This window comes from Pyxidicoccus sp. M6 (assembly GCF_055568925.1).
Genome location: NZ_CM145714.1, coordinates 12,401,835 through 12,459,505 on the forward strand (window position 1 = coordinate 12,401,835; position 57,671 = coordinate 12,459,505).

Consider the following 57,671-nt stretch of genomic DNA (forward strand, 5'->3'; position numbering starts at 1 on the left):
GGGCGGACGCATCTACTCGTCGGTGTGGAGCGGGCCTGTCTTCCCGACCGCGCCGGAGGACCGGGTGCAACCGCTTCAGACACTGCTGGTCGTGGACGACGACCTGGACATTCGAGACGCACTCCAGGACGTCTTCGAGCTGGAGGGCTACGCCGTCCTGCTCGCGGCCGACGGCCTGGAGGCACTGGCCCAGCTCCGCCAGGTGGAGACGCCGCCGCGGCTCATCCTGTTGGACCTGATGATGCCGCGCATGGACGGCTTCGCCTTCCGCGAGGCGCTCCGCCACGACGCGGCCCTGTCGGACATCCCCGTGCTGGTGGCCAGCGCGGACCTGGACGTGAAGGGCGCGGCCGAGGGACTGGACGTGGCCGGCTGGCTGCGCAAGCCGATTGACCTGTCCGAGCTGTTGACCGCCGTGAAGCGCCTCAGCCAGGCGGCCTGAGCCCTGGCCGGCCTCGCCTGCCTGCCCCCCAATCGGGAGGCTTGGGCGCGGGGCCGAGCAGGTTGGCGCGGGCCACGAGCCTCCCCACCCTTGCTCCCAGAAGTCAGACAACTGACCGAAGGGAGAGGGAACCATGAAGAAGCTCGTCGCCACGCTGGCCCTGTGCATCGGGACCGCGGCGTTCGCTCAGCAGAAGCAGGAAGCGCCGTCCCAGCAGCAGATTCCCGCGCCCGACGCGGAGAAGAAGATGGACACCGGCGTGGACGCCACCGAGGTGGGCCCCGCCATCGGCAACACGGCGAAGAAGGCCGTCGGCGCCCAGACGGAGGACGAGGGCACCTTCAAGATGGACAAGGCCATGAGCCTGTCCGGCACCATGAAGGACGCCACCGCGGACGGCGTGAGCATCGCCCGCCAGGGCCTGCCCGACGCGGACCTGGACGTGCGTGACAAGACGGTGCTGATGCTGGACGGCAAGAAGGTGGAGAAGACCGACCAGATTCCCGAGGGTTCGCAGGTTCGCGCCAAGTTCCAGCTCGAGGGCCAGGAGGCCGTCGCCCTGGAGCTGCGCGCCACCAGCCCCAAGGGCACCAAGAAGGACGTGAAGAAGTCCGAGAAGAAGGAGCCCGGCACCGGCGGCTCCGGCTCGCAGGAAGTGAAGGAAGACGCCCAGAAGGCCGGGGACGAGGTCGAGTCCACGGGCAAGGAGATGAAGCAGGACGCCCAGGATGAGCTGAACAAGTAGCTTCTTCGCTCGAACAACAACGGCGTCCGACTCCGGGCCCGCTTCCCCCACGGGAGGCGGGCCCGGTCATTTCTCCTCCCGCGCCGTGCCCTCGCGCGCCTCACGGTGGGAAGAAGTTTCACCCCGGTGGGCGCTCCTCCCGGCCAGACAGGCGCGGCGGGCCCGGTACGCGGCTTGCTGTGCGGCGGTCCAGGGAGGAATCGGTGATTCGACGACTGCTGGGCGCGTGTATCGGGGTGGTGGTGGTGACGGCGTGGGCGTGCGGTGGCTCGGACAATCCGGACCCCGTGCCTTCGCGGGACGGGGACATCGACGAGCGTCCGACAGCAGACGCGGGCACGGATGCGGGCTCCGGGGAGGACGCGGGCACCGACGCCGGCATCGACGCGGGGACGGATGCGGGCACCGACGCGGGCACGGATGCCGGGACGGATGCGGGCACCGACGCGGGGACGGATGCGGGCACCGATGCTGGAACCGATGGCGGGACGGATGGTGGCACCGACGGCGGCACGGACGCGGGGACGGGCCCAGGCCCGTGGCCCACGGACACGGTGACGAACTACTCGGACAAGTACAGCATCCGCCGGGTGCAGTCGGTGGGCGTGGACGCCGCGCACAACATCTGGGTGCTGGACGGCGCGAGCATCGGCGTGCTGCGCGCGGACACGAAGCAGCTCGTGTGGACGAGCAAGCCCGTGGGCCAGGCCGCGTCGGGCTTCGGCCGGGACAAGCGGGCCACGAACTCCACCGTCATCTGCGGCGGCAAGGCCGGCGAGGCCTACGTGGGCTACGCGTCGTTCGACCTGGAGCTCGACCCCGAGTACCCCAAGCTCCACACCAACTACATCGTCAGCCCGGGTCAGTGCTACCAGCCCGACCCGAGCGACCCGACGTGCTACTCCTTCAGCCAGCGGCGGTTCGACTACTACTCGCAGGGCGACGTCGACGCGGTGAAGCTCAACGCGGCCGGCAACGACGTGGAATTGGGGGTGCACATCTACCAGTCCGCGGGCAGCAGCCGCATCACCGGCAATACACCGCTCGGCATCCAGAACACCAACGACTACCACTACGACGAGGACCGCACCGTCTTCTCGTGCGTCCGGGTGATGAAGGGCCCGTACGCGGGTGAAATCTACATCGGCACCAACCACGGCGTGACGCGCATCCGCGACTACACGTACAACAGCCACCGGCACCCGGCCTGGTGGAAGCTGACGTGGAGGGACCCCAACGACCACAGCAAGGGCTACAGCGAGTCGCAGCGCGCGGGCTACACCTACGGGCTGGGCATCGACCAGAGCGGAAACCTGCTCATCGGCAACGACTGGAAGGTTGGCATCATCCCGCCCAATGCCTCGCTGAAGTACTGGGACGCGGAGGGCCGCAAGAGCGACATGCCCGCCGACGTGGACCCGGCCATCTACGCCCTCAACATCTTCGTGGACCCGGTCAACCCTGGCGATGATGAGAAGCGCTGGGAGGATGCCCCCAAGAACCAGTGGCGCGGCTTCCAGCAGACGAAGGACGGCCTCTACTACCTGGGCAGCCTGATTGACGGCCTCTGGGAGATGAAGCCGAAGAAGGTGCAGGACAACCCGCTGAAGTACCGCGAAGAGTCGTACCGGGCCATCGAGGGGATGGGCACCAGGAGCATCCTCTCGCTGGCGGCCTCCGAGGACGGCTCGCTCTTCATCGGCACCAAGGACAAGGGGCTGTGGCGCCTGAAGCCGGACAAGACGCTGGAGAAGGTGCAGGGCGTGAGCGGCTCCGAAATCAGCCAGCTCGTGTATGACCCGACGGTGACGCCAGGGGCGCTCTACGTCCTCTCCGACGGCCGCCTGTTCGTGCTGCGCGGCTACTGAGGCAGCACATCGACGGGAATGAAGTTCTCGGGAGGGGCGTCCACTTCATGGGTGGCGCCCCTCTCGGGCATTCAGGAGTACGGCTACCGCGCGGCCCGCGCCTGCACCTGCGGCTGGGGCTCGGTGGGCAGCCGGAGGATGAAGGTGGAGCCCTGCCCCTGCGCGGAGCGCACGGTGATGCTGCCGCCCATGGCCTCCACGATTTGGCGGGTGATGTAGAGCCCCAGGCCCAGGCCGCCGTAGTGGCGCTCGGACACGGCGCGCTCGAACTTGCCGAAGAGGCGGGCCATGCCGTCCTCGGAGATGCCGATGCCGTGGTCCTTCACGGCCAGCACCGCCGTGTGGCCCTCGCCCACCAGCGACACCTCCACCGGGCGGCCCGCGCCGTACTTCACCGCGTTGGACAGCAGGTTCACCAGCACCTGCTCCACGCGCAGCGGGTCCCACGCGCCCGTGAGCGGCCCGTCCACGTGCAGCGTCAGCACGCTGCCCGCCTTCTTGAACTCCTCCGCGAAGGCATCCGCCATCTGCCGCACGAGCTGCGCCAGGTCCATCGCGCGCGGCTCCAGGCTCAGCTTGCCCGCGGCCAGTCGCGACACGTCCAGCAGCGTGTTGACCAGTCCGCCCAGCCGCGACAACTGCCGCTCCAGCACCTGCGTGCGCGGAGCCAATTCCTCCGACAGCGCGGGCTGCGAGGAGCTCAACTGGCGCTGCAGCAATTGAAGGTGCAGCCGCAGGCTGGTGAGCGGCGTGCGCAGCTCGTGCGCGGCCACGCTGAGGAACTCGTCGCGCGCTCGCACCGCCTCCTGTGTCTCGCGCAGCGCCTGCTCGCGCACGGCCCGCTCGCGCGCGGCGCCCGCGTCGCGCTGGGCCTCCACGCGGCGGCGCTCCGTCATGTCCTCCACGTAGATGCACGCGGCCACCACGGCGCCGTCGCGGCGCACCGGGTGATAGCTGGCGCGATACACGCGCACGCGCTCCGTGCCGCCGCCGTGCTCGCGGTGGATGATTTCCACGCCCTCCAGCGCCACGCCCGTCTCCAGCACGCGGCGCACGCGGCGGATGACGTCCGCTCCGGAAGGCGTACCCTTCAGCACCTCCGCCATGGGCCGGCCGAGGTGCGCCTCGCGCGGCACGCCGTTCATGGCGGCCATCGCCTCGCTCACCTCCATGAAGCGCAGCTCCAGGTCCACGAGCGCCATGCCCAACGGCACGGTGGACATGAGCTCCGCCAGGGCCACTGGCCGCGCGTCGTCGACGGGACGCGGGCGCCCCTCTCCTCCACCACCAGAAGGCGTTGTCACGTCCGGTCCCGTGTCCTGGGCCAACCCGAGCCGCGGGGTCATGGTGTACGCGTGTGTACCAACCCCGCCTGACGGCGTCACCGCGCGCCCTCCAACCGTGTGTCCAGTCTTGGAAGAATGCACGCGCCGCGCCCGGAATCTTCCTGAAATCACGGGCGTTTCCCCGTCGCTCCGGACGCCGGCCGCAGGGAGGGCAGGCGTGCGCGAAGCACCTGCTTCATCCCACCCCCACCGGCTCTCTAGAATGGAGCCGCTCGAGCATCCCCCGGCACGGAGGAACCGAACCGAATGCGCCTGAGACGCCTCGCCCGCCGCACCACGCTCCACGCTTCCTCGGCCGCTCCCGCGTACCGGGAGAACCGCCACGGTGGACGGAACGAGCTGGTGGCCCTCAGTGGAGCGGACCCCTTCCGCACGGAGCGCCGCCTGCGCTGGAGGGACCACTTCTCCCTCTCGGAGAACGTCCTCTTCCTTTCCCACATGCACGGCGAGCACGACGGGCTGCGCATCGCGCAGCTCTCCGACGTGCACGTGGGGCAGGCGACCTCGGCCGTGCGCATCCGCCGCGCGGTGGAGGCCGTCAACGAGGCGAAGCCGGACCTGGTCTTCCTCACCGGCGACTACGTGACGCACAGCCCCAAGCCGCTGCCGCGCGTGCGCGAGCTGCTCGCGGGCCTGCAGGGCCCCGTCTACGTGGTGCTGGGCAACCATGACCACTGGGTGAACGGGCCGTACCTGCGCGAGGGCTTCGAGCGGCTGGGCTACACGGTGCTGCAGAACGAGCACCGCGTGGTGCACGTGAAGGGCGCGCCGGTGACGGTGCTGGGCATCGACGACGGGCGCACGGGCCGCGACGACGTGGAGGCCACGTTCCGCGGCGCGCCGGAGAGCGGCACGCGGCTGGTCCTGACGCACGCGCCGCCGACGGTGGAGAAGCTGCCGGCGCACGCGGGGCTGGTGCAGTTCTCCGGGCACACGCACGGCGGCCAGTTCGTGGTGCGCGGCCTCACCGAGGCCATCTTCCGCCGCGCGGGCCAGCCGTACATCAGCGGCCACTACCGCGTGAATGGCAACCAGCTCTACGTGAATCGCGGGCTCGGCTTCGGCTTCGGCGGCCCGTACCTGCGCCGCGGCAGCGAGCCCGAGGTGGCGTTCTTCACGCTGCGCAGTGAGGCCGTCGCCATCGCGAGCTGAGCGGTACGCCGGACGAGGCTGCTTCTGGATTCCGGCGCCACTGTCGCTCAGGCCGCCGGGCCGCTCACTCCGGCCTTGGGGCGTCGTTGCCGCCGGGTTACCCCCGCGGGCACGGGCCGGACTGTCATTGTCGGCAATGTGACCCTCCTACGACAACGACGCGAAGATTCTGGCCTACCTGCGCTTCTACAACGTCTCGCCGCGCTCGGCGACCGTGCCCAAACACAGCCAGGCCCACGCGGCGCTCTACCATTTCGCGTACTTCGTCAGCGGGCAGACGCCCTATCCCAACGCCGCGCATCACCTCCTGCCCTGCGAGGTTTTCATCCCGAACGAGGTGTTCACGGAGGAGGAGCTCGAAATCCTCAAGCGCGTGCCCTACGACGTGAACAACGGCAAGAACATCATCTTCCTGCCGAAGGTGAAGAAGGACTGCGCGGACCTGAAGCAGCTCTTGCGCAGCCAGTTGGGGAAGGTGTGCGCGGACTGGAAGCCGCCCCGGTCCATCCCGGATGAGTTGTTCAGGCTGCAAGATGCGTATTGGGAATACGTCGTGACGTTCGGGGAGAGCCGCCCGCTGGGGATTGGCGCCAGCATCAATGCGCTCATCAAGATCAAACTTCCGAAGCGCCGGAGGCAGATTGGGGGAGCACGTGTCTGAGCCAATGAAGGCCCATTTCATGAGCTACTATCCCTGGGTGGAGGACGACGAGGACGACGCCTTCGCATGGATTACGAAGGACTCGGACTTCCTCATGCACTGCATGGACTCGTACCTCTTGCATGAGGGAGTGTCCGTGAAGTCGTGGTTCCCCACCGACAGCGTCTTCCAGCTCTCCGACGACTACGGCATCAAGCTGACCGACTCCATTCCCAACACGCTGCACCTGCTCATCGTCTCCGAGAAGCTCAAGGCCGTGCTGGAGGAGAAGTCCGGCGCGCAGCTTGAGTTCCTCCCGGTACACATCCGTAACCACAAGGGCCGCCTCATCTCGGAGCCCTACTTCATCGCCAACCCGCTGGGCGCCGTGGAGTGCATGGACGAAGCGCGGTCCAGGTTTCGCAGGTCCGCCATCCGGCCCGACTAGGTCTTCCACTTCTATCGGCTGGCCCTGGACCCCACGAAGATTCCGCCGGACGCGAAGCTCTTCCGCATCAAGGAAAAGACCAGCCTCATCGTCGTGCGAGAGGACCTCGCGGACGACGTCCTACGCGCCGGGTGTGACGGGATGATCTTCCAGGAGATGGACGACTTTGGCCGGCAGTGGGGCAAGCTCCGCGATTGAACATGCTTTGCAGCGTCCGCCACCGCCGGTGCCGCGCTTCTGGAGAGCGCACCGGAAACAAGCGGGCAGCCGGAGGAGCCATCTTCCAAAGCGCCCTGACCCGCTGAGCGGAAGGCCCGGCCCTCAGTGCCGCAGCGGCATGCCCAGCCGGCCACCGCCGAGCCCCGGCTCGGCCTTGCGGCTGCGCAGGCTGAAGGGCCCCGAGCCGAAATACACGATGAAGAGCGCGCCTCCCGCCATGGAGAGGTTCTTCATGAAGTGGATGAGCTGGTTCTGCGCCTGAACCGGGTCCGTGACGAGCCAGAACTTGTGGACCATGAAGGCCGCGGCCACGAGGAAGACGGCGATGGCCGCCGCTCCCAGGCGGGCGAACACGCCCAGCAACACCATCAGCCCCCCCAACACCAGCGCCACACCGGACGCCAGCACCGCCGTGCGCGGCTCCGGCACGCCCGAGGACTGCGCATAGGCCGTCAGCGCCTGGAGCTGGAAGAAGTGGTTCAACCCACTGGTGATGAAGATGGCCGAGAAGAGCAGCCGGCCCAGAGGCGCTAGCACGCCCATGACGTCCTCCCTGTTTCCCTCCTCCCACCCCCTCAACCCCGGCGAGCGGAAGTCATTCTCAAGGTGGCCATGGATTCCCGCGGGACAGCGGGCGCCCGGCTGCCCGTCTGCTCTCCGACGGTAGGACAGGCTCTCCGTCGGCTTGTCCCCGCTGCGACAACTCGCCGCACGCCCACCTGTCCCGGGGTACGTATGTTGCGCGGCGTCGTGAGACCCTCTCTCGCCGTCACCCTCGTCCTCGCCAGCGCCGTGCTGCTGGTCCCCGGAGCCCCCGCCTGGGCGTGCGCCACCTGCGCCTGCGGAGACCCCACGCTCACCTCCATGGGCACCGAGCAGCCGTTCTCCGGCCGCCTGCGCCTGTCCACCACGCTGCGCGCGTGGGGCCACACCGTGGGCGAGGACAACGTGAATGCCCAGCGCCTGCGCGAGGCCCGCATGGACGTGGCCGCCGCGTACGCGCCGCTGCCGTGGCTCTTCCTCGCGGCCACCCTCCCCCTCCAGGCCCGCGAGGTGCGCGACGTGAGCCTCGCCCGCGAGCGCGGCTGGGGCGTGGGGGATTTGGAGGTCAGCGCCAAGGCCTTCCTCTTCCAGGACAAGGAGTTCTCGGCGGACCACCTCTTCAGCGTGCTGGCCGGGGTGAAGCTGCCCACCTCGCCCATGCTGCACGCGGAGGATGGGACGGAGCTGGGCCTGGACACGCAGCTCGGCAGCGGCTCGGTGGACCCGCTGTTCGGCGTGGCGTACCAGCACTTCCGGGGCTCGTGGTCCTTCGTGGCCAGCGCCACGGGCTTCCTGCCCACGCGCGGCATCCAGGGCTTCCGCGCGGGCGCGTCCGTGCGCACCACGCTCGCCGCGCAGTACCAGCCGTCGACGCGCTGGGCGGTGCGGATGGGGCTGGACGGGCGCATCGAGAAGGCCGCGGACATCCACGGCGAGAAGGAGGAGGACGGCGGCGGGGTCATCGCCTACGCGTCGCCGGACGTCCTCTTCAGCCCGGCCACGGACGTCGTCCTCTCCGCGGGCGTGCGCGTGCCCTTCTTCAACCGGCTGAATGGCCGCGTGTCCCCTACTCCCATCGCGATGATGTCCGTCGCGTACGACCTGTGAGCGCATGAAGCCCTTCGTCCTTGGCGCTGCTGTCTTCTGTCTCTCCGCCTGTGGGGGTGACCGTGTGGAGGGAATGGAGCTGACCCTCGGCGTCACCACCGTGCGTACGCGGCCCACGGAGGAGGCCGAAGGGACGCGCACCTTCGTCAATGCGCAGGGCACTCGCGCGGCCTTCTCGCGGGCCCTCGTCACGCTGGGCAGCGTGGAGCTGATGCCGTGCGAGGAGGCCGGGTGGCTGCGCCTGCTGCGCGAGCTGTCACCGGTGAGCACCGCGTGGGCGCACTCGAGCTCCAGTCCCCGGCGGCTCGGCACGCCGCATGTCCTCGGACTGGACGGCGCGGATGGGGACGTCACGGAACTGGGCGTGCTGCGTCCGCCTCCGGGGCGCTACTGCCGCGCGCGGCTCACCTTCGAGCCGGCGGACGAGGATGCACAGGGACTGGACTCGGCGACGGCGGGCGCGGAGCCGGTGGAGATGGTGGGCCGCAGCCTGCACGTGCGCGGCACGGTGTCTCCGGCGGAGGGCGGCGAGGCACAGACGTTCGATGCCATCAGCACGGGGCACTCGTCCGTGGACGTGATGCTGGACTCGCTGACGCTGTCGGAGGAGCAGCCGCATGCGTCGATTGTCTTCACCCTGGCGTGGGACACGTGGCTGGACGGGGTGAACGCGCAGGAGCCCCCCTCACGTGTGGACCTGCTCGGCAACGTGGCCCGCTCCGCATCGGTCCAGGCAGCCGTGCCATGACGTGCGCCTGCCCGCCTGCTCCTGCGCGGGCCGGCATCGCGCACGCGCATGGACCTGTGTACCGTTCCACCCGGAGCCTCGCTCCTCCGAACCATGAAACCCGAGCCTGACGCCCCCGCGCTCACCGAGCCCTCCTCTCGGGCGCGCATCAACCTGGAGTGGCTGCTGCGCCTGCGATGGGGCCTGTTGCTCGGCCAGGCGGTGGTCATCTGCGTGGCGGCGTATGGGCTGGAGTTGGGGCTGCCCGTGCCGGTGCTCGCGGCGCTGCTGGGACTGGAGGCCGTCACCAACCTGTCCGTGCGCGCGTGGCTGCACCGTGCGCGGCGGGTGACGGAGGGCACCATCGGCAAGCTGATGCTGTGGGACACGCTGGTGCTCACCGGCCTGCTGGCCCTCAGCGGCGGCACGCACAATCCCTTCACCACGCTGTACCTGGTGAACGTGGCGCTGGGCACGGTGCTGCTCCCCGCGCGGTGGACGTGGGGCCTGCTGGGCTTCACGCTCATGGCGTTCGGCTCGCTCTTCGTGCTGCAGGACGTAGAGCTGCCGGCGGGGCTGTCCCGGCCCGACCATGCCGAGCTGATGCGGCTGCACATCAACGGCATGTGGGTCGCCTTCGCGGTGGCCGCGGGCTTCATCGTCTACTTCGTCCAGCGCGTCACGCGGGCCCTGGGTGCGCGCGAGCAGGAGCTTGCGCAAGCAAGGGCGCTGCACGCGCGGCGTGAGCAGGTGGCATCGCTGGCCACGCTGGCCGCTGGCGCGGCGCACGAATTGTCCACGCCGCTGTCCACCATCGCCGTGGTGGCGAAGGAGGTGGAGCGCGCGCTGTCCGCCTCCGGCACCTCCGAGTCCGTGCGCGAGGACCTGCGCCTCATCCGCCAGCAGGTGGACCGCTGCCGCGACGTGCTGGTGCAGATGTCCGCCGACGCGGGGCAGACCACCGGCGAGCCCTTCCATGCGATTGCGCTGGGAAGGCTGGTGGAGGACACGCTCGCGGAATTGCCCGGCGCCGCGAGGGTTCGCGTGGAGGTGCCGGCCGAGCTGAGCACGTGGGAGGTCCACGGCCCGCCGCGAGCACTGGCGCGGGTGCTGCGCGGACTGGTGAAGAACGCGCTCCAGGCCACGCCCGACTCGAAGCCCGTGGAGCTGCGCGTGCACGCGGAGCAGGCCAGCGCGAAGCTGGAGGTGCGCGACGGAGGGCCGGGCATGCCAGCCGAGGTGCTCGCACGAGCGGGGGAGCCGTTCTTCACGACGAAGGCTCCGGGTGAAGGCATGGGCCTGGGCCTGTTCCTCGCGCGCACGCTGGCGGAGCAACTCGGAGGCTCGTTGGAGCTGCGCTCGGCGCCGGGCCAGGGCACCACCGCGAGCCTCGCGCTTCCGGTGGGCGGCGCGCACGCGGCGGAGGCAACGTCATGACCACCGCGCACCACCCCAGTCTCATGCTCGTGGACGATGACGCCACGCTGCGTGAGCGATTGGCCCGTGCCTTCCGCGAGCGGGGCTGGGACGTCACCACCGCCGGAGACTACGACTCCGCCCTCGCCGCCGCGCGCCGCGAGTCTCCCGAGTACGCCGTCGTCGACCTGCGCATGCCCGGCCACAGCGGCCTGGAGCTGGTGAGGGACCTGGTCGCCGTGGACGCGGCCACGCGCATCGTCGTCCTCACCGGCTACGGCAGCATCGCCACCACCGTCGATGCCATCCGCCTCGGCGCGGTGAACTACCTGCCCAAGCCCGCCGACGTGGACGACCTCCTCGCCGCCTTCGCTCGCGCCTCCGGTGAGCCGTCCATCGCCGCGTCCGAGAGCTTCGAGGCGCCCTCCCTCGCGCGCGCCGAGTGGGAGCACATCAACCGCGTCCTCGCCGACTGCGGCGGCAACATCTCCGAGGCCGCTCGGAAGCTCGGCATCCACCGGCGCTCCCTCCAGCGCAAGCTGCAGAAGTATCCACCGTCCCGCTGAGAGAATCCCACTCTCCGGGTCTTTCCGACCTCGGACTCCATCCAAGTGGACCGGCCCCTGTTCGCGAGGCCCCGCTTCGCGGTAGGTGAGGCGTCATGTCCACCTCACTCACACCCCGCTCCCGCAGTGAGCTGGCTCGCGGCCGCTTCGGCCAGAGCCGCTACATGATTCGCCGTCAGTTCTTCAAGCTGTTCGGCGGCGCGTTCCACATCTACGACGAGGCAGGCAACGTCGCCTTCTACTCGAAGATGAAGGCCTTCAAGCTGAAGGAGGACCTGCGCATCTACGGCGCCGAGGACATGCAGGACGAGCTGCTCACCATCAAGGCGCGCAGCATCCTCGACTTCGGCGCCACCTACGACGTCACCGACGCGGCCACCGGCCAGCGCGTGGGCGCCCTGCGCCGCAAGGGCCTGCGCTCCATCCTCCGCGACGAGTGGCTCATCCTCGACACGAATGACCAGGAGGTCGGGAAGATTGAAGAGGAGAGCATGATGATGGCGCTCATCCGCCGCTTCCTCACCAACCTCATTCCGCAGACCTTCATCGGCAACGTGGGCGGGCAGCCCGTCCTCACCTTCAACCAGCGCTTCAACCCCTTCATCCAGAAGATTGATTTGGACTTCTCCGCCGACACCGGCAACCGGCTGGACCGCCGCCTGGGCATCGCCGCCGCGGTGCTCCTGTGCGCGATTGAAGGCCGCCAGTCCGGAGGCTGAAACACTCCGGATGTATCGCGCCCGCCTCCGCATGGAGCGAAGGCGGGCCCGTGTACCGCACCGGATTGTCGAGACACCAGGTTGGTCGTAATCAGGCCGCCTGCATTGACTGCATCAGCGCTCGCCGGGCCTGACTCGGCGAGAGGAAGTGGTGGTGTCCCAGCAGCCAGTGCTCGTTGTACCGGTGTGCCTTTCGAACGCCGGCCGTCGATCGGTTATGGGGGAGCTGAAGAACAAGGGCAGGTTGGTATGACTCACTCGCAGTGTTACGAAACTCTTCTGATCTCGGGCGCCCGCTCCGTAAGAATCTCCACGACATCTTCATCCGTGCAAATCATGAAATGCCGAAGTGCTGGATGAAATGACTGAACGAGCGGCTCCAATTCTTTGAGCTCGCTAGCCCAATTCGGAGCCTCAATCTCAAGGGCCCAACCGCGCTCAGGAAGCTGAGCCCTGAGAACTTCCCACAGCCTCAGCCTGTATCGCTCAATGATGTTGCGGTAGGCCACCACTTCTCGGAAAACGAACTCGAAGAGAGCGCCACCTGCATCAAGCACAAGGGACACATCGCGCTCACACGTGCGCAGTTCCTTCAACATTACGTCCGGTGAGCCGTCGAGCGGTGTATCCCACCGCCGAAATTTCCAGCTTTCGTATGGCATATGCCCTTGCTCGACTCAGGAGATCCTACGGAGCCTGACGTTACCACTCCTGGGGATGCCGAATAGCCAGGAACCTCTATCGGAACTTGATCTCACGAGCGCCAATACCGGGAATCTCCACATCGATTGTTACGGTCTTCCCCTTCGGGTCGCTTGACGAAATGGTACGAATACCGATTTTGCCCCGGCCATTGGCCAACGAATCGACCATGGCAGGACCATCTGTCGGTACCATGGTTGAGCCACCTGCCGCCTCAATGACATCCTCATAGACATTGAGCGCGTCGTCAGCATTTCCATCGAGAATCCTCACCCCCTTACTGGACCCCTCCTTGCCGATGAGTTGGCCGTTGGGCCTGAGAACATCTTCAATGGTCTTGCCTGATTCAACCGACGCTTCACCTGGCGACTTTGCCTCAGGCGCAGGCGTCGCCTGTTCCTTGTTTTCATTGAACAGGGCATCAAACTTCTCCTTGGCAAAGGACAGGGCACTCCCATTGTTCTTCCACGGGCAGGTGTCCATTGCCGTGCATATCGCCGCATACCCAGCAAATGCCGCAGCACCAGCAACAAGTATGGTAGCATCATCAACGCCTGCAATGTTCCCCGTCAGGTCCGAATATAGAATGGGGTTGCCATTGGCATAGACGTGGGGATGGATATTTGCGGCGGTCTTTACCTGGTCGAGGACGTGCGCCGGATCCAGGAGGTATGGGTCGGCGCCGAGATACCTTCCGACGCTCGGGTCGTAGTACCGGTTCCAGTTCTCGAAGAGGTCCGTCTCCGTGTCGTGGTACTGCCCCGGCAGGCGCAGGGGCAGCCACACCGGCGTAGCCCCGGTCTGGAAGCGCCGGTACTCAAGCCCCTCGAGGCTTGCCCCGTACGGCAGATAAGCTCCCGGGGGCGTAGTGGGCTCCTTGAAATACACCTGCACCGTGCTGGCGGCATTGACCCAGGGCGTCGCCACGGAACGACCGCTCAGGTCTGGAATGCTCGTCGCCGTCCCGGAGGCTGGAGTCAAACGCACCCCAGTCCCATTGGTCAGGAAGGCTTCGCTTCCACTCTTCCCTTGAAGGAAGGTGAAGCGGCCACGTACCTGCACGCTGATTCCACTTCGCAGTGCAGGCAGAGCCGTGCTGGTCTCCAACAGCAGGCGCTGCCCCCCACTAGCCGTCGAGGGATGGGGACTGTCCGCTGGGTGGGTGATGCGATTCACATGGCCGAAGGCATCGTAATCCGCCACGCCCGTCACCAACCCCGCACCGTCCAACATCAGCACGGGCTTGCCCAGCATATCGGCAACGGGGAAGTAGACGCCGCACGCAGGCTTCACGTCATCGCTGAACCGCTCGCACGTCCCCGTGAAGTCGGCCACGCGTCCGCCGGTGCTGTTGACGCGCGTCTTGAAGAGGGCCACCGGGCGCCCATCCAGCCAGATGTACTCATCGCGGACGGAGTCCGGCTGGGTGGACGTGAGGCTGGAGATGCTCCAGTCCTCCAGCAGGGCCGTCTTGTCGTAGAAGTACTCCTCGCGAGCACCCGTCGAGTAGAGCTTGAGCCGGCGGCGTCCCTGCGCGTCGTAGAAGTACTCCCAGGTGTCGCCAAAACTCTCGGTCACGCTTTTATATACGGCGCCCAGGGCGGCATGTTCGGCATCGAGCCCCGTGCCAAAGGACAGAGCTGTCAACTCGCCCCCGTTCCTGCCCGTACTATTCAATATCTTCTCTGCAAGGCGCCCGTCGTCGTCGTATGCGTAATCCTCGGTCGGCGACGTGAGTGCGGTGGTTTGCTGACAGCTGGCATCGCCCGCGGCGCACTGACTGACGCTGCGGGTACGCAGCAACTCCCCTCGTATGCCGTATCCCTCTGGTGCGTAGTCCAACTGGAAGAGGAAGTCGCCACGACGCTCGCTGAGACGGTTGCCCAGGGCGTCATAGGCGTAGGTACGCAAGTCATACGGCCGGTTGGCGACGGTGCCGGTGACGTGGCGCAACTGGCCGCGGGTGTCATAGCCCGCTTCGCCTTGCGCCCCTTCATACTTCACCGTCTCCGGGGCAACGTCCGCCGTCTCCAGCACGCACGTGTCCTCGCGCACCACCTGGTCCGCCTTCCACGTATAGACACGCTTGTAGATGTCACCATGGTGGCCCGCATTGCGCGCCGCCTCGGTGGAGACGGTGAGGGCCTTCAGCCGGCCTGTGAAGTCACTCCCCGAGGCGATGTTCGTCTCGTTGCACCGCGACAGGGGCACAGTCGCCGGAGCGGTTCGCAGGTAGTCCACATAATGCCAGGACGTAGCCCCCGTGGAGAGGTGCGTATTCAGGGCGTACGACCTGATGCCGCCGTATGGCTCCCACTGTATGTCCTTGATGAGGGTGGTCCATCCACCTTCCCCCCATTGGGTTCCATTCCAAAGCGTGACACGCACCTCGGAAACCCGATGTGACAAGCCCGAGTCGCCGCCATAATAGCCGTACCAGAGGTGACGTCCCCCTGGGAGGTCCTCGTTCATCAGCCTCCCGGAGCTGTCGTAGTAGAAGAAGCGGTTGGGCGAATCGGGGGTGTGGGGACGGTAGCACCCCTTCGTGCGCTCGGGTTCCCCGGAGGCACGCACACGCCAATGCGCCCTGGGCTTGCCGTGGACATCGTAGTGGTACCAGGTGTCTCCAAAGGAGTCCGTCAGCACCTGGGGACGGCCTTTGACGTATGGATTACCGTCTGTGTTGTAGCTGTTGCCAGGGCAGAAGACGGGCGGAGTCACCTGACCGTCATAAGCATAGGCGTAGAGCGTCTCGCGATCGGGGTTTTGGGGGTCCGCCCAATTCTTGCTCGCCGCCTGGGCTGTGAGCACGCGGCGCATGGCGTCGTAGCTGTACTCGACCCAGGCAGGAGAATCTGAATGCGCCATGGTGGGTGTCTGCTTGACGGTGAGGTTACCCGCCGCGTCATAGGCGTAGTGATACTCGCCTGCGAACCCTGACAGTGCGCGCGCCCAGGGCGCCACCACCTGGACGAGGTTGCCGAAGTCATCGTGCACGTAACGCACGCTGGTTTCCGTGTTGGTGGCGCAAGCCTGGGTGGGCCCCGCGCGGCCAACGCCAGCAACGTTGCCGCGACTGTCGTACGACAGGCAGGTGGTAGCCGTCTGCCCTCCCGCTGCGTCCAAGGGCTCCGTCAGCCGGGAGAGGCGATTGAGCCGGTCATACTCGAATGCCTTGCACAGGGGTGAAGCGGGTATGGCATTGGCCTGGGTCGACTGGGGGGCGAAGCCGCCACACAGCGGTTCCAAGGGCGAGGACGTGGGCTGGTAGGGCAGGCCCAGGCCGACGCGGTTGCCCTCCATGTCAAAGAGGGACACCTGGTGGTAGCGGGAATCGGACGGGGCCTCCGGCCCAGAGGTGCCTGTGGCCTCGTAGGTGGTGCGTCCCAGCGGATCCCCCTCGAAATAGCGCTTGCGGCGCACCGCACCGGTCCTGTCACGTACCTCCTCGCCCACCAACTGGCCATTGGCGGCGTAGCGGTAGTCGGTGCGCTCTGTGTAGTCCCAGGCCAGCGACGTACGAGAAGTGGCCTTCCACTGAAGCTTGTCCGTCAGCACACCGCCGCTGCAGCCCGCGCCGGGAGCCGTATTCTTGCGGAAGCACTGCACCTCGTAGCGCCCGTCTGGGTAATGCACCCAGTTGCCCGTGCCCTCGCCATTGTCGTAGCCGTACGTCGTCACGGCGACCAACGAGGTGCCGTCAGCCACCCGGGCTTCCACCAGCTTGTCGCCGGCGTAGACGTACTTCGTCACTACCCCGTTTTCATCGCGCCACTGCGTCAGCCGGCCCTGCAGGTCATAGTCGTCGTAGCGCGTCTCCACGTACGGCTTCGGCTCCACGGCCACGCCCGGCATGTTGCAGGTACCGTCGCCCGCGGTGCGGCTGAAGACGCGACGCACCGCCAGCCGGCCCGCCAGTCGGGGAGCCGCAGTCGCGGGGTAGTACTCATACTGGGTGAGGGGTACCGCCGGCTGGCCGGGCGCACACGCAGTTGCATCGAGGCCTGTCACCAGGCAGGGGCCCGCCACTTCCACCACGCGCCCCCATGCTTCGCCCTCGTTTGCATTGATGGCGGTGCCTGCGTCGGCATCGGCGATGCCGCAGCTGTACCGATTTCGGTAGAAGGTGCCGACGTGACGGAGCACGGGCGTCCAGCTATTGCTCGCGGCGTTGAATTCGAGGGTGTACCCCATCTGCACCACGCCCTTGAGACGGCCCGTCGGCTGGTAGTGGCGGCGGATGCGGTAGGTACCGGCATTGGCTGTGTCCAACACCGAGTAGCCGTACTCATCCTTCACCTTCTGCTGGAAATGCCCCACGTAGGCATAGTTGAAGTAGGTTGTCTGAAGCGCATCACTGCCGTCGTCCAGCGTGGCCCCGGCGTGGGCGGCATGGACTTCGGCGTACGGCATCGCCACGGGGTACCACGCCGCGGTACCGGGCACGCCCGCGTCGAGGGGGGCCAGGTTTGACTCGAGCACCAGCTTGTTGCCGCGCGTGTCGACTTCCTTCGCCGGTGCGTACGCCTGAAGATTGGAGTACTTGGGGCAAAACACGCCTTCGCCGCAGGGGTTGTATCCCTTCACCGACCAGCTACGGGCGCGTGGCAGTGCTGGCAGGGCTTCGAAGGTACCGCCATCAAACACCACCCTTGAGACGAGCGGGCCATTGGGATTCGTGTTGGTCGTACGCAGATTCGAGCTCTGCTGGACGCCAGCCACCAGCGCACCGGAGCCGTCGCCCAACAGCACCGAGTCGGCTTGCTGGGACTGCCACTGGTCTTCTCTGCAGACAATCCTCTGCTGGGCGTTGTTCACGAGATGGTGCGTGAAGTCGCCGGGGTGACAGTAGGGGACGAAGCCCCCGTCTTGAGGGACGCCGTTGTTTTCCGCCCAGAGGTCGACCTTGGTGTCGCCCACCTGTGTTCGCGTCACGTACGAGGCATCCGAGGCGTCCACCACCAGTTCGCGCTCGAGCAGGCCATTGCGCAGGACGCGGAAGGTGCGAAGGGGCTGCAGGGAGGCGCCGCCCTCCTTCGGGAGGACGGCCTCGGTGTACTCGTATTGCAGCCGCGTCGAGGTGCTTGCGACTGCCCCCGAAGCGGGAGACACCATGACGTCGCTCAGCAACCCGCCCAGCGTCTGTGTCGTCGTCCCGACATCCTCCTCGAAGAGTCCCTGTGAATAGCCATAACTGACCACTTCACGCGCAGGCGTCGAGTCGCCCTCGGGCGCCGTGAGCAGGATTCTGGAAAGGACGCACTCCTTCGGGCGAATGAATGCCTCCTCCGTCCCTCCGTCAGGGAGGGTCTTCACCATCTGCTTCCTGTCTCTCAGATAGACAGCCTTGTACTGCAACGCCAGCGTACCCGCCCCCGCGACCTCGATATGGGTGACGTAGGGTTCGAGGGCATTTCGTACCGTGGCCTTGTCACTCAAGCAGACGGGACCGTAGTGGAGTGTCGCCAGGCGCCGCTGACAGGGAGTGTTCGGGCCGACCGTGAAGCACGCGTCCCCTGGGAGGGTAATCCCATCCTCCGGGTAGACTCGCTCAGGCGCCAGGATGTAGCTGAGGCGAAAATTCACCCATCCCGGCTCCTGCGCTTCGCCGCCGAATGGCGTGTCATACACGTACCGCGCCGCGGGCGTGTAGAGCACGAAAGCACCGCCAAAGGTCGTACCGTTGCGCAGGAGCTGCAGCTTCACGTCCGGGTCCGAGAGGTTGCGGGCGTAGCACTGAGACAGGTGATTGCCGTGTCCGTCGTCGAGGCTGCACGCAGGGAAGGTGTAGATACGCCCGTCCGGTGCATGCACCGTCCATGTCACGTCGTATTCTTTGTCCCTCGGAATGCAGACTCGAGGCTCGTCGAAGCAGGGCTTCTCCTTCGCTGTAGATTCCACCCAACTTTCGAAGTTGTGCCACCAGCGAAGGCCGCCGCGGCAATTGTCCCGATTGTCGCCTGTCCCGCATTGGTCATTGAAAGTGCCAGCGAGGTAGGAGGCCGAGATGTCCGCCCGCATGCTGCCGAAAGGCGCCCACCGAGGGCGCAGGTTGAAGTCGGACGTGTTGTCGCGCGTGTCCAGCCCGTAGTAACGCACGAAGGAAACCGGCCCCAGGAGGCTCTGCACGGTGACGTCCGCGAAACTGTAGAGCGAGCGCATGCTGCCGAGGACGACCTCTCCGTCCACTCCCGCAGCTCGAGGCCCCCCCAGTTCAGGGAAGGGAACACGGGTGGCCTTGTCGACCGCAGACTGCACCTCTTCGGCCGTAGGCGGCTCGTCGGCGGTTTGCGCAATGGCGACGCCAACCGCTGCGAGAGCCAGCGCCATGACGGCCCATCTGGGAAGGCGGAACCGGCGCTTTTGACTGTCTGATTTCATGAGAGTGGTATTCCCGGGTCCAGGCCCGAGTGAAGAGACGCAAGAAGAGAGGAAGTTCGAGCCCTACCGGCGTACGGGCCTTGGGAGACAGACGCGAGTCGCTCCACCTGGCACCATCGACACGCAGCCCCAGCCCACCTGGCACTCGGTGTCCGCCGAGCAGTCACGACTGCACAACCGCGTGCCCTTCCAGGTGCGCACGCAGACCGCGCTGGCACACTCATCCGGCCCGTAGGTGTCGCACGGCTCACCGACGGCACGCTTGGGGGCGGCAGCCTCCCCCACAGGCTGAGGGCGCCACTCGTGCACCACGGTGTCAGCGGACCCGGCAGGAGGCGGCGCCCCGGGCGAGGGCTCCACTTCCTGGGCACAGCCGGCAACTAACAAGCAGAACGCCAGGAGGGCCTGGCGACACCGCCACAACAGGGGCGTCGTCATTCAACCGTCTCTCAAGTCCGCTGGGGACTCCATGCTGGGAGGGAGTTGTAACGGGATGTGGAACGTCGAAGGTCGAAGCCCTTCCCCATGTTTGCGCAAAGAGGGTGTGGCTCGACGTGAGGGCGCCAGCGAGGACGCACGGTACGCTGCCCCTCTGACACTCCTCAAGCCTTATTGCAACTGCGCAACGGCCGTCTGGGAATTACAAGGATTGCCGTTTTCCGATGCAACTTCGCGCACCTGGAACATCCACGAATAGCCCAGTCCCACCTCCACGTCTTCCACCGATGACGTGGTGCCGAGCGACTGATTCCTTGCCACGGCCATGCCGTCTTCAGCAGGCGGACTCCCCTATCCTCTCCAGTTGGGAACGACCGCAGCTGCTTTCACGCCCCCCACACGCCAAAACAATGCATGTCGGCAGAAGACCATGCCCTCCACCGGCTTGGGGCAGGGATTGCGCGATTCCATCACCATTTCGTCACGGGCCACGGGTGGAGTCGGCGGGAGCTGATGCAGAAGCAGGCGGTCTGACCGCGACCAACCTGATATCTCAACAACGTGGTGCAGCACATTCCCCGTACAGCGGTCCTACGTACCCGACAAAGGCATACGCGGAGTCGTCAGCCGTCGCCTGCGCGGCCGGCTGCATGTCGCCGCCCCGCCCGCCCGCTGCCTGGAACCAGGGCAGGTAACGCGTCACCGGCGCGTCCAAGTCCGCCTTCTCCTGCTCCACCAACTACATCATCGCCAGCGACGTCATCGACTTCGTCGAGGAGCCCACCGACACGCGGGAGCACGCCGTCATCCCCAGACCCGCCTCCATCATGCAACTCTATTTCACTGCCATTCACCACTGCCCCGCGAAACTGTCACCGGCTCCTCCAGCGCGGGGCCGGAGCAGGGCAGCTCGAGAGTGAAGGTGGTGCCGACACCGACGGTGCTGTCCACGTGGATGGAGCCACCGAGCGCGGTGAGGATTTCCCGGACCAGGTGCAGCCCCAGCCCCAGGCCACCGTAGGCCCTCACCGACACGGCGCGCTCGAAGCGCTCGAAGACGTGGGGGAGCCGGTCCGGGGCGATGCCGATGCCGTTGTCCCGGACGCACACCCAGGCGATGCCGTGCTCCACGCCCGCCGCGAGGCGGATGGGCTTGCCGGCGCCGAACTTGAGGGCGTTGGAGAGCAGGTTGAGCAGCACCTGCCCCAGCCGGGTGGAGTCCCACCGCCCGATGACGGGCCCCTCCACGTGCAGCTCCAGGGTGCAGCCCGCGAGGGCCAATGGCTCGCGCATCCGCTCGAGCACGCGGTGGATGACGGCCTCCAGGTCCACGCGCTCCAGGTTCAGGTCCAGGCGGCCGGCGTGGATGCGGGAGACGTCGAGCAGCTCCTCGATGAGCGTGGCCAGCTTGAGCGACTGGTCGTCGATGGTGCGCAGCGCCCGCAGGGCCTTCTCCGAGAGGCCGGTGGGGACGTGACGCTGGAGGGACTGCACCATGAGGCGCAGCGACGTCAGCGGGGTGTTCAGCTCGTGGGAGGCGACGGTGAGGAAGTCGTCACGCAGGCGAACGGCGTCCTGGGAGGCACGGTAGAGCCGGGCATTGTCGATGCTGACGGCGGCGCGGCGCGCCAGCTCCTGGGCCAGCTCCAGGTCCGCTTCACCATAGCGGCGGCCGGCCGTGGCCGAGATGAAGGAGATGACTCCCAGCGTCTTGCCGCGCGCGATGAGCGGCACGTGCATGGCCGTCTTCGCCCCCAGCGCCCGGAGCTCCTCCGGGTACCCGGAGCCCTGTCCGTGCTCGCGAATCATGGCGGGCGTGAGCTCGGCGCGGAGGACGGCCTGGCCCGTGTTCAGGGCGCGGACGACGGCCGGCGGCGTGTTCGTTTCAGACGGGTACTTCTCCAGCAGCTCGCGCAGGAGCGCCTCCTTCTCGGGGTCCTTGTGGGAGGCGGCGAGCGCGCGCAGGAGGCCCGCCTCGTCGCGGGAGGTGAAGACGCTCCAGTCGGCCAGGAACGGCACCACCAGGTGGAGGGCCTTCGCCAGCGTCTGCTCGAAGTCGAGTGACTCGGACAGCGCGAGCCCGGAGTCGGAGAGGAAGCGGACGGCGGCCTCGGCGCGGCGGCGCTCCTGCACCTCCACCTGGAGCTGCTCGAAGAGCTGGCTGTTCTCCAGGGAGATGGCGAGCAGGGAGGAGAGCGCGCGGAGCACGCCAACACGCTCGGGAGTGAAGGCGCGGGTGGCCAAATCGTTCTCCAGGTAGAGCACGCCGAGCGTCCTCTCCTGACGTTGGATGGGGACGACGAGCGCGGACTTGATGGAGCGGCGGACGACGCAGGGGTCCTTGACGAAGCGGCCCTGGTGCGCGGCATCCCCCAGGACGAGCGTCGCTCCCGTCGCGCAGACGTGCTCCACCACCGAGGCGGGAACGGTGCTCGCGGAGGCCAGCGGGGTGTGCTCCAGGCTGACGGGCTCGGAGACGGTGCCCAGGGCGCGCACGACGAGCGAGCCCGTCTCGTTCAGCACCAGCGCGCCGCGGGTGGCGCCCGCCGCCTCCAGGCACACCCCCATCAGCTTCTCCAGGAACCGGTCCAACACCACCTCGCCCACCAGCGTCTCCGTCGCCTTCAGGAGACTGAGCAAATCCAGCGACGCCCCCTGCGGCCCTTCATTCACCGGTGTGGCGGCGGGCTCGCTCCAGGCCTTGCCTCCCACGCGCTCGAGGTCCGGGAACTCCTCCTCCAGCAGGGCCACCTTGGCCCATGCGCCCCAGCGGGCATACGCCTCCAGCGCGGCGCGCAGATGGAGCGCGGCGAAGCGCTTGCGGCCCTGCGCGTGGTAGTAGCGCCCCGCCAGCTCGTTCGCCATCGCCTCGTCGTGGAGGAAGCCCTCGGCGTGGGCGCCGTCGATGGCGCCGTCATAGAGGGCCATGGCGTCCGGGTGCCTGCCTTCGAGCCGGGCCACCTCGGCGGCCACGAGCTGGTGCTTGTGGCGGAAGTTCTCCGGGCAGCCCTCCGCCCACTCGCCGAGCTGACGCTGGTTGACGGCGACGCGGGCGAGGGCGTCCGCGCGTGCTTCTGGCGAGGAGCTGGCCCGGGCCGTCAGGGCCAGCGAGGTGAGGAGGTTGTGGTCGGCCGTGCGGAAGAAGCCCGTCACGAAGGAGGCATGAGGCACCGCCGCGTCGGACATCCGCAGGGCCTCGTCGATGTCGCCGAGGACGTAGGCCACGAGCAGACGGACCATGGCGTGGATGAAGCGGCTCATGGGCGACATGGCCGGAGAGGCGAGGAACGCCTGCTCGTCGAAGTCGTCGTCGTCGAAGCGGGCGGGCTGGCGGGTGCGCCCCTGGAGCGCGCGGATGGCCTGCTGATAGCTCCGGGTGACGTCGTTCATCGCCTGCGCGCCGCACTTGCGGAGGAAGACCTCCAGGGCCTCGATGGAGGCCCGCACCTTGGCGAGCGGCGCGCCCATCGCGAACTCGGTGGAGACCGCGGTAGCGAACGCGTAGCCAGCGAACTGCAGGTCTCCACTGGTCATCCCCAGGGTCACGGAGCGGCGCAGCAACGGCAGGCTCGTGCGCAGGGGCGCCACCCAGTGGTTGAGGTGGAGCCCCACCGATATCAGCGCCCGGCACTCCTGGCGGGCGTCTCCGGCCCGCCGGGCAATATCCACGGCCAGGCGCCCGAAGGCGAAGCCGACGGCGCGCGCTCCGCGGCCCGCCAGCGCCATTCCATGGCTCGCGTAGACCGTCGGTGCCCAGGGTGAGTTGCCGTGCTTCAGCGTGAGGTTGAGGGCGCGGAGGTTGACGAGCGAGAACAGGAGCGGAGAGAGGAAATAGGCGGGAGTACCGACGTCCGACAGCAACTGCACGCACGCGAGCTGGCGGGAGTCCGTCATGGCGGGAGCCTCCAGGAGCTCCTCCACGGAGCGGCCCCGCAGGTTCACCTCCACCTCGGCGAACTCGGCCGAGACGGCCTGGGAGGAGTCACGCTCCGGCAGCTCCATCCCCAGCAGCCGCAGTCCCTCACGTCCGCACCGGAGCCCCTGGGCGAAGTCGCCGCTCATCAGGCAGGACAGGAGCTGGAGGTCGTAGAGCTCCACCTTCTCCAGGTCCGAGCCCGCGTGCTCCAGCGCGGTCCTCGCGAGCGCCAGGGCCGGCCCGGGGTCTGAGGAGAAGTAGGCGCACGCGGCCGCTTCCGCGTGCAGGCGGAAGACCTGCTCGCGGCGCTGGGGCCACAGTGCTCGTGGCACGAGCGAGATGCCGCGCATCAGGTACACCCGCGCCACGCCGAAGGCCGAGGCCGCCTTGGCCTTGAGGCCCGCGCGCAGGTTGAGCTCCGCCAGCTCCTGGCCCTCCACCTCGCCACCCGGCTCCAGGCCCAGGTGCAGGTGGTCCACGGCGGCGAAGAGCCGCTCGTCGAGCACCTCCGCGGACGCGCCTCGAAGCAGCCAGCGCCCCGCTTCGCGGTGGAGGCACCGACGCTCGTCCTCGGAGAGCATCGAGTATGCCGCCTGCCGGACGCGGTCATGCGCGAAGCGATAGGTGGCCTCTTGCGCCAGCGGCGCACCCTCCGGGTCCGCGTCGGCGCGAGGGGCCCTCGCGCCCTGCTTCTCCGGCAGCAGCAGTCCCTCGCGCAGCAGGCTCCACAGCGCCGAGGCCGCGCCTCCCTCCTCGCCGCCCATGAGCGCGGAGAGCAGCCACAGCTCCACGCGGTCTCCCAGGCACGCGGCGACCTCGAGCGCGTACTGGGCCCGCTTGGGAAGCCGGCGGATGGTGGCCATCATCAGCTCCACCACGTTCTCGGTGACTTCCATCTGCTCGATGCGGGCGAGGTCCCATCGCCATGAGCCGGCGGCGAGGTCGAAGGCGAGCTGGCCGGACTGGTGGAGCAGCCGGAGGAAGCGGGTGATGAAGAGCGGATTGCCGGCCGTCTTGCGCAGCACGAGGTCCGCCAGCGGACCGGCGCGCTCCACTCCGCAGCGGAAGGTGTCGGCGCAGAGGGCGGTGACGGAGGTCTGGGTCAGCGGAGCGAGCTCGAGCGTCAGGAAGGGCATGACCTCCGCCGCACAAAGCACCCCGAGCAGCTGGATGAGGGGATGGTCCGGCCCGACTTCCCGGGGCCGGTACGCGCCCACGAGCAGGACGTGGCGCGAGTCCGAGTCCGAGGCCAGGGCCCTCAGGAGCTGGAGCGAGCCCGCGTCGGCCCACTGCAAGTCATCGAGGAAGAGGAGCAGCGGGTGCTCGGTGGACGCGAGCGCCCGCACGAACGACTGGAAGACGAGGTGGAGGCGCGCCGCGGCCTCCGCGGGGCCGAGCTCGCGCGGCGCCGGCTGGGGGCCCACCAGCGCCTCCAGCTCCGGCACGAGGTCGCTGATGACGCGGCCGTTGGCGCCCAGCGCCTCCAGGAGCCGCCGCCTCCAGGCGGCACGCGCGTCCGGAGGCTGCTCCCGGAGTTGGTGGAGGAGCCCCTGGAAGGCCTCCACGAAGGCCGAATAGGGCACGTTGCCCTGGAGCTGGTTGAACTTGCCACCGAGGAGGAGGACTCCGGTCACGGCACCGCGGGAGAGGTGCTGGACGAGCGCGGACTTGCCGATGCCGGCCTCGCCCACCAACAGCACGCCCTCGCTCGCGCCCCGGCGCACCCGCTCCAGCGCCTCGCGCAGCCGCCGCAGCTCACGCTCGCGGCCGTAGAGACGGTCCGGAAACGAGAGCTGCCGCGCCAGGTCCACCCGCCCCAGCTCGAACGGGCCCATGGCTCCCGAGGCCAGCCGGCGACGCGCCTCGAGCAGGTCCGCCAGCAGCGCCTCGGCGCTCTGGTACCGCTCCTCCGGCATCTTCGCGAGCAGCTTGAGGACGATGTCGGAGAGCGGATTGGGAACAGCGGAGTTGGCGAAGGCAGGAGGAACGGGAGGCCTGGCGAGGTGGGCGTGGACGAGCTCCGCGGGGTCCGTGGAGACGAAGGGCGGCAGGCCGGTGAGCATCTCGTAGAAGGTGGCGCCGAGCGAGTAGAGGTCGGCGCGGTGGTCGATGGGACGGCTCATGCGTCCCGTCTGCTCCGGCGCGACGTAGGGAAGCGCCCACTGGAGCTCGCCGGGCAGGCCTCCGTCGGGAGCGAGGCCCGAGACCTTGGTGGCGAGGTCGAAGTCGATGACGGTGACGTGCCTGCTGCCGGCACCGACGACCATGTTGGTGGGGTTGATGTCGCGGTGGATGACGTGCTGCTGGTGGAGGCTGGCGATGATTCCCGCGAGCTGGATGGCGAGCTCCAGGAAGGCATCCATGGAGACGGGCCTGCGGCCCAGCCACTCCTGGAGGTTCTGCGGGCCTGCGTCCTCGAGGACGAGGACCGGCCAGTGGGCGGAGTCCTCCTCCAGGGCGAGGGGGCGGCTGACGCCGGGGACTTCGCCATGGAGGCCGCGGAGCAGGGAATACTCGTGGCGGAGCATGGCCTTGCTGCCCTGGGCGAGCGAGCCGGAGCGGACCCGCTTGACGACCAGGGGCTCGCCGTCCTGCTTCCAGCCGCGCAGCACGACATAGCGGCGCCCGCGATGGATTTCCTTCAACCCCTCATCAGCGAGCGACTGGAGCATCACCCGAACCTCACTGGAGAAGAGAGGCGGCCTCCCCTTCCTGAAAGTTTGGATGAAGGGGCTGCTTCGCCCAGACCGAGCGCACAAGAGAACGGCGGCCCTCCCGGAGGAAGGCCGCCGCTCTCACTGCTTCGGGCTCCGGACTACCGCGCCATGACTACTGCGCGGTGGTGATGGTGCCCACCGCCACGTCGATGGCCTGCAGCGAGCCGGAGGCCGGCAGCGCGTGCGCCTTGAGGACGTTCAGCGGCACCACGGTGCCGGCCGGCGTCTGGGCGGTGGTCTTCACGGTCAGCGCCACGGACAGCAGCGCGCCGGTGTACCCGTGCGCCGGAGCGCCCTTCTGGTACACGCCCACGCTCAGCGTGCCGCCATTCGCGGCGGACTTGAGCAGGTGGGGCGCGGCGCCCAGGTCGTAGCCGCGGTTGGCCACGTACTCGGAGCCGTCCACCGTGGACCAGGACGCGAGGGCCGGGTTCAGCGCCAGCGTCAGGTCCGCGCCGCGGCCGGACTGGCCCGTGGGGCCCACCAGGTCCAGCACCAGCGTGTTGCCCGAGGACAGGCTGGCGTTGCGAACCAGGCGCCAGCCCGTACCCGTGGGGTCCACGTACTTCACCGTGCCGGCGACGGGCACGGTGATGGTGGCGGAGGCCTTCTTCGTCGGGTCCGCCACGCTGGTGGCCGTCACGGTGTACGTGCCGGGCTTGTTCGGCGCCGTGTACACGCCGGAGCTGGTGACGGTGCCGTTGGCGGCACCGCCCTCCACGGACCACTGCACCGCGACGATGTTGGTGCCCGTGACTTCAGCCGTGAGGGTGATGGAAGCGCCCTGGTCGACGGTGGCCGTCGCGGGGGTGACCGTCACCTCGACGCCCGGGATGATGATGGGGTCCACGGTGATGGTAGCGGAGTCGGACTTCGTCGGGTCCGCCACGCTGGTGGCCGTCACGGTGTACGTGCCGCCCTGGTGCGGCGCGCGGTACATGCCCGTGCTGCTGACGTAGCCGTTGGCGTCACCACCCGCCACGGTCCACACCACCGTGGTGTTGCTGGTGCCCGTCACCGACGCGGTCAGCTTGATGGAGCCGTCCGCGCCCACCGTGGCCGTCTTCGGGGTGACGCTCACCACCACCTCGGGAACGACGATGGGGTCCACGGTGATGGTGGCGGAGTCGGACTTCGTCGGGTCCACCACGCTGGTGGCCGTCACGGTGAACGTACCGGCCTTGTTCGGAGCCAGGTACGCGCCCGTGCTGCTGACGTAGCCGTTGGCGTCACCACCCGCCACGGTCCACTGCACCCCGGTGTTGCTGGTGCCGGTCACCGAGGCGGACAGCTTGACGGAGCCACCCTGGAGCACCGTGGCCGTCTTCGGAGAGACCGTCACCACGACCGGCGGAACGACGATGGGGTCCACGGTGATGGTGGCGGAGTCGGACTTCGTCGGGTCCGCCACGCTGGTGGCCGTCACGGTGTACGTGCCGGACGTGCTCGGGGCCAGGTACAGACCGGTGGTGCTGACGTAGCCGTTGGCGTCACCACCCACCACGGTCCACAGCACCGCGGTGTTGCTGGTGCCGCTCACCGACGCGGACAGCATGACGGAGCCGTTCGCGGACACCGTGGACGTCTTCGGAGAGACAGTCACCACGACCGGCGGAACGACGATGGGCTCCACGGTGATGGTGGCGGAGTCGGACTTCGTCGCGTCCGCCACGCTGGTGGCCGTCACGGTGTACGTGCCGGCCTGGTGCGGCGCGCGGTACACGCCCGTGCTGCTGACGGTGCCGTTGGCCTCACCACCCACCACGCTCCACTGCACCGCGGTGACGGTGGCGCCAGTCACCGACGCGGACAGGCTGACGGAGCCGTCCACGGACACGGTGGCCGTCTTCGGAGTGACGCTCACCACCACGTCCGGAACGACAATCGGCTCCACGGTGATGGTGGCCGAGTCCGACTTGTTCGGGTCCACCACGCTGGTGGCCGTCACGGTGAACGTGCCCCCGCGGCGCGGAGCGCGGTACACGCCCGTGCTGCTGACGGTGCCGTTCTCGTCACCACCCGCCACCGCCCACTGCACCGCGGTGAGGTTGGTGCCAGTCACCGACGCGGACAGGCTCACGGAGCCGTCCGCGGACACCGTGGCCGTCTTCGGGGAGACCGTCACCACCACGGCCTCCACGACGATGGGGTCCACGCGGATGGTGGCGGAGGCCTTCTTCGTCGGGTCCGCCACGCTGGTGGCCGTCACGGTGAACGTGCCCGTCTTCTCCGGAGCGCGGTACACGCCCGTGCTGCTGACGTAGCCGTTCTCGTCGCCACCCTCCACGCTCCACAGCACCGCGAGGTTGTTGGTGCCCGAGACTTCGGCCGTCAGGTGGACGGAGCCGCCCCAGGTGGTGGTGCCCTGCGTGGGGCTCACCGTCACCTTCACCTCTTCGACCACGACGGGCTCCACCGTCACGGCGGCGGAGGCCTTCTTCGTCGGGTCCGCCACGCTGGTGGCCGTCACGGTGAACGTGCCGGACTTGTGCGGCGCCACGTACGCGCCCGTGCTGGTGATGATGCCGTTCCCCTCACCCTCCACGGACCACTGCACCGCGGTGATGGAGGAACCGGACACTTCCGCCGTGAAGTTGGTGGTGGTGCCCTGACCGATGGACACCGTCTCCGGGGTTACCTTCACGACGACGGTCGGCGTCTGTACGGCCTCCACCTTGACGGTGGCCGTGTCCTTCTTCGAGGTGTCCACCGCGTTGGTGGCCACCACCGTGTACGTACCGGCCTCCGCGGGCGCGGTGTAGACGCCCGTGCTGGTGATGGTGCCGTGGGAGTCGCCTCCCTCCACGGACCAGAGGACGTGCGGCTCGTCCGCGTCCTCCACCGAGGCGGTGAAGGTCGTCTTCTCGCCGGCCTTCACCGTCACGCTCTTCGGGGTCACCGTCACCGGCCCCGAGTTGGGGTCGGAGCAGGCAGCCAGCGCTCCAATCAGGAGCGGAACAATGAGCTTCATCCACGTTTTCATGGGGTGATTACCGTCCGAACTGGCTGACGAAGAGGGTGATGTCGTTGTCGTTCACGGAGCCGGCGCCGTCGAGGTTCGTCTCCTCGGAGCCGTTGGTGCCGTAGTCCTGCGCGAGCAGGCCCATGTCCTCTCCGTCCACGACGCTGTCGCCATTGATGTCGCCCGTGAAGACCTGGACGGTCGCCACGGCCTTCGCCGTCGGTACCACGACGCTCGCCGCGGACACGTGGCACTGGCCACGGACCACCGGCGCGGCGTAGACGCCGGCCGCGCTGACGGTGCCGCAGATGCGGCCCTCCGCCACGGACCAGGTCACCGCCGTGTTCACCGCGTTCGCCACGCTTGCCTGCAGCGTGACGTTGCCGCCCACCGGCACCACGTACGTCGCCGACGCCAGCTCCACCGTGACGGGCTGGAGCGTGAAGGTGGTGGTCGCCCTGGACGAGTTGCCGTACGCGTCGTACGCCACCGCCTCCAGGGTGTGCGCACCCGCCGCCAGCGGAATCGGGAACAGCGGCAGCGTGTACGGCGCGAACGACGTCTGTCCCTTGAGGGCGCCGTCCACGTAGAACTCGACGACCGTCACACCCGTGTCGTCGGTGGCCTCGGCCACCAGCGTGTAGTTCTCGTACAGGCCCTCCACGCTGGCGGTGACGTGCGGCGCGCCCTGGTCCTCGATGGTGGAGTTGTGCACCTCGAACGTCACGGTGCGCTCCGTCACGTTGCCACCCTTGTCCGTGGCCCTCGCCTTGAACTGGTGCGGGCCGTTGGACAGGTTCGCCGTGTCGAACGGCGCCGCGTAGCTGCCCTGGGCGTCCGCGAACGTGGTCACCGGGACGTCGTCCACCAGGAACTCGAGGCTGGACGTCCAGACGTTGTCGCTCACGCTCGCCAGGAGCCGCACCGTCCCGTAGCTACCGTCGACGGAGGCGGCCAGCACGGGCGGCTGGATGTCGGCCTGCTGCGAGGTGTTCAGGTTGACGTCATCCACGAAGAACTGGGTGTTGGCGCCGGGAACCTGCGGGGCCGCCCGCTGGTCCGCCTCGAAGTACAACTGAATCGTCTGGCCCTTGTACTGGGTCAGGTCGAAGCGGTGCTGGAAGTACTGCGCGTCGGTGTCATCCACGTTGGAGAACGACTTCAGCGTCGCCAGGTCGTTGCCACCGGCGTCGCGAATCTTCGCGACGAGGGTGTGGTGGGCCACGGTGTCCGTGAACGCGCCGTTGTAGATGCGCACCCAGAAGCTGTAGATGGCCGAGGTGGCTGCCGCGGGGATGGTGACGTTCTGCCGGGCCGAGTGCAGCGCGGGGCCCGCGTTGGTCCAGAAGATGAGGAAGCGGTTGCCCGAGTGCGCGAAGGACGGGACGTTGAGGAAGCCCGCCGAGCCCGACAGCGTCGTCGCCAGCGTCCAGCTCGCGGAGGTCTCGAAGCTGGGGTTGAGCACGAGCTGCTGGGCGGTGGAGTCCACATAGAACGTCACCGAGGGAGACGTGCCCACGTTGCCCGCCGCGTCCGTGGCCCGGGCCACGAGCGTGTGCGCGCCGGACGTCAGCGTGGAGAGGTTCACCACCCTGGAGAAGGACCTCGGCGAGGTCCCCACGGACGCGTTGTCGACGAGGAACTCCACCGGGCTGACGAAGCCGTTGTCGGACACCTCGGCGGAGTAGGCCACGCGCGTGCCGGAGAAGGTCACGTTGGCCTTCACCACGGGCGCCTCGGCGTCCGCGCCGGTGATGACGCGCAGCGAGAAGTCATCCAACTGGAAGTTGGTGGGAACGGTGGCGTTCTCGTTGCCCTCCAGGTAGACGCGCACCGTCTGGCCCGCGTAGGCCGTCAGGTCCACGCTCTGCTGCACCCAGCCCACCGTCGTGTCCAGGTTGGACCACGTCGCCAGCGTCGCCAGCACGGTGCCGGAGGTGTTGCGCACCTGCAGCGTCAGCGTGTCGCGCACGGCGGTGGTCGTCGTCTCGGAGGTGGTGAGGTTGAGGAAGAAGGTCAGCGCGGCCCGGCTGGCGCCGGCGGGAATGGTGACGTCCTGCCAGAGCTTGTCCACGTGGGTGGAACCCCAGCCGTTGAGCCACACGTAGCCCTGGCCGGAGTGCGTGCCCGAGGAGACCGGGAAGTTGATGTTCTCCGGCGGGTCCGCCGTCCAGCCCTCGCCGGCGAGCTCGAAGCCCGGGTCGGTGAGCAACTGCGAGAAGCTGTTGGTGACGTTGAAGCTCGTCGGATTGGACGCGCCTTGGTTGCCGGCCGTGTCGAAGGCCACCGCGAGCAACTCGTGCGAGCCGTTGGACAGCGAGGTGGTGTCCAGCGGGAGCTGGTAGGGCTGGGAGTAGACCGTCCCCGCCAGGGCGCCGTCCACGTAGAGCTCCACGCGGGCCACGCCGACGTTGTCGTCGGCCTGCGCGTGCAGCTGGAGGTTGGGCGCGGAGCCGGAGACGCTCGCCACGACGGTGGGGGCCGTGCGGTCATCGTACGTGTCGGCGGTGTAGCCCACGTTGATGGCCGCGAAGGCGTTCTGCACCGCGCGGTACTCGTTGGACTGGGCGCCGAAGAGGTCCGCCGCGGACTGGAGGCTCGCGGTGCGGGCCGACAGGTAGTTGGACGAGGGGAACAGGTACGTGGTGATGGCGCGGTACCAGATGGCCGCCGCCTTGTCGTTGCCGATGCCCCTCATGCCCTCGGGCAGGTAGGTGCTGGAGTAGTCGGTGCCAATCACCACCGGCTGGGCGCCCTGGGCCAGGAAGAAGAAGGCGCGGTTCATCGGGCCGCTGCTGAAGTGCACGTCGATGTTGCCGATGCCGGGGTACCAGGCATCCACGCTCGCGCCGTCCAGCGACGGGCGGAACATGATGCGCAGCGGGAACTCGTTGAGCGACTCGCCCATGAGCCAGTTGCCGCCGGTGTCACCAATGCTGCTGCCGCGGCCGTTGGCCACCCAGAACTCCGTCAGGGTGCCGAAGATGTCGGAGTTGGCCTCGTTCAGACCGCCGGACTCGCCGTCATAGATGAGGCCGGCCGTGTGGGACATGACGCCGTGGCTCATCTCGTGGCCCGTCACGTCGAGCACCGCCATCGACTTGAAGCCGGCCGGGTCCGCCGGCCACGAGCCGTCGCCGTAGCTCATGCAGAAGCAGCCGTCGCTCCAGAAGGCGTTGTCGTAGTAGCTGCTGGCGTGCACCCGGTTGTAGGTGGGCGTGCCCAGGTCGTCGATGCCGCTGCGGCCGAAGTTCTTCTTGTAGAAGTCCCACGTGGACAGCAGGCCGAAGTGCGCGTCGACGGCGGCCGTCTGGCCGTTGGCGCTCTGCGTCTCGTCGACATCGGCGTCGAAGTTCTGCCCGTCGCCCCAGACGTTGTCCGGGTCCGTGTAGAGGACGAGCGTGGGCACCTCGCCGTCCTGCACCTCGGCGTGGTTGACGTCATAGGTGCGGATGCCGGGGCCGCCGGTGCGCGTGACGTCGCGCAGCTCGAAGGCGCCCTGGGCATTCTGGAAGACGTCCAGCTGGACGTCGCCGCTGTACTGCGAGTGGCCGACGCCCTTGGCGGCGGCCGTCTGCAGCGAGCTCCACTTCTTCAGCACGTCACCCGAGTGCGCGTCGACGATGAAGTCCGTGTGCTTGACGCCGTCCTTCGGGTTCTCCAGCTCCGTGTGGACGTGGTAAGCGAGCCGGTAGCCCACCACCTGCTCGGTGAAGTCCGCCGCGTTCTGCTTCGCGCGCGGCTTCTCGGGGTAGCGGCTCACCGACTGCGTCAGCGGATAGACGACGAGCTCGCTCTTGGGGGAAACGCTGTACTCCCCCTTCGGCGCCAGCTCCTGGGTGACCTTCGCGAGCGCCGACTTCGCGTCGAGCGAGGGCTTCACGTCCAGGCGGATGCCCTTGCGCAGGCCGTCCGCGGTGATGCTCATCTCCCCGGCGGCCACACCCTGGTGGGTGATGGCCATGGCGCCCCATACCGGTACGCCCTGGTACGTCTGGGCGAAGCGCGCGTGCGTCTGGCCAAAACGGTCCGTGTTGGAATTGACGAGTTGGAAGTCATCCCTCGAGCTCAGCCCGAGCTTCAGGCTTTGGGCTTTCAGGTTTGACAGGGATTCAGCCACACGGGCCGACTCCCGGGCCTTGAGCTGCACCAGCGCGGGCTGGGCAACGGGAGTGAGTTTCTCAGCCGCGAGGGATGAGCTCGCCGTGCAGAGACCGGCGAGGAGCAGAGGCCAGCGAGGCCACGGCTTGGACATGGAATTGACTCCGCCGTACTGCGTTCAGGGGGAACTCCCGCCATCGGCACCGCAGGGGGCGTGCCTCCTTCGGAAGGGCCACACTCATGGAGGAGAGTCCGTACAGCCCCAGGCTTGCGCCCCAAACGTTCCACCATCAGTGTAACTTTTGCGGAGTATACAGAGTCGAAAATCAAAAAGAATGGGGGCGGACCCCAAAAGCCACGATTCGGCCACGAGAAACACATGGAGTGCGGCGATTTTGCACTGCGTCATGTAGGTGCGGGTGAGGCTCGGCGGCCCCATGGGTCCGGGGTGAGCGACGGAGATCCACAGGTCCGGGGCGGGCCGGGTGGCGGCAACGCAGCGGGTGGGGAGCGCGCGCCCCGGCAATCCCAGACTCCGGCCGTGACGGGATGGCCCGGGCGGGACTCCAGCGCAGACCGGCGGCCCTTTCCCAGACAGGCCCGGGCCCTTCAATGCCTCGCAGCGCGTCTACTCCCAGGGATTGGAGAAGCGCGGGTCCTCGGTGAAGATGGAATCCGCCCGGGCCGACTCCGCGGGCAATGACAAGAGCAGTCCAGCAGGGGGGCTTGTGGAATCCGAATCGCACGGCACGCCACGGGCGACCACCGCCCAGCCACACCATGGAGAGCTGGAGCTGTCATGGATGGCCCGGCTTCGGGCGCGTCTTCTCGGCTACGACGTCTTCATCTCCTACCGGCATGAAGACGGGCTCGCCTATGCCATGGCCCTCGAGAACCGCCTGCGCACGGAGGACGTGGCCTGCTTCCGGGATGCGCGAGAGCTGCCAGGAGGTACTCCGCTCAAGCAGCGCATTGCATGGGCGTTGAAGAAGAGCCGGATATTGGTCCTGGTCGGAACCCGGGCGGTGGCACGGCCCTCGGCTCCTGAAGACTGGATTCGCTGGGAGCTGGAGAGCTTCGAAGGGGAGAAGACCATCCTCCCCATCTGGTTCGAGGGAGCATCACGCGCCCTGGGAGTGCCCAGGCTCGAGCACGTCAAGTACACGGAGGAGCTGGAAGCGGCGAGGAAGGAGCCGAAGCCCTCGGACCGGGTGGTGGAGGAAATCCTCGGCGCGATGAAGTTCCTCCGGGTCAATCAGCGCATGCGCGCGCTCATCGCGGGAGCAACGACCGCGCTGCTCGTCCTGCTGGCGTTGAGTGGCGCTCTCTGGGGACAGGAACGGGAACGGAACCGTCAGTACGAGGAGCAGAAGCGGCTGTCGGACGCGAGAGGGCACGCGAACCGCTCGGCGCTGTTGCGGACCCGCTTTCCTGTGGAAATCGAGGAGAGTCTCAAGGAAGCCCTCTCCGCGGCGGAAGGCGCTCCAGAGTTGCTTGAGAGCGACCAGGTCCTCAGGTCCGCCCTCGCACTGTATCCGCCCCTGTTGGGACAGCTCGAGCTTCCCTGCCGGCCGCAACACGTGACGGCGCTCCAGGGCCATCTGCTGGTGGCAGGAGATGACGATGTCTGCATCGTGGACCTCAAGGCTCGGACGGCGCGAAAGGTCTGGGAGACCCCGCACTTCTTGAACGACATGGATGCGGCCAGCACGGGTGGATTGGTCGCACTGGCCTCCAGCAACTTCAGCCACGACGGCAAGCTGACCCTGGCCGACCCTCGAACGGGCAAGGAGCGCTGTCCGCCATTCGAGGGGCTCTTCAATCGGGTCGCGGTGTCCCATGACGGCGCAGTCGTCGCGGCCGCATCAGAGGACGGACGCATCCACCGTATCGACGTCGCCGACTGCCACATCCGCGCCACGGAGCTCTCACTCGGTGCCGAACCCACCCGGCTCAAGTTGGATGCGAGTGGAGTCCTGGTGGGAGCCACCGAAAAGTCCGTGCGCGCCTGGCGGTCCTGGACGGCCTCCGTGCCCCAGGCGCTCTTGGACCGGGACCTTGCCGCATGTCCACCTCCCTTTCTGGCGCGAGCGCCAGTGGCCTTTTCGCCCACCGGCGTCCTGGCGACGACGGATGGGTGCTCCATGCAGGTGCTCGCCGAAGAGGGACACGCCAACTCCAGCATTCCGCTCACCTCGGTCAAGCAACTGTGGTGGGGACGGGAAGGTCTCGTCGCGGCACTGGCCGACCAACGGCTCGTCATCTGGGATAGCACCGTCACCCGGGTCCGCTCGCCGAAGCTCCCCATTACGGGAGAGGTTCCCGACTTCGGCCCTCGGCTGCTCGCGGAGGGTGAGCTCGCGGTGACGACGAGCCGAGAGGAAGGCAAGACGACGGGCGTCGCCCACCTCTGGGATGTCGCATCGGGCCGCGAGATGGGACGACTTCCCCATGGCAGCAGGGTCAGGGGCGTCTTCCCCGGCCCCGATGGTGTGGGCTGGGTCAGCGTCGGTGACGACCACCAGCTCCGCTTCTGGGGGGACATCCGCCGCTGGAATCGGACATGGGTCGTTCCCTACGAGCTCGAGGGAGTGACGAGCACCGACGATGCCAGTCTTGTTGCAACCGCCCATGGTGGCATCTGCGACCGCTGCAAGCGGTGGACGGTCTGGGACGGCTCGGGCGCCAAGCAGGCCGAGATTGCCACGCCAGGGATATCGCTCCGTGCCATGGCCTGGTCCGGGGACTCCACCGAAGTGCTCGTGGCGGACAGCGGGAATCTCTGGCGGTGGCGGTGGCGCGACTCCAAGGTCCCCGTCCGCGTGACGTCATGGTCTGGATTCCGTGCCCAGGCGGCGGCATTCGATGCACGAGGACAGACCCTGGTAGCCGTTGACGGCAAGGGAAACGGGCGGTTCTGGCGTGGGCCGGACTGGGTTGAGAAGACCTTCAGCTATCGCCATCCGAAGGGCCGAGGCCTTGACCCGTGGGACTCCGGTCTCTCGGTCTCTCCCGATGGCCGCAGAGCCGCCATCGCGCTGGTCGGAAGCCTGGTCGTGGTCGACCTGAACGAAGGCACGCAGCGGGACATCACCACCAGCGACCGCGCCTACCGGTCCATGGCCAGCAGATTCTCCAGTGACGGGGCCCAGCTTGCAGTGGCCGCGGACATCAATCCCAACAATCCCGTGGCGGGGCCGATACCCGCCTTGGATGTCGTTCCAATCGATGGCTCGGGGAGGAAGACCGCACGCCTTGCGGCACAGGGCTTCAACCAGGCCGTGTGCTTCGGCCCCGAAGGACGCGTCGCCGCCGCGGTAGGAGAAGTCATCCAGGTCTGGACGGTGGCGGAGGACCTCCATCTCGAGAAGCAGATTGAACAACCCTGGGTGCTCTACGGGTGCCGCTTCGTCCAGGATGGAGCGGGCCTCCTCGTGTGGGGACAGCAGCACGTCCAGATGCTGCCGCTCGATATCGAGGAGCTGAAGAAGGACGCCCAGGGACGTCTGCAGCCTCGTGCAGCGCAACGGTTGTGAGGCGCCGTCACGCAGGAGGTCCCCATTCGCATTTCAGCGAGAGTCGTCTCTCCATCGCCCGCATGGCGTGGAGTGCTGCCGCAAGTTCCCCCGGAACATCCCACGGAAGGAAGCACGAGGACGAGGGCTGAGAGTGCTTCTGCCCCCGAATCCAGCTCCGAATCCAGTGCGGGGCTCAGGACGGTGTCCTATGACAGCAGCCGCCATGCCCGAGGTCAGCCAGAGTGAACGAGCCTTCATCTCCTATGCATCGGGAGATCGCAGCCGCGTCCTCCCCATCATCGAGGACCTCCGGGCGTTGGGCACATCGTCCTGGCTCGATGTCCGGGAAGTGCGCGCGGGTGACCGGCTCACGAACACCCTGTTGAGCAACATCGAGAAGTGCTCATCAGTCGTGGTCATGCTCTCCCGAGCGAGCGCCGGCAGCGAATGGATGAAGCGCGAGATTGGTCACGCGCTCGAGCTCGGAGCGCGGGGCCAGGCCCTCCGCATCATTCCGTGCCGCATCGAGGCCTGCGAGCCGCTCACCGAGTTGAACGACCATGTCTTCGCCGACTTCACCACCAGCTACGCTTCAGGCATGCGGGAGCTCCTCGCCGGCATCTTTCGGAACCGCGAGGTCCTGAGCTGCCGCATCGACCCTGACTGCCCGCTGCAACTCCTGGAAGAGGAACTGCGCCCTGGGCTGGTGAGTGCACTGGCGGCACGTGAAGGGACCCCAGAGTGCGTCTTCTATCTGGATACCGCTCCCCTCCGCGCGGAGCTGGACTCCCTTTCGAACGCATACTCCGAAGAGCTGAGAAAGCTCGCTCCTCCCCTGGCCGAGGCACTGGAGCTCGAAGCGGAGGTCGACCGCGACCTCGCTCCTCTGCTCCTGCAGAACCTGGGGACGATGCTGGGCATTGTGAGCCGTGAAGTCTCCTCCTCATGGCAGCGGGAGCCCGGCCTCAAGCAGATGCTCCTCTCGACGATTCAATCCACCGTCTGGCTCGTCCTCCATGACTTCTGGATCGTTGTCCGAGGCGCCGTGGGCCGTGACCTCACCCGCTTTGGGGCGGTCCATGGCGTAGCGTTGCAGCGCCTGCTCGACGAACTGGCGGCTCGGCCGCCTTGTCCTGTTGTCCCGCCTCCCCTCGCGCAGATGTCGCGCTTCCGCTGTGACTTCGAGGAGCTTCTGGAGCTCGAGCTGGCAGGACACCGCCCCGTGGAGGACGGTCGCGTCTGGGTTCCCAGGCGCGAGGTTTCGGGCGATACCCTGAGGATGATGGGACAGCACATCTACCCCATCCCGCCTTCTCACGAGTTCATGCCCCTCACGTGGCTGCGCTACTTCGTGCCCGGACTTGCCCGGTCGTACGTCTGGCGGTTCTCACGCCAGGGGCTCTGGCTCGCGGACCATGCCAGCCACTTCTCCTTGAGCACGGACGGCTTCACCCACATCGGTCTGCCTTGAGCGCCCCTACTCCCACGGATTGGAGAAGCGCGGGTCCTCGGTGAAGGCCGTGTCCGTGAGGCTTTCCAGGAAGGCCACGAGGTCGGCGCGCTCGGAAGCCGTCAGCGTGAAGGGACGCACCAGCGGGTCCTTGTTGGGATTGGCGCGCCCGTCGCCGACGAAGGGCCCTTCCGTCACGTTGCGCCCACCGGAGGTGTAGTGGTCGATGACGGCCTCCAGGGTGGGGATGCTGCCGTCGTGCATGTACGGCGCCGTCAGCGCCACGTTGCGCAGCGGCGGCACGCGGAAGCGCCCCTGGTCCGAGTCCTTGCGGGTGAACTCAAAGAGGCCCGGGTTGTCCGGCGGGTACGCGCCGTGGCCGTCCACGTCGTAGAGGCCGGTGTTGAAGAACTGCCGCTCCGGCAGCCGCGTGTCCTTCGAGCGGAAGGAGTTCGTCAGGTGCGGGCCGCTGTGGCAGTGGTAGCACTCCGCGCGCTCGCCGAAGAACAGCTCCATGCCCCGCTTCGCCGGCTGGGACATCGCCGTGGCGTCCCCCTGCAGGTAGCGGTCATACGGTGAGCTGCCCGACAGCAGCGTGCGCTGGAAGGACGCAAGCGCCTTCACGATGGCGTCCTTGTTCACCGGGTCGGCCTCCTTGGGGAAGGCCGCGCGGAAGAGCTCCGTGTAGCGCGCGTCGCCCTTCAACCTCCCGAGCACCTCGTCCAGCCGCGGCGCCAGCCCCAGCTCCGTGGGCACCTCGTTGAAGAGGGGCACCAGCGCCTGCGCCTCCAGCGACTCGAGCTGCGGGTTGGCCCAGGTGAAGGTGGACAGGTACGCCACGTTGGCCAGCCCCGGCGCATTGCGCGCGACGTGGTCCCCCGTGGAGCCCACCGGCGTCGACCGGCCGTCGGTGAAGGCGAGCCGCTGCTCGTGACAGCTCGCGCACGCCTGCGTTCCGTTGCCGGACAGGCGCTCGTCGTAGAAGAGGTGCCGGCCGAGCTGCACCTTCTCCTCGGACATGGGGTTGTCCTCGGGGACGAAGGGCTCGGGGAAGCCGGCCGGCAGCTTCCATTCGTACGCGGGCGGCGCGTCGTCACCACCGCCGCAGCCCGAGGCCAGCAGCGCGAGCAGCACGGCCCCCATCTTCCATGCGCGAGACATCGCGGGTGCTCCTTCTTCAGTCCAGGTCGACGGGGTTGCTGCCCACGTGGCAGACATTGCAGGCGCCCGACATGGTGGGGAACGGCATGAAGTTCACGGACGCCGTGGCGCGGCTGGTGACGCGCGGGTACAGCGACTGGTCCGGGAAGGGCGCGGCCTCCGTCGTGTAGAAGTTGCCGCTCGCGTCCGCCTCCAGCGTCAGCACCACGGTGCCTCCACCGTTGGGCGCGGTGGAGAGGGTAATCGTCGCGTCCGGGTTGGGCTCGCGCTTGGAGGTGACGGCGGTGCCCGCCACGGTGAAGCGTCCGGGCGCGGTGCCGTTGGGCCCGTGGCAGCCCATGCAGTTGTTGCCCGCCTCGTGGCTGGTGCCGCCGCGCCGGCTCTTCAGCGTCACGGCGTCCAGCTCCGGCGAGCGTTGCACCGTGGGAGCGGTGTCGCCGCCGTCATCGGAGCCGCAGCCCATGGACAGGCCCGTGGCCAGCGCGAGCAGCGGCGCGGCGTGGGCACGCAGGTCAAAGACAGACATGGTGGTGCCCCGGGCGTCAGCGGACGCGGAAGAAGGTGTCGGGCCGCTCGCGGGCGCTGCCATTCACGTTGAGGCCCACCTGCTTGAAGAGGGACGCGCACTCCGGGTCCGTCGCGCTGGACATGCAGCCGGCCATCATGTCCGTGGTGCCGTCCGGCACGCGCTCCACGTCCAGCTCCGAGTAGAGGCCGGCCGCGTCCAGCACCACCTCGTTCTTCTCCGAATCGAAGCCGGTCAGCGTCACCGTGGTCTGGTTGTCCGAGGCGCAGGTGAAGCCCTCGGCCACCGAGCCCTTGCAGCCGGCCGCGCCCAGGTGGAAGTAGTAGCTCTCGTTGGACTGCGTGCGCACGTCCAGGCGGAGGAACTTGTAGCCGCCCTGCCAGCTCCACCACATGCCGGGCGAGTTGAGCGGCGCGGGCGCGGTGGCGCCGTCCAGGTGGTTCATCTCCGGGGGCAGGCCCACCTTGAACTCCAGGCCCGTGTAGTCGTCGTGCTCGGGCACGGTGCCGATGACTTCCCGGCGCACCTGTGGGCTGCCGGTGTCACAGGTGCCGGTGCCGTCCTCGAAGTCCAGCAGGGCGATGCCGTCCCGCTGCCACGTGCCGTCCTGCTCCAGCTCCAGCGCCACCCGCTCGCCGTTGGCGCGCACCAGGGCGATGTCCCGGAGATACATCTTGAAGTCGAGCAACTGGATGGTGCCGTTCGAGGTGCCGATGCCCGAGTAGCTCGTGCCACAGGACAGGGGCTGCTCGCGGACCTGGGGGCTGAAGCGGATGGTGCGCTTGCTCTCACTGTCACCACAGCCCTGCATCAGCAACAGCGACGGCAACAACCAGCACGCGGACTTCAGGACGGCATTCATTTCGACGACCTCCACGGAGGGTGGGCGGGGGCCACCCTGACGGCGGCGATGGGTAGCAGAGGGGCCCGGCCCGGCCGCTGTGGCAAGTTGTCGCGGCGCCCGCCATGTCGGACACGGCACGGGAAGGCACACGCCTCCCGCCCACGGCAGGACACCCCTCCATGTCTCCGGTCGGAAACGTGGCGGCGCCCGGGACATATCGCGGAACCCGGCGTGTGGAAGGAAACGGTGCCCTGCCCTCCAGGGCGCTGGCCGCCCCGGACGTCCGACACTACCCATGCCCCCTCCCCGCTTTCTGGAGGCCGTCCCGTCCATGTCCGCGCGACCGCTGTTCCGCGTCCTGCCCCTGCTCGTCCTGGCCGGACTGAGCCTGGGCCATGGCGGGAGCGACGGCGAGGGTGGCGGTGGGTGCGGCGGCGGTGACTCCGGCACGCACACCCGACATGACGCTCACCCGAAGAGGTCCGGCGCGGAGTGCCCGGACGAAGGAGGCCCCACGGCGGAGAGCTTCGGCCGGGCCTTCCTGGAGACGTATTGCCTGCCGTGTCACAGCGCCAGCGTGACGGGCGAGGCTCGCGCGGGGGCCCCGGTGGGCGCGGACTTCGACACACGCGGCGCGGTGCGCCTGTGGTCCAGGCTCATCGACGCGCACACGGCCGCGGGTCCCGACGCGGTGAATACCGAAATGCCCCCGCCTCCCCTTCCCGCCCCCTCCCTGGACGAGCGCCTGACGTTGGGTCAGTGGCTCGCCTGCGGTGCCCCATGAGCGTTCCGACCCGAAGGGCGGCGCGCCCGCACCACCTGACTCTCCCCCTCAACCCCCTCTACCGGACCCGCGCACCCGAGGTGTCGCGAGGACGGCGGCCCTGCTCACGGACACGTGCCGCAGTCGGACTGGCAGCTCGCGGCGGTGGTGCTGGTGCCGCAGTGCTCGGAGAGCTGGCAGGTGCCGTCGCCGCAGCGGTAGATGTCCTGCGTGCGGATGCGGGTGGTGATGGGGCGGTACATCTTCCCGTTGTACGTGCACGACTTGTAGTAGTTGCGGGACGTGTCCAGCGTGCAGTACGTGCGCGCGGAGCCCACGTGGCCGATGACCACGGCGCAGTCCGGGTCTCCCGACCACGCCGACAGGCCGCACGCGCGCACCGTGCTCTGGTCATAGGTGAGGTAGTCCGCGTCGTTCCCCACGAAGAGCCCCTCGCCGTTGAAGAGGTTGCCGAAGAACACCGCCTCCGGCTGGTTGTACGTCGTCAGCTCGTCCGTACCGATGGGGATGGGATTGTTCAGCGCGTCACGGCCCAGCACGGAGATGTTCAGGTGCACGCCGTACTTGTTCACATGCGCGGCGAGACAACCCGACACCACTTGTTGCTCGGCCAGGGTCGCCGGCGAACCGCCCGCCCAGGCCGGCGCCAGCCCCAGCACGCCCGTCCACGTGTACGTGGTGCCCGCGTACGTGTACGTCAGCGTCTGCCCCGAGGACATCGCGCACCGGGCGATGTATCGCATGACCTCATCCGCCCTCGCCGGGTTCGTTCCGAACCAGGTGCTGAAACCATTCGTGGACAGGCCATTCGTGGACAGGCCATTCGTGGACAAGCCATTCGTGGACAGGCCATTCGTGGACAGGCCGTTGGTGGAGAGCCCGTTCGTGGACAGGCCATTGGTGGAGAGCCCGTTCGAGGACAACATCCCGTCCTCGTGGGTGCCCAACGACTCGGAGTCCAGGTCCATGCCTGGCTCCGCGGGGCCGCAGCCGACGGCGGCGACGCAGAGCAGTAGTGGCACCCAGCTCCATCCGCGCGGGTGGCGGATTCGGTTGCGGGTGACCTCGAAGTGGGGAGAGGTCTGCGGGATGAGGTGGCGCATGGGAATGACTCCGCGTTGGGGGTGACCGCGTTGAGTGCGGCCACGACAACCGGTAGTGCTTCCCGCGCGGACTGACAGGTGTCCCCGCGTGCAGATGACGTTGCTAGGTCTTACGGCAAACACGTATTGCGTGTTCCGCGGGCCGCTCCGTCAAAAGACAGACACGCGGAGAACGATTGCGTCTTGAATGACTCAGGGATGTTTCACGGGTTGCGCGCGGCGTGAGACGGCGCGCGCGCCTGCCGGGCGTCACGCGGCAGCGACACCGTGAAGGTGGTGCCGTCGCGCTCGGACGAGCTCACGTGCACGCTGCCTCCGTGGGCCTGGACAATCTCTCTCACGATGAACAGGCCGAGTCCCAAACCACCCCGACGACGGCCCTTCTCGCGCGCCGTTCCAGCCTGGCGGAACGGGTCGAACAGCGTGGCCAGTTGCGGAGCCGGAATGGGAGCACCGGGGTTGTGTACCTCCAGGACGAGCCAGGTGTCCTGCTCCTCGCAACGCAGCATCACCGGCGCGTGCTGCTCGCCGTGCTCCAGCGCGTTGCCGACGAGGTTGCTGACGACCTGGGCGAGTCGGTCCGCATCCCAGACACCGTCCGCGCGGCCGTCCACGTCGAAGCCAATCACCCGTTCCGGCCACGCGGCGGACAGCTCATCCACCACCTGGCGGCACAGCGTGGCCAGGTTGGCCGGGGCGAGATTCAACGGAATGCCGCCGGACAGCCGCGCGCGCGTGAGGTCGAGGATGTCGGAAATCATGGTCCCCATCCGCGCCGCGCTCGTCTCGATGCGTTGAGCGAGCTGCTGCTGCTGGGAGCTGTGCGGGGAGCGACGCCGCATGGCCCTGGCGGACAGGGTGATGGCGTTCAGCGGGTTGCGGAGGTCATGCCCGAGGATGCCGATGAAACGTTCGCGGAAGCTCGCCTCCTCGGACAGACGCTCCAGGGCTCGGTGGCGCTCGGTGATGTCCATCATGGAGCCAATCATCCGCACCGGCTGGCCCGCCGCGTCACGAGCGAGCACGCCCCTGTCCAGCACGTGGGCCCAGGTGCCGTCGCCCCGCTGGAAGCGGTACTCCGCCTGCCACGTGGCCTTCATGGAGGCCACGAAGCCGCGCAGCCCGGCGGCCACGGCCTCGCGCTCGTCGGGGTGCACGCGCGCCTGCCACCAGTCCAGCCCGTGGGTGGACGGCTCCGCGCCATAGCCGAACCACTCACCCGGGCTGGTCTCCCAGCGCACGGAGCCGGCCGCGAGGTCCCAGTCCCATAGGACGTCATGGGTGGCGCGCGCCGCCAGCCGGTAGCGCTCCTCGGCCTCGCGCAGCACGGACTCGGTCTGCTCGCGCTCGGTGCAGTCCATCACGACACCCACCATGCGGTGCGCGCGCTCGCCGTCGCGCACGCCCTGCCCCACGGCCTCGTACCAGCGCGTGGAGCCGTCCGCGTGCCGGCAGCGGAACTTGAGGGAGTAGGGCCCGTCCGCCGCCAGCGCCTGTTCAATGGCACGCGCCACGCGGGGCCGGTCCTCCACCACCACGCATGAGAGGAAGCCCGGCAGCGAGCTGCCCAGCGTGCCCGGAGGCTGCCCGAAGAAGGCGTCCGCCTCTTGAGACCAGGTGACGGCGCGGCGGGTCTCCGTCCACTCCCACGCCACCATGCGCGCGGTGGACAGCGCCAGCCGCAGCAATTCCTCACGGGCGCGCAGGGCGCTCGCGGACTCCAGCGCGGCCTCGGCCCTGCGCCGCGCCTCGCGCTCGCGCTCCAGTGTCTCGCGCAGGGCCTGGGCGTCCTCTTCCACCGGAGGGAGGAGCCACAGCGCGAAGCCCTCACCCTCCTTCACCGCGATGGCCTGGAAGCGCGCGTCCACGCCCTCGCGCCGGACGCGCAACGGGACGGATAGCGGCACGCCGGTGGCGCCCAGGCGCACGCAGTCCTCCACCTCCAGCCCCTTCACGCCGTCCGCGGACCAGCGGGACAGGTGCGCGTCCAGCCCCCAGTCGCGCACCACGTCGCCGGCCGCCGCGTTGTGCGACGTCCACCGGAAGTCGAGGACCTCTCCGGCAGGCCCCCGCACCGGCTCGAAGAGGAGGCAGGGCGCCGGGCTCCCGGAATGGGGCGTCCATGCCAGGGCGGACCCTGGGAGTGATGACAGACCCGCCATCGGATTTCCCCCAGCGCGCGCCGCGCCATGACACACGGGCACGAGGCGTGCGGTAGGGAAAGAGTGCCATGTCCTGACGGATGCGAGCCTGTCCCGGGGTACACCTCCCCCGCGCAGTGCTCACCCGTGAGCATTTGTGTCTCAGCGAGACGCTGTGCCCGGAATGGACGTCAGGGAGTCCTTGAAGTGACGCATCACCCGCTCCTGCAGGCGCTGGTTGACGGCGGGCTCTCTCACCATGTGCGTGAAGCCGCTGAGGGGCAGCAGCTCGTGTGGCTTGCCGGCGCGGAACAGCGCATCCGATAGCTTCAGCGCGTGGAAGAAGTAGACGTTGTCGTCCGCGGTGCCGTGGACGATGAGCAGCCGGCCGATGGGCCCTTCCCGCTTCGCGTAGGTGAGCAGCGAGCTGCGCTCGTACGCCTCCGGGTGCTCGTCGGGGAGGCCGAGGAGCCGCTCGGAGACGTGGGTGTCATAGTCGCGCCAGTCCGCCACCAGCGCGCCGGCCACCGCGGCCTTGAAGACGTCCGGCCGGGCCATGACGGCGAGCGCGCTGATGTAGCCGCCGTTGCTCCACCCGGTGATGCCCACGCGCTGGAGGTCCACCTCGGGCACCTCCTCGGCGAGCGCCTTCAGCGCGGCGGCCTGGTCGTCCACCGTCACCATGCCGATGTTGTATTTCCCGGCGTGCAGCCACGCGTTGCCCCGCAGCGGCGTGCCGCGCCCGTCGAAGCTGACGACGAGGAAGCCCTGGTCCGCCATCCACTGCCACATGAGGCTGTACGCCATGCTCTGGTGGACGGTGGTGGCGATGGCGCCGCCGTACACGTCGACGATGACGGGCAGCTTCACGCCCGGCTTGAAGTCACGCGGGCGGACGATGGCGGCCCAGAAGCGCTCCTTCCCGACCTGACGCACCTCGAGGCGCGGCACGAAGGGCGGCTCCTTCGCCACGGAGGGCAGCTCGCCCACGCGCTTGCCGTCCGGCTGGAGCACGTAGACGTGGCGCATGCTGGTGGGCCCTTCCGTGTGGAGGACGAGGAGGCCGCCCTTCTCGCTCACCTGCGCGTTCTCGAGGGCCGGGCCGCCGGACGTCACGCGCGTGGGGGCGCCGCCCTTCGTCACGCGCCAGAGGTAGCGCTCGGTGGGGTTGGGGCCGCCGAGGAAGTACAGCGTGTCCTCCGCGGGGAGGTAGCGCGCGAAGGAGCGGAACCCGGCCTCGGGCTTCACCAGCGAGCGCGCGAGGCCGCCGTCCGCGTTGCGCAGCTCCACCTCCGGGCCACCGTTGCGCTCGGTGAGCCAGAGGAAGCCGCTGCCGTCCGGGAGCCACTGGGGGAAGGGCGGGTGCAAATCCAGCCACGCGTCGTCCTTCACCTTCTCCGTGAGCAGCACGCGCGTCCTGCCTGTCTTCACGTCCACCGCGAGGAGCTGTTCCTCCGTCTGGAGGCGGTTCTGCACGAGCAACGTCAGCGGGCCCTTCTCCGGCCAGGCGACGGTGGCGAGGTAGGGGAACTTGTTGGAATCCCAGTCCACCCACGTCGTCTTTCCACCCGTGGAGGGCGTGAGGCCGAGGCGCACCTTCGCGTTCGCCTTGCCCGCGCGTGGGTAGGGGAAGCGCTGGGCGCCGGCCTCGGGGTGCATGACGTCGACGATGGAGAACTGCTCCACCTGGGAGGTGTCGGCCTCGGTGTAGGCGATGAGCTTCGCGTCCGGGCTCCACCAGAAGCCGGAGAAGCGGCCCATCTCTTCTTGGGCGAGGAACTCGGCGAGGCCGTGCGTCTTCTCTGGCGTCCCGCCGCGCGTCACGCGGGATTCCGTCTGCGTGGCGAGGTCCAGGCGGTAGACGTCGTTGTCACGGACGTAGGCGACTTGGCGGCCGTCGGGGGAGAACTGGGGGTCGATGGCGCCGGGGCCGGACTGGAGCTCCGTGACTTTTCCGGAGGCGCGCTCGACGACGTAGAGGCGGCCGGAGAGGCCGAGCCGGAGCTGTGAGCCGTCCTTGGAAAGGGCGAAGGAGGTGAAGCCCGAGGCCGACAGGCGCATGCGCTCGCGGCGAGCCTTCTCCTCGGGGGAGAGCGTCTCCTCGGCGCCCTTGAGCAGGGATTGAGGGGTGAGGAACTCGCGCGTCTGGCCGGTGGCCACGTCGAAGGCGAAGAGCGTCTGGGCGTTGGAGGGAGGCTGGGCGCGGAGGAAATAGACGGTCTTCTCGTCGGGGGTGATGGCGGTGGAGCTGGGACGGCCGAAGCGGAACCCATTCGTCTCCGAGAACTGCCGGAGGAAGGAGTCTTCCGCAGGGACGGATGGAGCCGGGGACTTCGGCTCGGCCAGGACGGGAGTGCTCAGCAGGACGAGAGCCGCGAGGAGATAGCGCATGCGGGTGCCGGCGCATCCCTTGTGGGACGGCCGCTCCTTTCACAGCGAGGGCAAGGCGGCGTCACCCTACTTCAGGCCTCGTGCGGGTACAGCCGCGCCGCCGTGCCGCGGCGGGTCAAGCCGATGCGCGGCAACTTTCGCGCGGCCTCGTGACATCCTGCCTTGCTGATGCCTGCGACCCATCGAGAGGAGACCGTGCTCCCATCCCATTCACGGTACGCGTTGATGCTCGTGGGCTGCGTGCTCCTGGGTGGCTGCGCGGGCACGTCCAACCCGCGCCGTGCCGAGACCTACCGCTTCGACTCGGTGTCCAACGCCTGCCGTCAGAACCCCGCGAACTGCGCGGCGCTTGCAGGGAAGGAGACGGTGAGCACCTCCATGGCCGCTGCGGCGGCGATGACTGGCTATGTGGTGGTACACGCGCTGAAGGACCATGAAAGGAAGCTCATCGACGCGACGCTGGTCGAGTGCGCCGAACTCGCGCGCTCGGAGGTCCTGCTCCGGCACCGACAGGACTTCGCGGGCCCGAGCCCCACGAGAGAAGAGTGCAATCAGCAGGTGAAGGATGCGGCGGGCAGGCGTGTGAGGCGCTCCATGCAGCTCGGCACGGAGATGCATCTGGAGGCACGCAAGTGCGCGCAGGAGCGGCTGGGCAAGCTGCGGCCAGGGCGCTTCAGCCTGGAGCCGCACTATCGCTACGACCCGCAGTCCGGACAGACCAAGCACATTCCTGATGACGATGTCGCCGCGCTACGCGAGTCCGGCAACCAGGGCGAGTTGCTGGGGACTCTCGCTCCCGACGTCGTCATCCACACGGGGAATCCGCTTCACATCCAGGCGGTCTATGACTTCAAGTTCCCGTGCTTCCATCTGGATGGCATGCCTGCGTGGAGCACGTACCCGCCAGGACATCCGCATCAGGGGCTCAGACAAGATCAAGCCTATGAAAAAGCACTTGGGGAGCCGGCTGCACGCGTAGCCCCCAGAATAGGAGTCGAACGATGACCCAACATCCTCCCCGGATTCGTCTCCGGAAGCCCAACGGCGTGCCTATCGCGAGCGACTCCCTGAGCATCAACTTCTACATGCGCCACCCCCATCAAGAGGTGGCGCCCGCACTCCTTCGTTCCATGGAACACTATCGGCGAGCGATTGGCAGCAACGTCCTTAGTGAGTACTCGCATGAAGGATGTGGTTGGGATGAACTCGACGATGCGGCATGGGAGCGCCTTCGCCGAGAGACACTTGACGCTCCCTTCGCCAACCATGAGTTGAGGGAGATGACGAGCGGTGAGCAACGCTACCGGCTCGACTACCTGGGGTCTCTCTTCGGCCCGCCTTCTGAAGAACCGCAAAGGGTGTGCGCCGTCAGCTTCTGGCTGCCCACCGAGTACCTGGAGGAACACGGTCCAGGGCACGTGCGCGAACTGGCGCTGGAGCTGGCCGCCCCCCTTCCCTTCTGCTCCGGCCACGCGGGCTTCGCCTTCAACACCGGGCACGACCTGCTCTACGCCAGGCCCGAGCTCCGCAAGCTGCTCTTCCTCCACCCGGGCATGGATGCCCCCAGGCTCGGCAGGCTCGCGATGCAGCTGGGCACCAAGGTCCGCGCCCCCTCGTGGCTGACCTTCCTGGGCCAGCCCGTGCTGGGCGAGCTCGGAGGCGCCTCCGGCCTCCGCGCCCGCCTCCACTCCTCCGACATCACCGTGCAGGAACTGGAAGGCGAGCGCGTCGTCATCACGATTGGCCCGCGGCCGGAAGCCGGAGAAGAGGGACGCATGCCGCCGGCCTACCGCGAGCTGGCGCGCGTCCTGGAGCCCTGGCTCTTCCACGAGAAGTACCTTCTCGACCCGAGTCTCACCGAGGAGGAGCTGCGCCGCTGGGAGCGCCGGCTGCTCGACTGAACCCGGCTCCCCGCGCTGGAAGACCTCCACGCGGGCTCCGGCTTTCACGGCGCGCACCGCGCGGGCGACGCCCCGCCTGGAATCTCGCGAGGTCGCGCGGGCTCGTGACATCCTGCATTCCTGATGCCTTCGACCCGCAGAGGGAAGACCATTCTCCCACCCCATTCACGGTACGCGTTGATGCTCGTGGGCTGCGTGCTCCTGGGTGGATGCGCGGCCACGTCCAACCCGCGCCGTGCCGAGACCTACCGCTTCGACACGGTGTCGAACGCCTGCCGGCAGAACCCCGCGAACTGCGCGGCGCTTGCTGGGAAGGAGACGGTGAGCACCCCCATGGCCGCAGCAGCGGCCATGACTGGCTATGTGGTGGTACACGCGCTGAAGGACCATGACAGGGACCTCATCGACGCGACGCTGGCCGAGTGCGCCGACCTTGCACGCTCGGAAGTCCTGCTCCGGCACCGACAGGACTTCGCGGGCCCGAGCCCCACGAGAGAAGAGTGCAATCAGCAGGTGAAGGATGCGGCGGGCAGGCGTGTGAAGCGCTCCATGCAGCTCGGCACGGAGATGCATCTGGAGGCACGCAAGTGCGCGCAGGAGCGGCTGGGCAAGCTGCGGCCAGGGCGCTTCAGCCTGGAGCCGCGCTATCGCTACGACCCGCAGTCCGGACAGACGAAGCACATCCCCGATGACGATGTCGCGGCATTACGGGAGTCCGGCAATCAAGGCGAACTGCGGGGAACGCTCGCTCCCGACGTCGTCATCCACACGGGGAATCCGCTTCACATCCAGGCGGTCTATGACTTCAAGTTCCAATGCTTCCTCCTGGATGGCATGCCTGCATGGGACGAGTACCCGCCTGGGCATCCACACCATGGCTTTGATCGAGGTTGGCTCTACCAGACCGTTTTCGGAGAGCCAGCCGCGCGCGTGGCCCCCAGGATAGGAGTCGACCGATGAACAAGCCCCCTCTGCGGATTCGCCTCCGGAAGCCCAACGGTGTGCCCATCGCGCGCGAGGCGCTGAGCATCAACTTCTACATGCGCCATCCGCATCAAGAGGTGGCGCCCGCGCTCATCCGTTCTATCGAGCGCTACCGACGTGTGCTGGGCAGTGACGTCCTCAGCGAGTACTCATCTGAGGACTACGACTGGTATGACCTCGACGAGGCTGCATGGGAGCGCCTCCGAGGAAAGCTGATGGAGTACCCCCGTCCCATCCTCAACTTGCAGGACATAACGAGCGGAGAGCAGCGCTACCGTCTCGACTACTACGGCTCTCATGGAGCTCTCTTGGGTCCACCTTCGGGAGAGCCCACGACGTCATGCGCCGTCAGCTTCTGGCTGCCCACCGAGTACCTGGAGGAACACGGTCCGGGGCACGTGCGCGAGCTGGCCTTGGAGCTGGCCGCGCCACTCCCCTTCTGCTCCGGCCACGCGGGCTTCGCCTTCAACACCGGGCACGACCTGCTCTACGCCAAGCCCGAGCTCCGCAAGCTGCTCTTCCTCCACCCAGGCATGGATGCCCCCAGACTCAGCAGGCTCGCGCTGCGGTTGGGCACGAAGGTCCGCACACCCTCGTGGCTGACCTTCCTGGGCCAGCCCGTGCTGGGCGAGCTCGGCGGCGCCTCTGGCCTCCGCGCCCGCCTTCACTCCTCCGACATCACCGTGCAGGAACTGGAGGGCGAGCGCGTCGTCATCACGATTGGCCCGCAGCCAGAAGCCGGCGAAGAGGGACGCATGCCACCGGCCTACCGCGAGCTGGCGCGCGTCCTGGAGCCCTGGCTCTTCCACGAGAAGTACCTTCTCGACCCGAGCCTCACCGAGGAGGAGCTGCGCCGCTGGGAGCGCCGGCTGCTCGACTGAGTGTCGAGGTGCGGCCTACGACGCCGGACCTTCCCGCCCTGCGCCCACCTTGGCCCGGAGGGCCTCCCACAGCCCCGCGTGGTTGAGCAGGATGTCCCTGATGCCGTCCTGGACGGCCTCGTCGTCCAGCGCCTGCCTGCTCATCAGCGTGTGCGCCTCCAGGGCGTCGATGATGGCGTTCGTGAGCTCGGTCCGGAGGTCGGGCGAGCTCGCGAACTGCGCCTTCGAGTTGTTCGCGGCCTGCTGCGCCAGCGTCGCGGACTCCAGCAGCTTCTCCTTCACGACGTTCACGTAGCCGAGCTTGTCCTGGTCCGACAGCTCACCCTCGAAGAGCGTGTTCACCCTCTCGATGAGTTCATCGAGGCGGGCGCGCTCCTTGTCCTGCACGCTGCCTCCGCCCGTCTCGGTGAGGGGATAGAGCAGCGGCTTCTCCCTCGCTTCGAGCACCATGGGGGCCTCGGCGCGCGCCTTCAGCGCATGGTGCGTGAGCCTCACCTTCGACAGGTCGATGTCCTCGCGCTCGCGGCCGAACTCGAGCAGCGGCAGGAGGCGCTTGTAGAAGATGGCGCGCTTCTCGATGCCGGTGTTGCCGTAGTCGAAGATCTGCGAGAGGAACGTGTAGAGGCGCAGGTACGCACCCATGTCCGACTTGAAGAGCATGAGTGCGTCCAGCTCGGCCTTGGCGTCCTGGCGGGCCTTGTCGTCGGATTTCGCGTTCGCGGCCAGGAGCGCCGCGCTCGCGGCCTTGAAGCGCTTCATCAGCCGGTCCACCACCGGCTCGATGGCCTTCACCAGGTCGCTCTGCTTCGCCTTGGGGGAGAGCTCCGCGGCGACGACGCGCTCCACCTCGAAGTCGTCGTAGTGGCCGGCGGCGTCGAGCTTCGCGCGCAGGTCGAACACCCGGTTCGGGTCCGTCGTGTCCGCCAGCTCCGCCGTCGTGTAGTACGTCTTGAAGGCCGCCAGGATTTCCGCCGGGTCGTTGACGAAGTCGACGATGTACGTCGTGTCCTTGCCCGGGTGCCGCCGGTTCAGCCGCGACAGCGTCTGCACCGCCTGGATGCCCGCGAGCCGCTTGTCGACGTACATGCCGCAGAGCAGCGGCTGGTCGAAGCCGGTCTGGAACTTGTTGGCGACGATGAGCACCTGGTACTCGCCGCCCTTGAACGCCTCGCGGATGTCGCTCCCCTTCAGGCGGGGGTTCAGCGCGCGGCTGTGCTCCGTGAACGGCTCCGGGCCGGAGTCCGGGTCGATGACCTCGCCGGAGAACGCCACGAGCGTCCCCAGCTTGTAGCCCTTCTCCTTTATGTACTTCTCGATGGCGAGCTGCCAGCGCACGGCCTCGACCCGGCTGGCCACGACGACCATCGCCTTGGCCTGACCGTTGAGCAGCGGCCCGACGTACTGGCGGTAGTGCTCGACGACGACCTGCACCTTCTGGGCGATGTTGTAGGGGTGGAGCCGCACCCAACCCATGAGCTTCTTCAGGGCGGCGCTCTTCTCCACCTCCTTCTCGTCCAGGGACTTGCCCTCGTGGGCGAGCTTGAAGGCGAGGCTGTACGGCGTGTAGTTCCGCAGCACGTCGAGGATGAACTCCTCCTCGATGGCCTGGCGCATGGAGTAGACGTGGAACGGCGTCGGGACGTTGTCGGACGCGGGCTTGCGCGTCGGGTCCGGCCGGGTGCCGAACAGCTCCATCGTCTTGGCCTTCGGCGTGGCGGTGAACGCGACGAACGTGATGTGCGAGTCCTCGGCGCGGGACTTCATCTGCGCCGCCAGGATGTCCTCGCTGCTCACCTCGCCGCCGTCTTCGAGCGCGGCCACCTCCTCCGGGGAGAGGACGGCCTTGAGCTTGGACGCGGCCTCGCCCGCCTGCGAGCTGTGGGCCTCGTCGGCGATGACGGCGAAGCGCTTGCCCTTCGTCGCGGCCAGCTTCCGCACTTCTTCGAGGGCGAAGGGGAACGTCTGGATGGTGCAGACGACGATCTTCTTGTCGCCCTCCAGCGCCTTGGCGAGCTTGCCGCTCTTGCTGCCCTCTTTGTTGGTGATGGTCTCCACCACGCCCGTGGTGCGCTCGAAGTCGAAGATGGCTTCCTGGAGCTGGGTGTCGATGACGGTGCGGTCGGAGACGACCAGCACCGAGTCGAATACCTTCTGGTTCTGGGCGTCGTGCAGCTCGGCCAGGAAGTGCGCCGTCCAGGCGATGGAGTTCGTCTTGCCGGAGCCGGCCGAGTGCTGGACGAGGTACCGCGTGCCCGGCGGGTCCGCGAGCACGGCGGCCTGGAGCTTCCGGGTGACGTCGAGCTGGTGGTAGCGCGGGAAGAGGACGCGGGTGATGTGCTTCTTCTTGTCGCGCTGGGCGATGAGGTAGCGCCCGAGGATTTCGAGCCAGCTCTCGCGCGCCCAGATTCTCTCCCAGAGGTACGCGGTGCGGTGGCCGCCGGTGGGGTTCATCGGGTTGCCCGCGCCGTCGTCGTTGCCCTGGTTGAAGGGAAGGAAATCAGTCGCCGGGCCTTCGGTCCGCGTGGTCATGCGGACCTCGCTGTTGCTCACCGCGAAGTGCACCAGCGCGCCGCTCGGGAAGGACAGCAGCGGCTCGGGGGACTGGCCCTTGGGGTGCGGCTGCCGGTCGAAGCGGTACTGGTCGACGGCGTCCTGGACGCTCTGGGTGAAGTCGGTCTTCAGCTCGACGGTTGCCACGGGCACGCCGTTGAGGAAGAGCACCAGGTCGATGCTGTTCTCGTTGTGGACGGAGTAGCGCACCTGCCGCACCACGCGCAGCCGGTTGGCCTCGTAGCGGGCGAGGATGTCGGGGTTGATGGCGAGCGCGGGCTTGAACTCGGCCAGCTTGAGCGGCTGCTTGAGGCCGAGGAGCTCGATGCCGTGGCGGAGCACGTCGAGCGTGCCGCGCTGGTCGAGCTGGTCTCGCAGGCGGTTGAGCAGCGTCTCGCCGGCCTTGCCACCGTGGTTCTTCGTCAGCGTCTCCCACGCCTTGGGCTGCGTGGCCTGCACCCAGGCCAGCACGTCCGCTGGGAAGAGCGCTCGGGCGCGGTCGTAGGCGGCGGCATCGCCGTCTGAGTAGAGCCAGCCGTGGGCCGCGAGGTGGGCGCAGATCTCGGACTCGAAGCTGATTTCCTTGTAGAGGCTCATGCTGCGGCCCTGTCGGCAACGCCGCGAACGTCGATCTGGCCGGTCACGGCGGCGGAGATCAGTGCGGTGCGGCGTTCCTGGAGAAGGTCGATGGCCCTCTGGGCTTCGGCAATGAGAGCGTCAAGTTTGCCGGTCTCATGGTCGAGAGCACAGGCAATCGCATTTTGCTCTTCGAACGGCGGGAAGCCGAAGCGATACCTGCGGAGCTTCTCCGCCGGAAGGTGCTCAATGGTTGTTTCGTTTCCGCCTGCGACAAAGACACCTTGAGTGGCCGCCCACGCCATCAGGTAATACATGAATTCAGTAGTGTCTTTCCCTGCAACATATGGCCTAAGGCGATGGAGCGCCTTTTGGTAATAACACTCATCAAGGAGACCACGCCAAATCGCCGAGCGCCCGGGATAGCTCCCTCCTTCGTTGACGAGGAGATCGCTTGGCGCCAATAGGAACTTTGCCCGGTCTTCTTCGTCAAAGTCCATGCGCGGCAGATCATCCGTATTGATGTTCCCCCATTGAACATCGAATACCCGCAGATAAGGACGAAGGTGTTCGCCACTAATCTTCTTGGCATCGAGCATCTTGCCCAATTGAACGTGATAGCGAGAGCCAACCGGAGCCACATCCCAATGCGCCGGCACCTCACCCAGCCACTCGACGCCCGAAGGCTTCATGGGCGCGGCGGGATTCAGCCCCTTGGTGACAGCGTGGGAAATGACGGCTTGGCGCTTCTCCTTCAGCAACTCGATCAATCGCTCTTGCTCGGCAACCAGCGCATCGACCTTGGCGGTCTCGCGGTCGAGGAAGGCAGCGATGGCAGCCTGCTCAGGCAAGGGCGGCAAAATCACGCGTTGCCCTGATATCTGCTCTTCATTAATTGATGGAACTGCTCCCGGGTTTGCAATCAAGGAAAGGTTGAGTAGCGGCAGCACATACAACAGGAAGCGCGGCACGCTGCGCTCGTTCACCATCAGCCCCATCATGTTGTTGTCGATGCAAGAGGGCTGACCCAACCAGCGATACCGTTGAAGTAACAGTGCCGCTCCGACCTTCGCGAAGACGATGGTCGACGCAGGAAATATCCGCGCCCGCAAGAGATGCGCAGTATCACTTGCAATCGTATGACTGGCTGTTCTCAGTGCACCATCCACGCCGGACCGACTGATATCAGCGACCTTGAAGAACGGGATCTCCAAGTCAGTTCGCCCTTGATACTCGTCGGGGAATCCAGCCCCTCCCTTGAATACGCCAAGCAGGCCGAGTTTCACGACGTTCCAATGCGCCGGCACTTCCCCCAGCCACTCGACACCGCTGTCCTTGTACTTCGGATAACGCGGGAAGCTCATTGGGACAGCCCCCCAATCATCGACACGATGCGTCCCGTGACGACCTTCAGGTCCGCGTCAATCTCCGCGAGCGGGCGCGGCGGCTTGAAGACGTAGAAGTGCCGGTTGAAGGGAATCTCGTAGCCCACCTTCGTCTTCTCGTGGTCGATCCACGCGTCGGGCGCGTGAGGCAGCACCTCACGCTGGAAGTACGCCTCCACGTCCTCGGAGAGCGGGACATTCTCCGTGTCGCGCAGGTTCGCGTCCGGCACGGGCTTGCCCTTGCCCTTCCCCTTCGTGCCCAACACCGGGCGGCCCTGCGCGTCCCGCTCGGGGCGCTCGACGGTAATCGTCCGGTAGCCGAAGTCCTCGTTCTTGAAGACGCGGCTGATGGGCACACCGTCCCGCGTCACCTCCTTGCACGCACCGAAGATGTTCGTGATGTCCTCGATGTGCGCGGGGCTCAACTCCTTGCGCTTGCTGCCGAGGCTCTTGCGCATCTTCTGGAAGAAGCTGCTCGCGTCGATGAGCTGCACCTTGCCCTTGCGGTGGGCGGGCTTGCGGTTGCTGACAATCCAGACGTAGGTGCTGATGCCCGTGTTGTAGAACATGTCCGTGGGCAGGCCGATGATGGCCTCCACCAGGTCGTTCTCCAGCATGTAGCGGCGGATCTCGCTCTCGCCCGAGCCCGCCCCGCCGGTGAAGAGCGGCGAGCCGTTGAGGACGATGCCGAAGCGGCTGCCCCCGTCCTTTGCCAAGCGCATCTTGGAGACGAGGTGCAGGAGGAAGAGCAGCGAGCCATCGCTCACGCGCGGCAGGCCGGGGCCGAAGCGGCCGTTGTAGCCGAGCTGCTCAGACTCCCGGCGGACCTCCTTCTCAATCTTCTTCCACTCCACGCCGAACGGCGGGTTCGACAGCATGTAGTCGAAGTGCTTGTCCCGCAGCCCGTCCGCCGAGAGCGTGTTGCCGAAGATGATGTTGGCGATGTCCTGCCCCTTGATGAGCATGTCCGCCTTGCAGATGGCGTAGGACTCGGGGTTGAGCTCCTGGCCGTACATGACGAGGCGGGCCTTGGGGTTCAGGCTGAAAAGGTGTTCGTCGGCCACGCTCAACATGCCGCCGGTGCCGGCCGTCGGGTCATAGAGCGAGCGCACGACGCCGGGCTTCGTCAGCGCGTCGTCGTCCTCGATGAAGAGGAGGTTGACCATGAGCCGGATGACCTCGCGGGGCGTGAAGTGCTCTCCGGCGGTCTCATTCGAGAGCTCGGCGAACTTGCGGATGAGCTCCTCGAAGACGAGCCCCATCTCCGCATTGCCGACGACCTCGGGATGCAGGTCGATGTTCGCGAACTTCTCGGTGACGAGGTACAGCAGCTTCGCCTTCTCGAGCTTGTCGACCTGCGTGTGGAAGTCGAAGTGCTCGAAGATGTCGCGCACCGCGGGCGAGAAACCTTCCACGTAGGCGCGGAGGTTCTCGCCGACGTTGTCCGGGGCGCCCAGGAGCTTCTTCAGGTCGAGCGGCGACGTGTTGTAGAAGCGCTGGCCGGACTTCTTGAGCAGGAAGGGCTCGGGGTTGAGCTTCGCCTTCTCCCGCAGCTTCTTCTCCGCGAGGACGTCGGCCTTCGTCGGTTCGAGCACGCAGTCGAGGCGCCGGAGCACCGTGAACGGGAGGATGACCTTCCCGTACTCGGACTGCTTGTAGTCGCCGCGCAGCAGGTCCGCGACGGACCAGATGAAGCTGGAGAGGTTCGGTTGACTCATGGCTGCATTCTGTGGGTGAGCGCCGGTGCGCACCGGGAGCGAAAGGAAGCCCCGGGCGACGCATCGCCGCCCCGGGGAGCACTCGGGAAGAGGATACATGAGCCAGGCATCAGGCCCGAGGTAATGCGCCAGGCCGCCCCCCTGGCCCACGAGCAGGACGGCCCCGCTCTCGCCCCTGAGCCCGGCGCCGCGAGTTCGATGCCGAGGGCCGCCCCATACCGAGAGTCCCCCCCGCTTCACCAAAGCGGGTGACTCTCAAGCGTCGGGATACGACGTCGCCGTAGCTCGTAGTCCCTCCCTTCCCTCCACCTTCCGAAACCCGGTGGCCTGACCTTCGTGTCGGGCCGCCCTGGTAGTCCATTGCCTTCGCGCAAGTGCGCGGGGGCATTCACAGGAGACGTGTATGCGCATGAAGCGAAGCGGGCTGGCCGCGTTGCTGCTGCGGGTCCTGCCCGAGATGGCATGGGCGGAGGAAGTGACGGAGCCGCCAATCTCCACCGCCCCGGAGGAAGCGCTCACTGCTGAGCCCCCAGGAGAGCCACAATCCTCTCCGGAGCCGGAGACGGCCGCGCCCGTCGCGGGTCCCTCGGTGCAGAGGTGGCA

35 protein-coding genes (1 of these 35 only partly in view) are annotated in these 57,671 nt (G+C 67.7%); 20 read left to right on the plus strand and 15 right to left on the minus strand.

Translation table 11 applies throughout. From position 1 onward, the window contains the following. Positions 1-64: 64 nt before the first annotated feature. From ACVTJA_RS49015 to ACVTJA_RS49025, 3 genes are all read left to right on the plus strand, one after another. Complete coding sequence (locus ACVTJA_RS49015) at positions 65-442, plus strand: response regulator transcription factor (RefSeq protein ID WP_465831367.1); 378 nt, start codon at positions 65-67, stop codon at positions 440-442. Between the two features lie 133 nt (positions 443-575). Continuing rightward, positions 576-1,187 carry a hypothetical protein gene (locus ACVTJA_RS49020; protein WP_465831369.1) on the plus strand — a complete coding sequence of 204 codons (612 nt, stop codon included), beginning with the start codon at positions 576-578 and terminating at the stop codon, positions 1,185-1,187. Between the two features lie 203 nt (positions 1,188-1,390). Then, positions 1,391-3,055 (plus strand): hypothetical protein, encoded by a 1,665-nt coding sequence (locus ACVTJA_RS49025; protein ID WP_465831370.1) that lies wholly within the window; start codon positions 1,391-1,393, stop codon positions 3,053-3,055. Between the two features lie 83 nt (positions 3,056-3,138). On the opposite strand, the gene ACVTJA_RS49030 is transcribed toward ACVTJA_RS49025, so the two are convergent. Further along, positions 3,139-4,359 carry a sensor histidine kinase gene (locus ACVTJA_RS49030; RefSeq protein WP_465831372.1) on the minus strand — a complete coding sequence of 407 codons (1,221 nt, stop codon included), beginning with the start codon at positions 4,357-4,359 and terminating at the stop codon, positions 3,139-3,141. A 288-nt stretch (positions 4,360-4,647) separates the two neighbouring features. On the opposite strand from ACVTJA_RS49030, the gene ACVTJA_RS49035 reads away from it, so the two are divergent. From ACVTJA_RS49035 to ACVTJA_RS49045, 3 genes are all read left to right on the plus strand, one after another. Further along, complete coding sequence (locus ACVTJA_RS49035; RefSeq protein WP_465831374.1) at positions 4,648-5,553, plus strand: metallophosphoesterase; 906 nt, start codon at positions 4,648-4,650, stop codon at positions 5,551-5,553. 214 nt (positions 5,554-5,767) lie between these two features. After that, positions 5,768-6,214: an AHH domain-containing protein gene (locus ACVTJA_RS49040; RefSeq protein ID WP_465831376.1), complete on the plus strand. Its 447-nt coding sequence runs from the start codon at positions 5,768-5,770 to the stop codon at positions 6,212-6,214. A gap of 19 nt (positions 6,215-6,233) precedes the next feature. Beyond that, positions 6,234-6,641: an imm11 family protein gene (locus ACVTJA_RS49045; RefSeq protein WP_465831377.1), complete on the plus strand. Its 408-nt coding sequence runs from the start codon at positions 6,234-6,236 to the stop codon at positions 6,639-6,641. Between the two features lie 321 nt (positions 6,642-6,962). On the opposite strand, the gene ACVTJA_RS49050 is transcribed toward ACVTJA_RS49045, so the two are convergent. Continuing rightward, complete coding sequence (locus ACVTJA_RS49050) at positions 6,963-7,403, minus strand: DoxX family protein (RefSeq protein ID WP_465831379.1); 441 nt, start codon at positions 7,401-7,403, stop codon at positions 6,963-6,965. Between the two features lie 207 nt (positions 7,404-7,610). On the opposite strand from ACVTJA_RS49050, the gene ACVTJA_RS49055 reads away from it, so the two are divergent. The 5 genes from ACVTJA_RS49055 (at position 7,611) to ACVTJA_RS49075 (ending at position 11,938) form a co-directional block, all read left to right on the plus strand. Continuing rightward, complete coding sequence (locus tag ACVTJA_RS49055) at positions 7,611-8,510, plus strand: transporter (RefSeq protein WP_465831380.1); 900 nt, start codon at positions 7,611-7,613, stop codon at positions 8,508-8,510. A 73-nt stretch (positions 8,511-8,583) separates the two neighbouring features. Next, positions 8,584-9,258 carry a hypothetical protein gene (locus ACVTJA_RS49060; RefSeq protein WP_465831382.1) on the plus strand — a complete coding sequence of 225 codons (675 nt, stop codon included), beginning with the start codon at positions 8,584-8,586 and terminating at the stop codon, positions 9,256-9,258. Between the two features lie 93 nt (positions 9,259-9,351). After that, on the plus strand, positions 9,352-10,674 hold the full coding sequence (locus ACVTJA_RS49065) for an ATP-binding protein (protein WP_465831383.1): 1,323 nt from the start codon (positions 9,352-9,354) through the stop codon (positions 10,672-10,674). After that, the gene (locus ACVTJA_RS49070) at positions 10,671-11,219 is read left to right on the plus strand and encodes a response regulator transcription factor (RefSeq protein ID WP_465831384.1); all 549 of its coding nucleotides are present in this window, start codon (positions 10,671-10,673) and stop codon (positions 11,217-11,219) included. The genes ACVTJA_RS49065 and ACVTJA_RS49070 overlap by 4 nt, the downstream gene beginning before the upstream one ends. A gap of 95 nt (positions 11,220-11,314) precedes the next feature. Further along, positions 11,315-11,938 carry an LURP-one-related family protein gene (locus ACVTJA_RS49075; protein WP_465831386.1) on the plus strand — a complete coding sequence of 208 codons (624 nt, stop codon included), beginning with the start codon at positions 11,315-11,317 and terminating at the stop codon, positions 11,936-11,938. A gap of 738 nt (positions 11,939-12,676) precedes the next feature. Here ACVTJA_RS49075 and ACVTJA_RS49080 read toward each other — a convergent pair. Beyond that, complete coding sequence (locus ACVTJA_RS49080) at positions 12,677-18,970, minus strand: RHS repeat-associated core domain-containing protein (protein ID WP_465831388.1); 6,294 nt, start codon at positions 18,968-18,970, stop codon at positions 12,677-12,679. A gap of 49 nt (positions 18,971-19,019) precedes the next feature. Between ACVTJA_RS49080 and ACVTJA_RS49085 the strand changes: the two genes are divergently transcribed. Further along, positions 19,020-19,256: a hypothetical protein gene (locus tag ACVTJA_RS49085; protein ID WP_465831390.1), complete on the plus strand. Its 237-nt coding sequence runs from the start codon at positions 19,020-19,022 to the stop codon at positions 19,254-19,256. Between the two features lie 1,043 nt (positions 19,257-20,299). On the opposite strand, the gene ACVTJA_RS49090 is transcribed toward ACVTJA_RS49085, so the two are convergent. From ACVTJA_RS49090 to ACVTJA_RS49100, 3 genes are all read right to left on the minus strand, one after another. Then, the gene (locus ACVTJA_RS49090; protein ID WP_465831392.1) at positions 20,300-26,047 is read right to left on the minus strand and encodes a sensor histidine kinase; all 5,748 of its coding nucleotides are present in this window, start codon (positions 26,045-26,047) and stop codon (positions 20,300-20,302) included. A 157-nt stretch (positions 26,048-26,204) separates the two neighbouring features. Continuing rightward, positions 26,205-29,063: a hypothetical protein gene (locus ACVTJA_RS49095; protein WP_465831393.1), complete on the minus strand. Its 2,859-nt coding sequence runs from the start codon at positions 29,061-29,063 to the stop codon at positions 26,205-26,207. A 19-nt stretch (positions 29,064-29,082) separates the two neighbouring features. Continuing rightward, positions 29,083-33,174, minus strand: coding sequence for a M4 family metallopeptidase (locus ACVTJA_RS49100; RefSeq protein WP_465831395.1), 4,092 nt, complete (start codon positions 33,172-33,174; stop codon positions 29,083-29,085). A gap of 784 nt (positions 33,175-33,958) precedes the next feature. Here ACVTJA_RS49100 and ACVTJA_RS49105 point away from each other — a divergent pair. Together ACVTJA_RS49105 and ACVTJA_RS49110 are read left to right on the plus strand one after the other, a co-directional pair. Beyond that, positions 33,959-36,691, plus strand: a complete 2,733-nt coding sequence (locus ACVTJA_RS49105; RefSeq protein ID WP_465831397.1) for a toll/interleukin-1 receptor domain-containing protein — start codon at positions 33,959-33,961, stop codon at positions 36,689-36,691. A 190-nt stretch (positions 36,692-36,881) separates the two neighbouring features. Then, the gene (locus tag ACVTJA_RS49110) at positions 36,882-38,144 is read left to right on the plus strand and encodes a toll/interleukin-1 receptor domain-containing protein (protein WP_465831399.1); all 1,263 of its coding nucleotides are present in this window, start codon (positions 36,882-36,884) and stop codon (positions 38,142-38,144) included. Positions 38,145-38,150: 6 nt separating this feature from the next. On the opposite strand, the gene ACVTJA_RS49115 is transcribed toward ACVTJA_RS49110, so the two are convergent. The 3 genes from ACVTJA_RS49115 to ACVTJA_RS49125 are packed head-to-tail and all read right to left on the minus strand — an operon-like array spanning position 38,151 to position 40,672. Continuing rightward, complete coding sequence (locus tag ACVTJA_RS49115) at positions 38,151-39,284, minus strand: MbnH family di-heme enzyme (protein WP_465831401.1); 1,134 nt, start codon at positions 39,282-39,284, stop codon at positions 38,151-38,153. A 16-nt stretch (positions 39,285-39,300) separates the two neighbouring features. Next, on the minus strand, positions 39,301-39,810 hold the full coding sequence (locus tag ACVTJA_RS49120; RefSeq protein WP_465831402.1) for a hypothetical protein: 510 nt from the start codon (positions 39,808-39,810) through the stop codon (positions 39,301-39,303). A gap of 16 nt (positions 39,811-39,826) precedes the next feature. Further along, the gene (locus ACVTJA_RS49125) at positions 39,827-40,672 is read right to left on the minus strand and encodes an MbnP family copper-binding protein (RefSeq protein ID WP_465831404.1); all 846 of its coding nucleotides are present in this window, start codon (positions 40,670-40,672) and stop codon (positions 39,827-39,829) included. A 313-nt stretch (positions 40,673-40,985) separates the two neighbouring features. Here ACVTJA_RS49125 and ACVTJA_RS49130 point away from each other — a divergent pair, with 313 nt between their 5' ends. After that, positions 40,986-41,438 (plus strand): hypothetical protein, encoded by a 453-nt coding sequence (locus tag ACVTJA_RS49130; RefSeq protein ID WP_465831406.1) that lies wholly within the window; start codon positions 40,986-40,988, stop codon positions 41,436-41,438. 104 nt (positions 41,439-41,542) lie between these two features. Here ACVTJA_RS49130 and ACVTJA_RS49135 read toward each other — a convergent pair whose 3' ends face one another. The 3 genes from ACVTJA_RS49135 to ACVTJA_RS49145 form a co-directional block, all read right to left on the minus strand. Next, a complete protein-coding gene (locus tag ACVTJA_RS49135; RefSeq protein WP_465831407.1) occupies positions 41,543-42,541 on the minus strand; it encodes a hypothetical protein in 999 nt (332 codons plus the stop codon). Between the two features lie 203 nt (positions 42,542-42,744). Then, a complete protein-coding gene (locus ACVTJA_RS49140) occupies positions 42,745-44,616 on the minus strand; it encodes a sensor histidine kinase (protein WP_465831409.1) in 1,872 nt (623 codons plus the stop codon). 228 nt (positions 44,617-44,844) lie between these two features. After that, positions 44,845-47,073, minus strand: a complete 2,229-nt coding sequence (locus ACVTJA_RS49145; RefSeq protein WP_465831410.1) for a DPP IV N-terminal domain-containing protein — start codon at positions 47,071-47,073, stop codon at positions 44,845-44,847. Positions 47,074-47,268: 195 nt separating this feature from the next. Here ACVTJA_RS49145 and ACVTJA_RS49150 point away from each other — a divergent pair, with 195 nt between their 5' ends. From ACVTJA_RS49150 to ACVTJA_RS49165, 4 genes are all read left to right on the plus strand, one after another. Then, on the plus strand, positions 47,269-48,078 hold the full coding sequence (locus ACVTJA_RS49150; RefSeq protein ID WP_465831412.1) for a hypothetical protein: 810 nt from the start codon (positions 47,269-47,271) through the stop codon (positions 48,076-48,078). Between the two features lie 125 nt (positions 48,079-48,203). Continuing rightward, complete coding sequence (locus ACVTJA_RS49155) at positions 48,204-48,974, plus strand: type VI immunity family protein (protein ID WP_465840706.1); 771 nt, start codon at positions 48,204-48,206, stop codon at positions 48,972-48,974. Positions 48,975-49,169: 195 nt separating this feature from the next. Continuing rightward, complete coding sequence (locus ACVTJA_RS49160; protein ID WP_465831413.1) at positions 49,170-49,934, plus strand: hypothetical protein; 765 nt, start codon at positions 49,170-49,172, stop codon at positions 49,932-49,934. A 143-nt stretch (positions 49,935-50,077) separates the two neighbouring features. Next, positions 50,078-50,839 (plus strand): type VI immunity family protein, encoded by a 762-nt coding sequence (locus tag ACVTJA_RS49165; protein WP_465831415.1) that lies wholly within the window; start codon positions 50,078-50,080, stop codon positions 50,837-50,839. Between the two features lie 15 nt (positions 50,840-50,854). Here ACVTJA_RS49165 and ACVTJA_RS49170 read toward each other — a convergent pair whose 3' ends face one another. The 3 genes from ACVTJA_RS49170 to ACVTJA_RS49180 are packed head-to-tail and all read right to left on the minus strand — an operon-like array spanning position 50,855 to position 57,068. Further along, the gene (locus ACVTJA_RS49170) at positions 50,855-53,986 is read right to left on the minus strand and encodes a type I restriction endonuclease subunit R (protein WP_465831416.1); all 3,132 of its coding nucleotides are present in this window, start codon (positions 53,984-53,986) and stop codon (positions 50,855-50,857) included. Beyond that, a complete protein-coding gene (locus ACVTJA_RS49175) occupies positions 53,983-55,329 on the minus strand; it encodes a restriction endonuclease subunit S (RefSeq protein ID WP_465831418.1) in 1,347 nt (448 codons plus the stop codon). The genes ACVTJA_RS49170 and ACVTJA_RS49175 overlap by 4 nt, the downstream gene beginning before the upstream one ends. After that, positions 55,326-57,068, minus strand: a complete 1,743-nt coding sequence (locus ACVTJA_RS49180) for a type I restriction-modification system subunit M (protein ID WP_465831420.1) — start codon at positions 57,066-57,068, stop codon at positions 55,326-55,328. Before ACVTJA_RS49180 ends, ACVTJA_RS49175 begins: the two co-directional genes overlap by 4 nt. Before the next feature lie 403 nt (positions 57,069-57,471). Here ACVTJA_RS49180 and ACVTJA_RS49185 point away from each other — a divergent pair, with 403 nt between their 5' ends. Beyond that, positions 57,472-57,671, plus strand: partial view of a hypothetical protein gene (locus tag ACVTJA_RS49185; RefSeq protein WP_465831421.1) — the start only. It continues 1,216 nt past the right edge of the window; the window shows 200 of its 1,416 coding nt (coding positions 1-200); its start codon is at positions 57,472-57,474; its stop codon lies beyond the right edge, outside the window.

Coding starts and splice junctions, on each gene's coding strand:
- ACVTJA_RS49065 (WP_465831383.1), top strand. CDS start 9,352: ATGAAACCCGAGCCTGACGCCCCCGCGCTCACCGAGCCCTCCTCTCGG.
- ACVTJA_RS49120 (WP_465831402.1), bottom strand. CDS start 39,810: ATGTCTGTCTTTGACCTGCGTGCCCACGCCGCGCCGCTGCTCGCGCTG.
- ACVTJA_RS49075 (WP_465831386.1), top strand. CDS start 11,315: ATGTCCACCTCACTCACACCCCGCTCCCGCAGTGAGCTGGCTCGCGGC.
- ACVTJA_RS49155 (WP_465840706.1), top strand. CDS start 48,204: ATGGAACACTATCGGCGAGCGATTGGCAGCAACGTCCTTAGTGAGTAC.
- ACVTJA_RS49135 (WP_465831407.1), bottom strand. CDS start 42,541: ATGCGCCACCTCATCCCGCAGACCTCTCCCCACTTCGAGGTCACCCGC.
- ACVTJA_RS49035 (WP_465831374.1), top strand. CDS start 4,648: ATGCGCCTGAGACGCCTCGCCCGCCGCACCACGCTCCACGCTTCCTCG.
- ACVTJA_RS49180 (WP_465831420.1), bottom strand. CDS start 57,068: ATGAGTCAACCGAACCTCTCCAGCTTCATCTGGTCCGTCGCGGACCTG.
- ACVTJA_RS49090 (WP_465831392.1), bottom strand. CDS start 26,047: ATGCTCCAGTCGCTCGCTGATGAGGGGTTGAAGGAAATCCATCGCGGG.
- ACVTJA_RS49095 (WP_465831393.1), bottom strand. CDS start 29,063: ATGAAGCTCATTGTTCCGCTCCTGATTGGAGCGCTGGCTGCCTGCTCC.
- ACVTJA_RS49060 (WP_465831382.1), top strand. CDS start 8,584: ATGGAGCTGACCCTCGGCGTCACCACCGTGCGTACGCGGCCCACGGAG.
- ACVTJA_RS49050 (WP_465831379.1), bottom strand. CDS start 7,403: ATGGGCGTGCTAGCGCCTCTGGGCCGGCTGCTCTTCTCGGCCATCTTC.
- ACVTJA_RS49115 (WP_465831401.1), bottom strand. CDS start 39,284: ATGTCTCGCGCATGGAAGATGGGGGCCGTGCTGCTCGCGCTGCTGGCC.
- ACVTJA_RS49175 (WP_465831418.1), bottom strand. CDS start 55,329: ATGAGCTTCCCGCGTTATCCGAAGTACAAGGACAGCGGTGTCGAGTGG.
- ACVTJA_RS49125 (WP_465831404.1), bottom strand. CDS start 40,672: ATGAATGCCGTCCTGAAGTCCGCGTGCTGGTTGTTGCCGTCGCTGTTG.
- ACVTJA_RS49105 (WP_465831397.1), top strand. CDS start 33,959: ATGGCCCGGCTTCGGGCGCGTCTTCTCGGCTACGACGTCTTCATCTCC.
- ACVTJA_RS49145 (WP_465831410.1), bottom strand. CDS start 47,073: ATGCGCTATCTCCTCGCGGCTCTCGTCCTGCTGAGCACTCCCGTCCTG.
- ACVTJA_RS49045 (WP_465831377.1), top strand. CDS start 6,234: ATGAGCTACTATCCCTGGGTGGAGGACGACGAGGACGACGCCTTCGCA.
- ACVTJA_RS49070 (WP_465831384.1), top strand. CDS start 10,671: ATGACCACCGCGCACCACCCCAGTCTCATGCTCGTGGACGATGACGCC.
- ACVTJA_RS49170 (WP_465831416.1), bottom strand. CDS start 53,986: ATGAGCCTCTACAAGGAAATCAGCTTCGAGTCCGAGATCTGCGCCCAC.
- ACVTJA_RS49130 (WP_465831406.1), top strand. CDS start 40,986: ATGTCCGCGCGACCGCTGTTCCGCGTCCTGCCCCTGCTCGTCCTGGCC.
- ACVTJA_RS49110 (WP_465831399.1), top strand. CDS start 36,882: ATGACAGCAGCCGCCATGCCCGAGGTCAGCCAGAGTGAACGAGCCTTC.
- ACVTJA_RS49085 (WP_465831390.1), top strand. CDS start 19,020: ATGAGAGTGGTATTCCCGGGTCCAGGCCCGAGTGAAGAGACGCAAGAA.
- ACVTJA_RS49080 (WP_465831388.1), bottom strand. CDS start 18,970: ATGGCGCTGGCTCTCGCAGCGGTTGGCGTCGCCATTGCGCAAACCGCC.
- ACVTJA_RS49020 (WP_465831369.1), top strand. CDS start 576: ATGAAGAAGCTCGTCGCCACGCTGGCCCTGTGCATCGGGACCGCGGCG.